Source organism: Streptomyces sp. NPDC088252 (assembly GCF_044740965.1).
Taxonomy (GTDB): Bacteria; Actinomycetota; Actinomycetes; order Streptomycetales; family Streptomycetaceae; genus Streptomyces.
On record NZ_JBIURS010000003.1, the window covers coordinates 431,189 to 485,773 of the forward strand.

At 70.9% G+C, this 54,585-nt stretch carries 57 protein-coding genes, 1 tRNA gene and 2 pseudogenes (2 of these 60 only partly in view); 27 read left to right on the forward strand and 33 right to left on the reverse strand.

Going from position 1 to position 54,585, the window contains the following annotated elements:
• A protein-coding gene (locus ACIOHC_RS08990) for an aminoglycoside phosphotransferase family protein (RefSeq protein WP_401842194.1) crosses the window boundary here: on the reverse strand, window positions 1-678 show its 5' portion. It extends 321 nt beyond the left edge of the window; only the first 678 of its 999 coding nucleotides appear in the window; it begins with the start codon at window positions 676-678; the stop codon falls past the left edge of the window.
• A 24-nt stretch (window positions 679-702) separates the two neighbouring features.
• Here ACIOHC_RS08990 and ACIOHC_RS08995 point away from each other — a divergent pair, with 24 nt between their 5' ends.
• Together ACIOHC_RS08995 and ACIOHC_RS09000 are read left to right on the forward strand one after the other, a co-directional pair.
• Complete coding sequence (locus ACIOHC_RS08995; protein ID WP_351075393.1) at window positions 703-1,377, forward strand: rhomboid-like protein; 675 nt, start codon at window positions 703-705, stop codon at window positions 1,375-1,377.
• Window positions 1,378-1,432: 55 nt separating this feature from the next.
• Entirely contained in the window at window positions 1,433-2,833 is a 1,401-nt protein-coding gene (locus ACIOHC_RS09000) for an FAD-dependent oxidoreductase (protein WP_351075275.1), read from the forward strand.
• A gap of 85 nt (window positions 2,834-2,918) precedes the next feature.
• Here the strand turns inward: ACIOHC_RS09000 and ACIOHC_RS09005 are convergent, their stop codons facing one another.
• Together ACIOHC_RS09005 and ACIOHC_RS09010 are read right to left on the reverse strand one after the other, a co-directional pair.
• The gene (locus tag ACIOHC_RS09005) at window positions 2,919-3,371 is read right to left on the reverse strand and encodes an NUDIX domain-containing protein (RefSeq protein WP_351075277.1); all 453 of its coding nucleotides are present in this window, start codon (window positions 3,369-3,371) and stop codon (window positions 2,919-2,921) included.
• Between the two features lie 362 nt (window positions 3,372-3,733).
• Window positions 3,734-4,177, reverse strand: a complete 444-nt coding sequence (locus ACIOHC_RS09010; protein WP_351075279.1) for a helix-turn-helix domain-containing protein — start codon at window positions 4,175-4,177, stop codon at window positions 3,734-3,736.
• Window positions 4,178-4,565: 388 nt separating this feature from the next.
• On the opposite strand from ACIOHC_RS09010, the gene ACIOHC_RS09015 reads away from it, so the two are divergent.
• From ACIOHC_RS09015 to ACIOHC_RS09025, 3 genes are read left to right on the forward strand one after another with little or no spacing between them, the layout of a single operon-like run.
• Window positions 4,566-5,408: a thioesterase family protein gene (locus ACIOHC_RS09015; RefSeq protein WP_351075281.1), complete on the forward strand. Its 843-nt coding sequence runs from the start codon at window positions 4,566-4,568 to the stop codon at window positions 5,406-5,408.
• The gene (locus tag ACIOHC_RS09020) at window positions 5,405-6,097 is read left to right on the forward strand and encodes an SDR family oxidoreductase (RefSeq protein WP_351075283.1); all 693 of its coding nucleotides are present in this window, start codon (window positions 5,405-5,407) and stop codon (window positions 6,095-6,097) included. The genes ACIOHC_RS09015 and ACIOHC_RS09020 overlap by 4 nt, the downstream gene beginning before the upstream one ends.
• Complete coding sequence (locus ACIOHC_RS09025) at window positions 6,087-7,532, forward strand: MFS transporter (RefSeq protein WP_351075285.1); 1,446 nt, start codon at window positions 6,087-6,089, stop codon at window positions 7,530-7,532. The genes ACIOHC_RS09020 and ACIOHC_RS09025 overlap by 11 nt, the downstream gene beginning before the upstream one ends.
• Window positions 7,533-8,063: 531 nt before the next feature.
• Here ACIOHC_RS09025 and ACIOHC_RS09030 read toward each other — a convergent pair.
• Entirely contained in the window at window positions 8,064-8,714 is a 651-nt protein-coding gene (locus ACIOHC_RS09030) for an ABC transporter ATP-binding protein (protein WP_401842094.1), read from the reverse strand.
• Window positions 8,715-9,043: 329 nt separating this feature from the next.
• Window positions 9,044-9,117, reverse strand: a tRNA-Thr gene (locus ACIOHC_RS09035).
• 179 nt (window positions 9,118-9,296) lie between these two features.
• Here ACIOHC_RS09035 and ACIOHC_RS09040 point away from each other — a divergent pair.
• The 3 genes from ACIOHC_RS09040 (at window position 9,297) to ACIOHC_RS09050 (ending at window position 11,815) form a co-directional block, all read left to right on the forward strand.
• Window positions 9,297-10,433 carry a sn-glycerol-3-phosphate ABC transporter ATP-binding protein UgpC gene (locus tag ACIOHC_RS09040; RefSeq protein ID WP_351075289.1) on the forward strand — a complete coding sequence of 379 codons (1,137 nt, stop codon included), beginning with the start codon at window positions 9,297-9,299 and terminating at the stop codon, window positions 10,431-10,433.
• A 223-nt stretch (window positions 10,434-10,656) separates the two neighbouring features.
• Entirely contained in the window at window positions 10,657-11,070 is a 414-nt protein-coding gene (locus tag ACIOHC_RS09045; RefSeq protein WP_351075291.1) for a hypothetical protein, read from the forward strand.
• A 34-nt stretch (window positions 11,071-11,104) separates the two neighbouring features.
• The gene (locus ACIOHC_RS09050; protein WP_351075293.1) at window positions 11,105-11,815 is read left to right on the forward strand and encodes a nucleotidyltransferase family protein; all 711 of its coding nucleotides are present in this window, start codon (window positions 11,105-11,107) and stop codon (window positions 11,813-11,815) included.
• A gap of 82 nt (window positions 11,816-11,897) precedes the next feature.
• Here the strand turns inward: ACIOHC_RS09050 and ACIOHC_RS09055 are convergent, their stop codons facing one another.
• The 6 genes from ACIOHC_RS09055 to ACIOHC_RS09080 all read right to left on the reverse strand — a co-directional run bounded on the left by ACIOHC_RS09055 (window position 11,898) and on the right by ACIOHC_RS09080 (window position 18,403).
• The gene (locus ACIOHC_RS09055) at window positions 11,898-13,535 is read right to left on the reverse strand and encodes a DoxX family membrane protein (RefSeq protein ID WP_351075294.1); all 1,638 of its coding nucleotides are present in this window, start codon (window positions 13,533-13,535) and stop codon (window positions 11,898-11,900) included.
• Between the two features lie 105 nt (window positions 13,536-13,640).
• Entirely contained in the window at window positions 13,641-14,597 is a 957-nt protein-coding gene (gene rlmB / locus ACIOHC_RS09060) for a 23S rRNA (guanosine(2251)-2'-O)-methyltransferase RlmB (protein WP_351075296.1), read from the reverse strand.
• Between the two features lie 83 nt (window positions 14,598-14,680).
• The gene (gene cysS, locus ACIOHC_RS09065; protein WP_351075298.1) at window positions 14,681-16,084 is read right to left on the reverse strand and encodes a cysteine--tRNA ligase; all 1,404 of its coding nucleotides are present in this window, start codon (window positions 16,082-16,084) and stop codon (window positions 14,681-14,683) included.
• A gap of 244 nt (window positions 16,085-16,328) precedes the next feature.
• On the reverse strand, window positions 16,329-16,850 hold the full coding sequence (gene ispF / locus ACIOHC_RS09070; protein WP_351075299.1) for a 2-C-methyl-D-erythritol 2,4-cyclodiphosphate synthase: 522 nt from the start codon (window positions 16,848-16,850) through the stop codon (window positions 16,329-16,331).
• Window positions 16,840-17,586 carry a 2-C-methyl-D-erythritol 4-phosphate cytidylyltransferase gene (ispD, locus tag ACIOHC_RS09075; protein WP_351075301.1) on the reverse strand — a complete coding sequence of 249 codons (747 nt, stop codon included), beginning with the start codon at window positions 17,584-17,586 and terminating at the stop codon, window positions 16,840-16,842. The genes ispF and ispD overlap by 11 nt, the downstream gene beginning before the upstream one ends.
• A gap of 334 nt (window positions 17,587-17,920) precedes the next feature.
• Entirely contained in the window at window positions 17,921-18,403 is a 483-nt protein-coding gene (locus ACIOHC_RS09080) for a CarD family transcriptional regulator (protein ID WP_006380568.1), read from the reverse strand.
• 620 nt (window positions 18,404-19,023) lie between these two features.
• Here ACIOHC_RS09080 and ACIOHC_RS09085 point away from each other — a divergent pair.
• A complete protein-coding gene (locus ACIOHC_RS09085) occupies window positions 19,024-19,671 on the forward strand; it encodes a DUF461 domain-containing protein (protein ID WP_401842101.1) in 648 nt (215 codons plus the stop codon).
• Window positions 19,672-19,751: 80 nt separating this feature from the next.
• On the opposite strand, the gene ACIOHC_RS09090 is transcribed toward ACIOHC_RS09085, so the two are convergent.
• Both ACIOHC_RS09090 and ACIOHC_RS09095 read right to left on the reverse strand, forming a co-directional pair.
• Entirely contained in the window at window positions 19,752-20,432 is a 681-nt protein-coding gene (locus ACIOHC_RS09090; RefSeq protein ID WP_072487966.1) for a response regulator transcription factor, read from the reverse strand.
• A complete protein-coding gene (locus tag ACIOHC_RS09095; protein WP_351075304.1) occupies window positions 20,429-21,703 on the reverse strand; it encodes an ATP-binding protein in 1,275 nt (424 codons plus the stop codon). The genes ACIOHC_RS09090 and ACIOHC_RS09095 overlap by 4 nt, the downstream gene beginning before the upstream one ends.
• A gap of 199 nt (window positions 21,704-21,902) precedes the next feature.
• On the opposite strand from ACIOHC_RS09095, the gene phoU reads away from it, so the two are divergent.
• Together phoU and ACIOHC_RS09105 are read left to right on the forward strand one after the other, a co-directional pair.
• Window positions 21,903-22,580, forward strand: coding sequence for a phosphate signaling complex protein PhoU (gene phoU / locus ACIOHC_RS09100; protein WP_351075306.1), 678 nt, complete (start codon window positions 21,903-21,905; stop codon window positions 22,578-22,580).
• 217 nt (window positions 22,581-22,797) lie between these two features.
• The gene (locus tag ACIOHC_RS09105; protein ID WP_351075307.1) at window positions 22,798-22,947 is read left to right on the forward strand and encodes a hypothetical protein; all 150 of its coding nucleotides are present in this window, start codon (window positions 22,798-22,800) and stop codon (window positions 22,945-22,947) included.
• Window positions 22,948-23,288: 341 nt separating this feature from the next.
• On the opposite strand, the gene ACIOHC_RS09110 is transcribed toward ACIOHC_RS09105, so the two are convergent.
• Window positions 23,289-24,641, reverse strand: a complete 1,353-nt coding sequence (locus ACIOHC_RS09110; RefSeq protein ID WP_389636533.1) for an MDR family MFS transporter — start codon at window positions 24,639-24,641, stop codon at window positions 23,289-23,291.
• Between the two features lie 226 nt (window positions 24,642-24,867).
• Here ACIOHC_RS09110 and ACIOHC_RS09115 point away from each other — a divergent pair, with 226 nt between their 5' ends.
• Window positions 24,868-25,626, forward strand: coding sequence for a phosphoglyceromutase (locus ACIOHC_RS09115; RefSeq protein ID WP_401842106.1), 759 nt, complete (start codon window positions 24,868-24,870; stop codon window positions 25,624-25,626).
• Window positions 25,627-25,710: 84 nt separating this feature from the next.
• Here the strand turns inward: ACIOHC_RS09115 and ACIOHC_RS09120 are convergent, their stop codons facing one another.
• Together ACIOHC_RS09120 and ACIOHC_RS09125 are read right to left on the reverse strand one after the other, a co-directional pair.
• Window positions 25,711-25,851 carry a hypothetical protein gene (locus ACIOHC_RS09120; protein ID WP_351075397.1) on the reverse strand — a complete coding sequence of 47 codons (141 nt, stop codon included), beginning with the start codon at window positions 25,849-25,851 and terminating at the stop codon, window positions 25,711-25,713.
• A gap of 122 nt (window positions 25,852-25,973) precedes the next feature.
• Window positions 25,974-26,258 (reverse strand): annotated as a pseudogene (locus ACIOHC_RS09125) (helix-turn-helix domain-containing protein); the annotation flags it as partial.
• A gap of 543 nt (window positions 26,259-26,801) precedes the next feature.
• On the opposite strand from ACIOHC_RS09125, the gene ACIOHC_RS09130 reads away from it, so the two are divergent.
• A complete protein-coding gene (locus tag ACIOHC_RS09130; protein ID WP_351075313.1) occupies window positions 26,802-26,990 on the forward strand; it encodes a hypothetical protein in 189 nt (62 codons plus the stop codon).
• A gap of 68 nt (window positions 26,991-27,058) precedes the next feature.
• On the opposite strand, the gene ACIOHC_RS09135 is transcribed toward ACIOHC_RS09130, so the two are convergent.
• Complete coding sequence (locus tag ACIOHC_RS09135; RefSeq protein WP_401842108.1) at window positions 27,059-27,706, reverse strand: hypothetical protein; 648 nt, start codon at window positions 27,704-27,706, stop codon at window positions 27,059-27,061.
• A gap of 134 nt (window positions 27,707-27,840) precedes the next feature.
• On the opposite strand from ACIOHC_RS09135, the gene ACIOHC_RS09140 reads away from it, so the two are divergent.
• On the forward strand, window positions 27,841-28,089 hold the full coding sequence (locus ACIOHC_RS09140; protein WP_093895895.1) for a hypothetical protein: 249 nt from the start codon (window positions 27,841-27,843) through the stop codon (window positions 28,087-28,089).
• On the forward strand, window positions 28,086-28,328 hold the full coding sequence (locus ACIOHC_RS09145) for a hypothetical protein (RefSeq protein WP_351075316.1): 243 nt from the start codon (window positions 28,086-28,088) through the stop codon (window positions 28,326-28,328). The genes ACIOHC_RS09140 and ACIOHC_RS09145 overlap by 4 nt, the downstream gene beginning before the upstream one ends.
• Before the next feature lie 19 nt (window positions 28,329-28,347).
• On the opposite strand, the gene ACIOHC_RS09150 is transcribed toward ACIOHC_RS09145, so the two are convergent.
• Together ACIOHC_RS09150 and ACIOHC_RS09155 are read right to left on the reverse strand one after the other, a co-directional pair.
• Window positions 28,348-28,689: an SCO0607 family lipoprotein gene (locus ACIOHC_RS09150; protein ID WP_351075318.1), complete on the reverse strand. Its 342-nt coding sequence runs from the start codon at window positions 28,687-28,689 to the stop codon at window positions 28,348-28,350.
• Between the two features lie 122 nt (window positions 28,690-28,811).
• Complete coding sequence (locus ACIOHC_RS09155) at window positions 28,812-29,600, reverse strand: hypothetical protein (protein WP_401842112.1); 789 nt, start codon at window positions 29,598-29,600, stop codon at window positions 28,812-28,814.
• 186 nt (window positions 29,601-29,786) lie between these two features.
• Here ACIOHC_RS09155 and ACIOHC_RS09160 point away from each other — a divergent pair, with 186 nt between their 5' ends.
• On the forward strand, window positions 29,787-30,797 hold the full coding sequence (locus ACIOHC_RS09160) for a phosphotransferase family protein (protein ID WP_401842114.1): 1,011 nt from the start codon (window positions 29,787-29,789) through the stop codon (window positions 30,795-30,797).
• A gap of 25 nt (window positions 30,798-30,822) precedes the next feature.
• Here ACIOHC_RS09160 and ACIOHC_RS09165 read toward each other — a convergent pair whose 3' ends face one another.
• The 3 genes from ACIOHC_RS09165 to mshA all read right to left on the reverse strand — a co-directional run bounded on the left by ACIOHC_RS09165 (window position 30,823) and on the right by mshA (window position 34,722).
• Complete coding sequence (locus tag ACIOHC_RS09165) at window positions 30,823-32,586, reverse strand: glycosyl hydrolase family 28-related protein (protein WP_401842117.1); 1,764 nt, start codon at window positions 32,584-32,586, stop codon at window positions 30,823-30,825.
• A 263-nt stretch (window positions 32,587-32,849) separates the two neighbouring features.
• Window positions 32,850-33,377, reverse strand: a complete 528-nt coding sequence (locus tag ACIOHC_RS09170; protein WP_351075323.1) for a YbjN domain-containing protein — start codon at window positions 33,375-33,377, stop codon at window positions 32,850-32,852.
• Window positions 33,370-34,722 carry a D-inositol-3-phosphate glycosyltransferase gene (mshA, locus tag ACIOHC_RS09175; protein WP_351075325.1) on the reverse strand — a complete coding sequence of 451 codons (1,353 nt, stop codon included), beginning with the start codon at window positions 34,720-34,722 and terminating at the stop codon, window positions 33,370-33,372. Before mshA ends, ACIOHC_RS09170 begins: the two co-directional genes overlap by 8 nt.
• A gap of 193 nt (window positions 34,723-34,915) precedes the next feature.
• Between mshA and ACIOHC_RS09180 the strand changes: the two genes are divergently transcribed.
• The 3 genes from ACIOHC_RS09180 (at window position 34,916) to ACIOHC_RS09190 (ending at window position 38,825) form a co-directional block, all read left to right on the forward strand.
• Window positions 34,916-35,707: a class I SAM-dependent methyltransferase gene (locus tag ACIOHC_RS09180; RefSeq protein ID WP_351075327.1), complete on the forward strand. Its 792-nt coding sequence runs from the start codon at window positions 34,916-34,918 to the stop codon at window positions 35,705-35,707.
• Window positions 35,708-35,952: 245 nt separating this feature from the next.
• Window positions 35,953-37,038: an NlpC/P60 family protein gene (locus tag ACIOHC_RS09185; protein WP_401842120.1), complete on the forward strand. Its 1,086-nt coding sequence runs from the start codon at window positions 35,953-35,955 to the stop codon at window positions 37,036-37,038.
• A 389-nt stretch (window positions 37,039-37,427) separates the two neighbouring features.
• Window positions 37,428-38,825, forward strand: coding sequence for a PP2C family protein-serine/threonine phosphatase (locus ACIOHC_RS09190; protein ID WP_401842122.1), 1,398 nt, complete (start codon window positions 37,428-37,430; stop codon window positions 38,823-38,825).
• Here ACIOHC_RS09190 and ACIOHC_RS09195 read toward each other — a convergent pair.
• From ACIOHC_RS09195 to ACIOHC_RS09215, 5 genes are all read right to left on the reverse strand, one after another.
• The gene (locus tag ACIOHC_RS09195) at window positions 38,807-39,139 is read right to left on the reverse strand and encodes a DUF2516 family protein (RefSeq protein ID WP_351075332.1); all 333 of its coding nucleotides are present in this window, start codon (window positions 39,137-39,139) and stop codon (window positions 38,807-38,809) included. The two genes, ACIOHC_RS09190 and ACIOHC_RS09195, sit on opposite strands and share 19 nt — an antisense overlap.
• 167 nt (window positions 39,140-39,306) lie before the next feature.
• Complete coding sequence (locus ACIOHC_RS09200; RefSeq protein WP_401842126.1) at window positions 39,307-39,993, reverse strand: hypothetical protein; 687 nt, start codon at window positions 39,991-39,993, stop codon at window positions 39,307-39,309.
• A gap of 27 nt (window positions 39,994-40,020) precedes the next feature.
• A complete protein-coding gene (locus ACIOHC_RS09205) occupies window positions 40,021-40,524 on the reverse strand; it encodes a helix-turn-helix transcriptional regulator (RefSeq protein WP_365689669.1) in 504 nt (167 codons plus the stop codon).
• 186 nt (window positions 40,525-40,710) lie between these two features.
• Window positions 40,711-41,082 (reverse strand): VOC family protein, encoded by a 372-nt coding sequence (locus tag ACIOHC_RS09210; protein WP_365689668.1) that lies wholly within the window; start codon window positions 41,080-41,082, stop codon window positions 40,711-40,713.
• 131 nt (window positions 41,083-41,213) lie between these two features.
• Complete coding sequence (locus ACIOHC_RS09215; RefSeq protein ID WP_351075338.1) at window positions 41,214-41,882, reverse strand: class I SAM-dependent methyltransferase; 669 nt, start codon at window positions 41,880-41,882, stop codon at window positions 41,214-41,216.
• 309 nt (window positions 41,883-42,191) lie between these two features.
• Between ACIOHC_RS09215 and ACIOHC_RS09220 the strand changes: the two genes are divergently transcribed.
• The 4 genes and pseudogenes from ACIOHC_RS09220 (at window position 42,192) to ACIOHC_RS09235 (ending at window position 46,499) form a co-directional block, all read left to right on the forward strand.
• Entirely contained in the window at window positions 42,192-42,638 is a 447-nt protein-coding gene (locus tag ACIOHC_RS09220; protein ID WP_351075394.1) for a helix-turn-helix transcriptional regulator, read from the forward strand.
• Between the two features lie 16 nt (window positions 42,639-42,654).
• A pseudogene (locus tag ACIOHC_RS09225) lies at window positions 42,655-42,816 on the forward strand (VOC family protein); the annotation flags it as partial.
• 105 nt (window positions 42,817-42,921) lie between these two features.
• Window positions 42,922-45,312 (forward strand): excinuclease ABC subunit UvrA, encoded by a 2,391-nt coding sequence (locus tag ACIOHC_RS09230; RefSeq protein WP_351075340.1) that lies wholly within the window; start codon window positions 42,922-42,924, stop codon window positions 45,310-45,312.
• A gap of 278 nt (window positions 45,313-45,590) precedes the next feature.
• A complete protein-coding gene (locus tag ACIOHC_RS09235) occupies window positions 45,591-46,499 on the forward strand; it encodes an aminoglycoside phosphotransferase family protein (RefSeq protein ID WP_389636540.1) in 909 nt (302 codons plus the stop codon).
• A gap of 8 nt (window positions 46,500-46,507) precedes the next feature.
• Here ACIOHC_RS09235 and ACIOHC_RS09240 read toward each other — a convergent pair whose 3' ends face one another.
• Entirely contained in the window at window positions 46,508-46,861 is a 354-nt protein-coding gene (locus ACIOHC_RS09240; protein WP_389636541.1) for a hypothetical protein, read from the reverse strand.
• A gap of 55 nt (window positions 46,862-46,916) precedes the next feature.
• Window positions 46,917-47,483, reverse strand: coding sequence for an O-methyltransferase (locus tag ACIOHC_RS09245; protein ID WP_389636542.1), 567 nt, complete (start codon window positions 47,481-47,483; stop codon window positions 46,917-46,919).
• 204 nt (window positions 47,484-47,687) lie between these two features.
• Here ACIOHC_RS09245 and ACIOHC_RS09250 point away from each other — a divergent pair, with 204 nt between their 5' ends.
• From ACIOHC_RS09250 to ACIOHC_RS09260, 3 genes are all read left to right on the forward strand, one after another.
• Window positions 47,688-48,392 (forward strand): alpha/beta hydrolase, encoded by a 705-nt coding sequence (locus ACIOHC_RS09250; protein WP_351075346.1) that lies wholly within the window; start codon window positions 47,688-47,690, stop codon window positions 48,390-48,392.
• A gap of 61 nt (window positions 48,393-48,453) precedes the next feature.
• Window positions 48,454-49,368, forward strand: a complete 915-nt coding sequence (locus tag ACIOHC_RS09255; protein WP_351075347.1) for an oxidoreductase — start codon at window positions 48,454-48,456, stop codon at window positions 49,366-49,368.
• 172 nt (window positions 49,369-49,540) lie between these two features.
• Window positions 49,541-50,062, forward strand: coding sequence for a DUF2199 domain-containing protein (locus ACIOHC_RS09260; protein ID WP_351075349.1), 522 nt, complete (start codon window positions 49,541-49,543; stop codon window positions 50,060-50,062).
• Window positions 50,063-50,224: 162 nt separating this feature from the next.
• Here the strand turns inward: ACIOHC_RS09260 and ACIOHC_RS09265 are convergent, their stop codons facing one another.
• The 4 genes from ACIOHC_RS09265 to ACIOHC_RS09280 form a co-directional block, all read right to left on the reverse strand.
• Complete coding sequence (locus ACIOHC_RS09265; RefSeq protein ID WP_389636544.1) at window positions 50,225-50,893, reverse strand: TetR/AcrR family transcriptional regulator; 669 nt, start codon at window positions 50,891-50,893, stop codon at window positions 50,225-50,227.
• 215 nt (window positions 50,894-51,108) lie between these two features.
• Complete coding sequence (locus ACIOHC_RS09270) at window positions 51,109-52,359, reverse strand: GNAT family N-acetyltransferase (RefSeq protein WP_351075351.1); 1,251 nt, start codon at window positions 52,357-52,359, stop codon at window positions 51,109-51,111.
• Between the two features lie 64 nt (window positions 52,360-52,423).
• The gene (locus tag ACIOHC_RS09275) at window positions 52,424-53,407 is read right to left on the reverse strand and encodes an asparaginase (protein ID WP_351075352.1); all 984 of its coding nucleotides are present in this window, start codon (window positions 53,405-53,407) and stop codon (window positions 52,424-52,426) included.
• A 45-nt stretch (window positions 53,408-53,452) separates the two neighbouring features.
• On the reverse strand, window positions 53,453-54,079 hold the full coding sequence (locus ACIOHC_RS09280; RefSeq protein WP_365689657.1) for an ABC transporter substrate-binding protein: 627 nt from the start codon (window positions 54,077-54,079) through the stop codon (window positions 53,453-53,455).
• Between the two features lie 117 nt (window positions 54,080-54,196).
• Between ACIOHC_RS09280 and dtd the strand changes: the two genes are divergently transcribed.
• Window positions 54,197-54,585, forward strand: partial view of a D-aminoacyl-tRNA deacylase gene (gene dtd / locus ACIOHC_RS09285; RefSeq protein WP_365689656.1) — the 5' portion only. The gene runs 61 nt beyond the window's last position; 389 of the gene's 450 nt are visible here — the first part of the coding sequence; it begins with the start codon at window positions 54,197-54,199; its stop codon lies beyond the right edge, outside the window.

Here is a 54,585-nt window from a genome sequence, read left to right on the forward strand (position 1 = left end):
GTTCCCGTAATGCAGGTCCCAGTGCAGCAACCGGTCCCCCGGCTCCCCGGCGACCTCCCGGACCGCCGCCGCGCAGTCCGCCAGCAGCCGCCGCTCCTCCTCGTCCACCAGCGCCGCCACCGCCCCCGGCGCCTCCTGAAGCATCCGCTCCGCCGTCTCCCCCAGTCCTCGCAGCGGAGGCAGCCCTCGCAGCTCCGGCGATCCCGGCGGTCCCGGCAGCGCGTGATCCGCCGGAGCCGGAGCCGGTACGGACGACAGCCGGGCCAGCAACTCCGCCAGAATCAGCACCGCCTCCCGCTCGTCCGCCATCCCCGCCAACGAACGGCGGCCGTCCAGCCGCTCCAGCAACAGCGTCCCCGTCGCCGCGTCGTGATCCAGCAGCTCCACGGCCCCCGCGCCCGCCTCGCCCCACACCCGCAGCGCGACCGGCTCCCCCACGGTCTCCTCGTCCACCGGCTGAAGCTTCAGCGCCGCCGGACGACCGTCGGCCACCCGCACCACCGGAAGCACCAGTGCGCACACCCCGTGGAACGCCTCACCGTCCCGCCGCAGCCCCCACCGCTCCAGGAACTCGGCGGCCCGCCCCGGCAGCGCCGCCAGAAAGGCCCGCCCGGCCGCTCCGTTGTACTTGGCCTGGGTGTCGATCAGTCCGTCCGGAATGTCAATCACGCAGACGATCGTAGAGCCGTGCGTCAATCGGATATGACTCCGAGCAGCCCCGCCCCGCCCACCCGGCCGCGCACCGCCGCCGGCTCGTGGATCCGCAGCGTCGGCTCATGGATCCGCAGCGCACCAGGCACCTACATCTGGCTGACCGCGCTCTTCGTCACGACCGTCATCGTGCACCAGATGTCCCCGGACTTCGAGGAGGACTTCCTGCGTCAGCGCTCGACCAACATCCACGAACTCTCCCACGACCCCGTACGCGTACTGATCGTCAGCGCCCTCTGGATCGACAGCGGCCGGTGGTTCCCCTACGCCGTCCTCTACACCGTCTTCCACGCCCCCGCCGAACGCTGGCTGGGCACCCTGCGCTGGCTCGCCGTCGCCATCGCGGCCCATGTCCTCGCCAGCCTCGTCAGCGAAGGCATCCTGGCCTGGGCCATCCGGCACGGACACGTACCGGAGTCCGCCGCCAACACGCTCGACATCGGGGTCAGTTACGCACTCGCTGGCGTCGTCGCGGTCCTCACGTACCACGTCCCGCAGCCCTGGCGGTACGTGTACCTCTTCGCCGTCGTCGTCTTCTACGGCATCCCGCTCATCGTCGGCCCCACCTTCACCGACGTCGGCCACTTCACCGCCGTGCTCATCGGCCTCGCCTGCTACCCACTGACCCGCTCCCGGCACAGGACGAAAACCCGTCCGGCGCAGTAACGTCCCGCTCACACGCTTCACCACAGGGCTTCACACCGGACAAAGCAGGGGCAACATGAGCACCGTCAGCACCGTCAACGGCGGCATATCGTTCTGGTACGCGGACCAAGGCACCCCCATGGCCCGGGAGCCCCTGCCCGGCGACACCACCGCCGACGTCTGCATCGTCGGCGGCGGATACACCGGGCTGTGGACCGCCTACTACCTCAAGAAGGCCGTCCCCTTCCTCAACATCGTCGTCCTCGAAGGCAAGTTCTGCGGCTACGGCGCCTCCGGGCGCAACGGCGGCTGGCTCTACAACGGCATCGCGGGCCGCGACCGATACGCGAAACTCCATGGACACGAAGCCGCCGTCCGCCTCCAGCAGGCGATGAACGACACCGTCGAGGAAGTCGTCCGCATCGCCGCCGAGGAGAACATCGACGCCGACATCCACCAGGGCGGTGTGCTCGAAGTCGCCTACACACCGGCCCAACTGGCCCGGCTCAAGGACTTCCACTCCGCGGAGATCGCCTTCGGCGAGAAGGACCGTGTCCTGCGCGGCGCCCGCGAAACCGCCGAACGCGTCAACGTCACCGGTGCCGTCGGCTCCACCTGGACCCCGCACGGCGCCCGCCTGCACCCGGTCAAACTCGTCAAGGGCCTCGCGGCGACCGTCGAGGCGCTCGGCGTCACCATCCACGAGTCGACACCGGTCACCGAGATCGAGCCCAAGCACGCCCGCACCCCGTACGGCACCGTCCGCGCCCCGTACATCCTGCGCTGCACCGAGGGCTTCACCGCGAACCTCAAGGGCCAGAAGCGCACCTGGCTCCCCATGAACTCGTCGATGATCGCCACCGAACCGCTCCCCAGGTCGATGTGGGACACCATCGGCTGGGACGGCCGCGAGACCCTCGGCGACATGGCCCACGCCTACATGTACGCCCAGCGCACCGCCGACGACCGCATCGCGCTCGGCGGTCGCGGCGTGCCGTACCGGTACGGCTCGGCCACCGACAACGACGGCCGCACCCAGCCCGCCACCATCGAGGCCCTCCGCGACATCCTCGTCCGCCTCTTCCCCGCCACCGCGGCCGCGCGCATCGACCACGCCTGGTCCGGTGTCCTCGGCGTCCCCCGTGACTGGTGCGCCACCGTCACCCTCGACCGCTCCACCGGTCTCGGCTGGGCCGGCGGCTACGTCGGCTCCGGCGTCGCGACCACCAACCTCGCCGCCCGTACCCTGCGCGACCTGATCCAGCAGGACTCCGGGCAGTCCGGCCCCACGGAGCTGACATCCCTGCCCTGGGTCGACCACAAGGTCCGCCGGTGGGAACCGGAACCCTTCCGCTGGCTCGGCGTCCACGGCATGTACGCCGCCTACCGCGCCGCCGACCGGCGCGAACTCACCTCGCCCCGCGCGGGCACGGACCCCATCGCCAAGGCCGCGGACCGGCTGTCCGGACGGCACTGAGCCAACGGCCGGACCTCCGCCACCGGGTGGGTGGCGGAGGCCGTCGGGCCATGCGGTCCGGCACATCACAAACGAAATACCCGGCTCACCTGCCGGTCGCGTCCGACGTCCCGCGCGCACCGATCAACCCGAGAGCGTCGACCGCGGCCGGGGACAGCGTCGAGTCGTCCAGACCGGACAACGGCATCCAGCTGACGGCGCTCGTGGAGTCGTCGGCCTTGGTGACCACGAGCGGACCGGGTTTGAGATCGACGAGGTAGAAGAGTCCCACCAGGTTCCAGCTGATCCCGAACCGGTGGGCCGTGTACGTCCGCGCGTCCACCAGCCGGGCTTCGAGGAGTTCGAGGCCCGTCTCCTCGTACAGTTCACGCGCCAGCGTCTCCCGCGGCTGCTCGCCCGGATCGATCCCTCCGCCCGGCAGGTGCCACAGCCCGGGTTCGAAAACCGGTGACGTCTCCGAGAGCCGGGTCAGCAGCAGTCGGTCCCGCACGGTGGCCATGGCGTACGCCGATACGCGGGAACGCGCGTTGCTCTCCAAGTGGCCCTCCTGCACTCCGAGTCGGGCGGACTCCACCGTCCCGCGCGGACAATCTATCGACCACGCGCGGAGAGGCGCGGGGCGGGGCGCGGGGGCCTGTGCAGGCCCCGCCGCCGGTGGGTGAGCGGGCTACCGCTCGGCGTCGACGGTGGCGATGACGCCGTCGACGGCGCATCTGACGGTCACGGACCGGCACTCCGATCGGGGTCGGGTACGGGAATCACGCCCGCGTCGGTGCGGTGGCGGCCGAGCGGCACGGTCATGCGGGTCGCGTCCTCGACGCCGGATCCGCCGGGGTGGTGACCGGATCGGTGACGGGCCGGCCGGTCCTGCCCTCGCCCCGGCGCCGGGGCGCCCCCGGACTACTGCGGGACGCCGCCGAGTCGGATCGCGTGGGTGCTGTCGGGCGGGACGGGCCCGCCGCAGGCGTCGCAGACGGTGCGGGGGTGAAGTACCGCGCCGCAGTCGTGCTCGAGCACCGTCGGGGGCTCCCCCTCGGTCACGTAGCGGTCGCCCCATTCCATGAGGGCGAGCAGGACCGGCTGCAGCGCGAGTCCGGCTTCGGTCGGTGTGTACTCGTAGCGCGGCGGGTGGGCCTGGTAGAGCTCCTTGGCCAGGACCCCGTTCTCCACGAGTTTCTTCAGCCGGGCCGTGAGGATGTCCCGGCTGGCGCCGGTGTTCGCCGCGATCTGGTCGAAGCGGCGCGCCCCGAGGAACACCTCCCGCAGCGCGAGCAGGCTCCAGCGCTCGCCGATGACGGCGAGCGAGTTCGCGATGGAACAGGGACGTGGGCGAGCGGCGGGCATCTGCGTACCTCCTGGGGGCTGCGGCGTGCTGACGGGTCACGGCGCGTCCGGGCGCCGCTTCGACGGGTGCGCGTGCCGGCCCCGGGCGCCCCGCCGCGGGCGGCTGGTGCGGGAAGCGGCGGCGGCGTGGTCCTGCGTATGCGAGCCCGGCACCTACGCAGAGTGCCCGGCCCGCGCCCGCCCTTCGGGCCAGTTGTCGTTTCCAACTCACTATGGCACAGCGCGTGGGAGAACGAGACGCACATGTCCGCTCGGAAGTCGACGCCCGGAGTGGCATCCAGCACCGAACAGGATGAGGGTTTGATTTCCAAACTGACCTACCTATAGTAAGTCCTGTTTTCCAACTATCCAGCGGGCTCGTTGGGCTCGCCCGAACGAGGAGACCGGAATGAGGGCTTCACCACCCGGCGGCGCGCATGCCACCGATGAGGAGGCATTGGCTCGGATCGACCCCTTGTGGCGGTCCTGGGCGGGTGCGCACGGGGGTCATGTCGCGGCGGCGGCGCTCACCGCCATGCGGGAACGAGCCGTCGGGGAAGGCCGTCCGGTCCGCGCCCTGACCGCTCACTTCCTCGCGCCTGTCGACACCGGTCCGCTCCATCTGTCCCTGGCCAGGCCGTCGGTGGGGCGCCGGGCCGCGACCTGCGCCTTCACGGGCCATCAGGACGGAGCCGCGGTGCTCGTGGGCTCGGCGGTATTCGGCCGCGGCCGCCGGGGGCCCAGTTACGACGGACGGAGCTCGCCCCGGGTACCGGGTCCGGCCGACTGCCGGCCCCTGGACCTGTCGGACGGGTTCGTGGCCTTCGCCCGGCAGGTGGAGATCCGCCCCGCCACCGAGGCCCTGCCGCTCGCCGGGGGCGAGCGGGCCGAGCTGGTCGCCTGGGTGCGGTTCACCGACGGGCGGGCGCTGGACGAGGCCGCGGTCGTCACCCTCACCGACGTCCTCCCACCGGCCCTGTTCGCGCGCTGGCGCACCCCGCGCCCGGTGCCGACCGCCGAGCTGACCATCCACTTCACCGACGCACTGGACGCCGGGTCACGAGCGGACTGGGCCCTGGTCCGGATCCGCACCGAACAGGCCGGCAGCGGCTGGGCGGTGGACGACAGTGCGGTGTGGTCGGCCGACGGCCGACTGCTGGCCCTCGCCCGCCAGGCCCGCGTCGTCCAGGACGCCCCCGCGGAGCACGCATCCGTGTCCGCGGCCACGACACCCCCGCAGGAGACCCTGTGAACATCGGCGGAGCCATCGCGCTCGTCACCGGAGCCGACCGCGGACTGGGCCGCGCCTTCGCCCGGGGCCTGCTGGCGCGCGGCGCGCACACCGTGTACGCGGCAGCACGTGACCCGAAGACCGTGACCGACCCCGGGCTGACACCCGTCGCACTCGACATCACCGACCCGGCCTCCGTGGCCGCAGCCGCCGAGCGCTGCTCCGACACCACCCTGCTGGTCGACAACGCGGGCATCCTGCGCGGCGATTCGCTGCTCACCTCGGACACCCTCGACGGGGCGCGCGCCGAACTGGAGACCAACCTGTTCGGCACGCTCGCCATGTGCCGCGACTTCGCCCCCGTTCTCGGCAGGAACGGCGGCGGGGCCCTGGTCAACATGCTCTCCGTGCTCTCCTGGCACACGCTCCCGCGGATCGGCTCGTACGGCGTCTCCAAGGCGGCCGCCTGGTCGATGACCAACGCGGTACGCGAAGAGCTCCGCCCGCAGGGCACCCTCACGGTCGCCGTGCACGCGGCGTTCATCGACACCGACATGGCGGCCGACACCGACCAGCCCGAGATCAGCCCCGCCGACGTGGTCGAGCAGGTCCTCGACGCCGTCGAGGCAGGCGGCGAGGAAGTCCTCGCCGACGCCGTCACCCGCCGGATCAGGAACATGCTCCCGGGAGGAGAGAACCATGGCCACTGATCTGCGTGACACAACGGCCGAGGAGCGCGACGACGCCCGTGGCAGCCGCCCCGGGCCGGTCCTCGTCGCCGCCTGCCTGGGGCTGTTCACGGTGTTCCTCCAGACCACCGAGACCATCGGCACGCTCGGCGCCGTCCAGGCCGACCTGCGCCTCGCCCCGGCCGACATGGTGTGGGTGCCGAGCATGTACACCCTGGTCGTGGCGTCCTGCGTACTCGGCGCCGGCGCACTGGCCGACCGGTGGGGGCGCAAGCGCGTCTTCCTCGCCGGGACCGCCGCCATGGCCGCAGGCGCGCTGGTGCTGGTCCTCGCCGACGACCTGGCCACCGTCCTCACCGGCCAGGCGATCGCCGGCCTGGGCGGCGCCCTGATCACCCCCAGCTCGCTCGCGCTGATCACCCACACCGTCCGCGACCCGCGCCGCCGCGCCGGGGCGATCGCCGCATGGGCGGCCACCTCCGGACTGGGCCTGGCCATCGGCCCCCTCGTCGCGGGCCTCGCGCTGCGCTGGTGGACCTGGCACGCGGCGTTCTGGCTCAACCTCGTCGTGGCGGGCCTCGCGGCGGCGGTCGCGCTCGGCCGGGTCACCGAGTCCCGCAACCCGGCCCAGCGTCTGGACTGGGCGGGACAGTTCACCGCGATCGCAGGTCTCGCGCTCCTGGTCTTCTGGCTGATCGACGGCGGTCACCACGGCTACGGTTCCGCACGGGCCCTGGCCTCCGCCGTGGCAGCGGTCCTTCTGCTGGCCGCCCTCGTCCTTGTCGAACTGCGCCGTACCGCCCCCATGGTCGACCTGCGGCTGATGCGCGATCCCTCCTACAGCGCCTCCCTTCTGCTGGCCGCGACCGTTCTGTTCGGCTTCGTCGGCCTCTCCCTTCTCCAAGTGCTGTGGCTGCAGCGGGTACGGGGACTGACCGCCCTGCAGGTGGGCGTCCAACTCCTCGCGGAATTCGGCGCGTTCATCGCCGCCTCGGTCCTGGCCGGAATACTGGTGCGCCGACTCGGCCCCCGCGTCCTGATCACGGCGGGCCTGCTGCTCGCGGCCGTCGGCGCCGCCCTCTTCGCGCAGGTCGAACCGGAAACCGGGTTCGCCGGGTACGTCGCCGCGTTCGTCCTCTTCGGCTTCGGCTGCGGTCTCGCCAACGCCCCGTCCACCGCCCTCGCCGTCGGCCACGTCCCACACGGTCGCGAGGGCGAGGCGGGCGGCACCGTCAACGCCGCCCGCCAGATCGGCGCCGTCCTCGGCACCAGCATCCTCGGCACACTGATCACCACACGCTTCGAGGACCGTCTCCCCCGCGTCCACGACCCGCGCACCGCGTTCACCGACGCGGTCTCGCACGCCACCTGGGTCGCGGTCGCGGTCCTCCTCGTCGGCACGGTACTGGCACTCGGACTGTCGGCGTGGTCCCGTCGCAGGGTCACCGCCCCCTAAGGGCAGCGAGCGGGCGCCGCCGGGAGCCGCCGCACGGCGGGCACGATCCCCGACGAGCCGGAACCCGCCTCCGACCCCACACGCGGGACCACGGACACCGGCGCGTCCCGCGCCCGGCGTCGCCGCCCGCGTCCACCGAACGAGGAAGGCCCAGCTCAGAACGCATCCGAGCTGGGCTTCTCGCTGAGCCCCCTGTCGGATTCGAACCGACGACCCACTCATTACAAGGGCCTGCAAGATCATCCCGGGTGGTGCTGGGCAGTGCCACCCAATCCCGTTTCCGCTGATCAGAGCCGTGCGTCCTTGGTCGACGTGACGTCCAGTCCAGCATGTGCCACCCCGTCCGCTCACGCAGCGCTCACGCACGCTTCGGGGATTTGGGGCCTTCTCGGCCTGCTTTCCACTCGCCAACCCATAGCGGCAGGCGGACATGGAAGGACGCGCCGCCCAGCTCCCCATATGCGTCTGCCGAGAGGTCTCCATCCTCGATGGCCCTGCGTGGGTGGCAGGTGACGGACTTCGCCGGACTGGTCATGGCTCCGCGTCGGGCCCTGCCCAGTGGCTGATGCCGATGCTCGTGTCGAACTGCCGCATGCGGCTCATCACGAGGTCCGAGGTGGGGTGGGCCAGTCCGTCGACGATGCGGCCGTCGGAGAGGAAGACGATGCGGTCGGAGTGGCTGGCCGCGAGCGGGTCGTGGGTGACCATGACGACCGTCTGGCCCAGCTCGCGCACGCACCGGCGCAGGAACCCGAGGATGTCCGCGGCCGCTAGTGAGTCCAGGTTCCCGGTCGGCTCATCGGCGAAGACGATCTCCGGGCAGCCCACCAGGGCGCGCGCGCAGGCGACCCGCTGCTGCTGTCCTCCGGACAGCTGGGCCGGGCGATGGCCGAGCCGGTGGGCGAGGCCGACCGTGGAAGTTCGTCGTGGGTACCGCCTGGGCCGTTCGCGGGGCGTGTTCACCAGCACGATCCACCTGGCGCGGACGGCCGCTGCCGCCCACTGGCCCCTGATCGTGATGCCAGGGACGGCAGCCGGCGCCCCTTCGCACGGGGCGGGTACAGCAGCCTCAAGGCCGCCCAGGCCGACCTCGACCACGTACGTGCCCTCCTCGGACTCGCTGACGCCGGTGCCCCCGAGGGCGTCCGGCTGATCGCCGAGACGCTCGCCTAGGTCAGCCACGACAAGCTGTCCCTCCCCGACGTGCAGGAGAGCCGACGACGTCTCACGGCCGGCCAAGACCTCGTCGGCAGCCTCACCGTGAGCGAATGGCCGGACCGGTGGCTCGCGGGCAAACGCACCCGGAAGGTCGGGCGTCAGCCGACTCGACCGGCACTCGCTCACCGTCTCGGGACAGCTCGCCCAGGACGGCTGGGAGGTCGAGGCATCCGAGGCCCCCAGAGCCCCTCCGCTCACGCAAGCCCTCCCACGACACCCCGACCACACGCCCCGCCACGCCCCGCACACAAGAAAACCCCAGGTCACGGGCTGCGTGACCTGGGGTTTCTCTGAGCCCCCTGTCGGATTCGAACCGACGACCTACGCATTACAAGTGCGTTGCTCTGGCCAGCTGAGCTAAGGAGGCGTGCCGGAGCAGTGTAACCAACACCGCGCCCCGCGCGGTCCCGAAATTTCGCGGTCCTCGAACTACTGACAGATTTCAAATGTCCAGGTAGCGTCGCTGAGGATTCACCCAAGTGGACCAGACCACTCCCTTACTCGGATCGTCCGGCACGTTCCTGCCGGTGAAGGAGAAGATTCAGCATGGCCAGTGTCACGTTCGACAAGGCGTCCCGCGTCTACCCCGGCTCCACGAAGCCGGCCGTGGACCAGCTGGAGATCGACATCGCCGACGGCGAGTTCCTCGTCCTCGTCGGTCCTTCCGGTTGCGGCAAGTCGACCTCCCTTCGCATGCTCGCGGGTCTTGAGGACGTCAACGGCGGCGCGATCCGCATCGGTGACCGCGACGTCACGCACCTGCCGCCGAAGGACCGGGACATCGCCATGGTGTTCCAGAACTACGCGCTCTACCCGCACATGACCGTCGCGGACAACATGGGCTTCGCGCTCAAGATCGCCGGTGTCAACAAGACCGACATCCGGGCGAAGGTCGAAGAGGCCGCCAAGATGCTCGACCTCACCGAGTACCTGGACCGCAAGCCGAAGGCGCTCTCCGGTGGTCAGCGTCAGCGTGTCGCGATGGGCCGGGCCATCGTGCGTGAGCCGCAGGTCTTCCTCATGGACGAGCCGCTGTCGAACCTCGACGCCAAGCTCCGTGTCTCCACCCGTACGCAGATCGCCTCGCTCCAGCGCCGTCTGGGCATCACGACCGTGTACGTCACGCACGACCAGGTCGAGGCCCTGACCATGGGTGACCGTGTCGCGGTCCTCAAGGACGGTCTGCTCCAGCAGGTCGACTCGCCGCGCAACATGTACGACAGGCCGGCGAACCTCTTCGTGGCCGGCTTCATCGGCTCCCCGGCCATGAACCTGGTCGAGGTCCCGATCACCGACGGCGGCGTGAAGTTCGGCAACAGCGTCGTCCCGGTCTCCCGCGAAGCGCTCACCGCCGCCTCGGAGAAGGGCGACACGACCGTCACGGTCGGCATCCGCCCCGAGCACTTCGACATCGTCGAGCACGGCGGCGCCGCCGCGAAGTCCCTCTCGAAGGACAGCGCCGACGCCCCGGCCGGTCTGGCCGTCTCGGTCAACGTCGTCGAGGAGCTCGGCGCCGACGGCTTCGTCTACGGCTCCGCGCAGGTCGGCGGCGAGGACAAGGACCTGGTCGTCCGCGTCGGCGGCCGCGCCGTCCCGGAGAAGGGCACCAAGCTGCACGTCGTGCCGCGCCCGGACGAGCTGCACGTCTTCTCGACCTCGACGGGCGCGCGTCTCACCGACTGACGCCCCGCCCCGCGCACCGCAGCGGCCCCGCACGAAGAACGTGCGGGGCCGTTCGCACGTCACAGGGCGCGTCCGGGTTTGCATCCGTACGATGCCGAATTCCCCGGCACACCGGGCATTTCACTGCGGCCCGTCAACACGCGATTCGAAAAACACCCTCGAACCATCCCCCTCAAGGGTGACGTAATGTCGCCGAATCATCACTGCCCGCTACGCTCGCTGCGTGACCCACACCGCTCGCCGTATCGGCCGATCCCTCGCTTTCGTACTGCCCGTCGTGATGGTCCTCTCCGGGACCCTCGCCGTCACCAGCGTGCCGTGGGCAGCGCACAACTCCGAGTCCCAGGTCCTGGCCGCCTCCGCCCAGGACGTCTCGACGCCTGCCCGGACGCGCGCCCCGCAGGACCTCCTCCGTGACCGGCTGCTCCTGGAGCTCCGGGAGAAGGACCCGGGTGTCGCCCTGACGGACCTGCAGCGTTCCGTCGAGGCCCGGCCCTCGCTCGCCCGGCACTGCATGTCGATCGCCAGGGCGCTGGGCCGCGCGGCCGTCGAGCAGTACGGTCCGACGCGGGCCCACAGGTTCTCGCGTCCCGTCTGCGACACGTCCTTCGCCTCGGGCGTCGCACAGTTCAGCTGACCGGCCGGTCCGGGCACCGCATATCGTGCCTGGCATGCATACGTATCCGACGCAGGCCGTGGTCCTGGCAGGTGGCCAGGGGTCGCGGCTGCGCCCGTACACCGATGACCGCCCCAAGCCGATGGTCGAGATCCCGGGCACCGGGACCCCGATCATCGGCCATCAGCTTTCCTGGCTGGCCGCCGAGGGCGTGACCGACGCCGTGGTGTCGTGCGGTCATCTGGCCGAGGTGCTCCAGGAGTGGCTGGACTCGGCCGTGCTGCCGCTGCGCGTGACGACGGTCGTGGAGTCCGAGCCCCTGGGACGCGGCGGCGGGCTGAAGTACGCCGCCGCCCGGCTCCCCGATCCCGAGCAGCCCTGGTACGCCACCAACGGCGACATCTGGACGCGTTTCTCCCTGCGCGAGATGGCCGCGTTCCACGCCGAGCGCGACGCGACCGCCACCCTGGCCCTGGCTCGTCCCCGTATTCCGTGGGGCGCCGTGGAGACGGACGCGTTCGGGCACATCACCGACTTCATCGAGTCGCCGCCGTCCCCGTATCTGATCAACGCCGGCGTGTACGTCTTCTCCCCCGCGTTCACCGACCTGCTGCCGGACCTCGGCGACCACGAGCGGACGACGTTCCCGCGGCTGGCCCGTGAGCGCAGGCTGGCCGGGTATCCGCTGCCGCACGGCGCGTACTGGCGGGCCATCGACACCGCGAAGGACCTGACCGAGGCCGCCAAGGAGCTCGACGGGCCGTAGCGGCACGCGACGAGGCACGACGCAGGGGCGGTCACCGGTTCGTGCCGGTGACCGCCCCTGCGTCCTGTGCCGACCCGGCGGCTCAGCCGAGCAGCCCGCCGATGGGGTTCTGCCCGCCGCCGGACGTGCCGCCGGTGGAGCCGCCACCGCCGTCCGATCCGCCGGTCGCCGAGCTGCCGCCCGCGCCGGTGGAGCCGGAGGAGCTCGGGCCGGAACTACCGGACGGAGGCGGCTGCGGGGCCGTCTGCTGCGGGGGCTGCTGCACGGTGCCCCGGGTCTGGCTGGGCTGCCCGGCACCGGCCGCCTGGCCGGACTCGCGCACGGAGTCCGCGGCGGGCGTGGACGCCTTGGCCGAAGGAGTGGTGGAGGCACTGCTGCGGGACGGCGAGGGACGCTTCCCGTCGGGCGTGTGGGAGGCCCTGCGGCCCTGGGACTCCTCCGGGAGCGGGGAGCCGGGGAGCTGGTTGGTCGGGTTGCCGTTCGGGCCGGGCACGGTGACGACCCCGGAGGAACGGACCGCGCCGCCGAGCATGGAACCCACGAGCAGAGTGAGGCCGACGACCACGGTGGCGACGACGGCGCCCCGGCGCAGCACCCGGCGGCGGAGGTCCCAGATCGCCGAGCGCGGGCCGAGCCTGCGCCAGGCCTCGCCGGCGAGCCGTCCGTCGACGGAGTAGACGGGGGCACCCGCGATGATCAGCGGGCTCCAGGCGGCGAGGAAGATGATGTCGGGCGCGTCGTAGACGGCGACGGTGCGCCAGCCGACGGTGACCAGCAGTGCGGCGGACAGGAGTGCGCCGACGGAGGCGGCGACGCGCTGCCAGAGGCCGAGGACGGTGAGGACGCCGACGACGACCTGGAGGAAGGCGACGGTGAGTCCGGCACCGACGGGGTGCGAGAGCGCGAAGTCGCGCAGCGGCTCGGCGAGCGCCCAGGGGTGCAGCGAGGTGAGCCACTTGACCATGGAGCCGCGCTCGCCGCCGTCGAAGTAGACGGGGTCGCACAGCTTGCCCATGCCGGCGTAGACGGAGATGAAGCCGAGGAAGACGCGCATGGGCAGCAGCACGACGCCGAGGTTCATACGACGCCCGGGGTAGTACGCGTGCCGCAAGGAGTCGTTGCCGTGCCGTCGGCCCCGGGCCTCGGTGATGTCGTCGTACCCGTCGTCGTACTCGTCGTCGTACGCCGCGCGGCCGTACGGTCCGGTGTCGACGGGGTCGTAGGCGCCGACCGCCTGGCGCATGGGCGGCAGCAGCGGGCCGTTGCCGGGGCGGTCGGGCCGGCGGGGTGCGGTGATGACCGGGTTGGGCCGAGTCTCTTCCAGGCGCTCGATGACCCGGGTGCCGCCCATCCCGCCGTCGAAGTCGTGGCCGGTGCGGGGGGCGTAGGGATCGTAGGAGTCGTACGCGGAGGTCGGCCGGCCCGCGGTGGAGTTCCGTACGGCCTGGAGGAGCCCGGTGGCGCCGGGATCGCCCGGGGCGGACCTGCCGCTCCACACGACGGGCGAGCGCCTGCCGCGTACTCCGGCGCCGCCGCTCATTGCGGGGATCCTGGGCGCGCCCCCGGGGGCCAGACCGCGCAGCCGCGGGCGCTGGCCGGGGGCGAGCTGTACCCGGAAGCTGGCGTGGTTGACGATGACCTGCGCGGGGTCGCAGTCCACCTTGGTCATGCTCAGGGCGGGTAGTTCGTCGAACCGAGGCGTTCTGGTGTCCACACTCATCTAACCGAGTGATGTGTGTTTAGGACACTGCCTTGACGGGCCCGATGTGTCCGAGACCCGTCAACGGGGGGCGCCCCGGTCGGCCGCCCCCCGTCCGGGTGCGTCTCAGGCCCGGCGCCGCGCGACCTCGTACAGGACGATCCCGGCCGCGACACCGGCGTTCAGCGACTCCGCGCCGCCCGGCATCGAGATGCGGACCCGGTAGTCGCAGGTCTCGCCGACGAGGCGGCCCAGGCCCTTGCCCTCGCTGCCGATGACGATGACGACGGGGCCGTCGAGGGCCTCCAGGTCCTCGACGGTGTGCTCGCCGTCCGCGGCGAGGCCGACGACCGTGAGACCGGCCTTCTGGTAGCCCTCCAGGGCCCGGGTCAGGTTCGTCACCCGGGAGACTGGCGTACGGGCCGCCGTGCCCGCCGAGGACTTCCACGCGCCCGCCGTCATTCCGGCCGCGCGCCGCTCGGGCACGACCACGCCGTGCCCGCCGAACGCGGAGACGGAGCGGACGATCGCACCCAGGTTGCGCGGGTCGGTGACGCCGTCGAGGGCGACGATCAGCGGGTCCTCGCCGTTGTCGTACGCGGCGGCGGTGAGGTCCTCCGGGTGCGCGTACTCGTACGGCGGGACCTGGAGGACGAGGCCCTGGTGGTTCAGGCCGTTCGTCATCCGGTCCAGTTCGACGCGCGGGGCCTCCATCAGGTTGATGTTGCCGCGTTCACCGGCGAGCTGGAGCGCGTCGCGGACCCGCTCGTCGTTGTCGATGTACTGCTGGACGTACAGGGTCGTCGCCGGGACGCCGTCGCGCAGGGCCTCGTAGACCGGGTTGCGGCCGACGACCATCTCGGACGTGCCCTTGACGCCGCCGCGCCGGGGCGCGGGGCGGCGGGCCGCGGCCTGCTTGGCCTGGGCGTTGGCGATGCGGTTCTTCTTGTGTCCCTTGCGGGCGGAGGCGGGAGGCGTCGGGCCCTTGCCTTCGAGGCCACGGCGTCGCTGCCCACCGCTGCCGACCTGCGCGCCCTTCTTGTTGGACGTGCGGCGGTTCCTGCGCTGGCTGTTCCCGGCCATGACCTACCTGTTTCGTTTCTTCTCAGACATGCGTACGTAAGTGAAGTGTGCCGCCCGGGAGGCCGGGCGGCACGTGGGGAGGACTACTGGCGCGGGCCGAGTGTCCACCGTGGTCCGGCCGGGCTGTCCTCGATGACGAGACCGGACTGGTTGAGCTGGTCGCGGATGGCGTCGGCGGCGGGCCAGTCCTTGCGCTCGCGGGCCGACTGGCGCTGGTCCAGGACCAGGCGCACGAGCGTGTCGACGACACCGTGCAGATCGTCGCCGCGGTCGCTCTCGCCGGCCCAGTGCTCGTCGAGCGGGTCGAGGCCGAGGACACCGAGCATCGCGCGGACCTCCGCGAGCCGGGCGACGGCGGCCTCCTTGTCGTCGGCGGCGAGCGCGGAGTTGCCCTGGCGGACCGTGGTGTGGACGATCGCGAGCGCCTGCGGGACACCCAGGTCGTCGTCCATCGCCTCGGCGAAGGCGGGCGGCACCTCGATGGCGGGCTCGACCGTCTCGCCCGCCTTCTCGGTGACGCGCTGCACGAAGCCCTCGATCCGGGCGAACGCGGACTCGGCCTCGCGCAGGGCCTCCTCGCTGTACTCGATCATCGACCGGTAGTGCGGGGTGCCGAGGTAGTAACGCAGCACGATCGGACGCCACGCCTTGACCATCTCGCCGACCAGCACCGAGTTGCCCAGCGACTTCGACATCTTCTCACCGGACATGGTGACCCAGCCGTTGTGCACCCAGTACTTCGCGAACTCGTCGCCGTACGCCTTGGCCTGGGCGATCTCGTTCTCGTGGTGCGGGAAGATCAGGTCGATGCCGCCGCCGTGGATGTCGAAGGCGGTGCCGAGGTACTTGTGGGCCATGGCGGAGCACTCCAGGTGCCAGCCGGGACGGCCGCGGCCCCACGGGGTCTCCCAGCTGGGCTCGCCCGGCCTGGCCGACTTCCACATCGCGAAGTCGCGCTGGTCGCGCTTGCCGGTCTCGCCCTCGCCGGACGGCTGGCGCAGATCGTCCAGGTCCTGGTTGGAGAGCTCCAGGTAGCCGGGGAAGGAGCGCACGTCGAAGTAGACGTTGCCGTCGGCGGCGTAGGCGTGACCGCGCTCGATCAGGCCGCGCATCATCTCGACCATCTCGGTGATGTGGCCGGTCGCTCGCGGTTCGTACGTGACCGGGAGGCAGCCGAGCGCGTCGTAGCCGGCGTTGAACGCCCGCTCGTTCTCGTACCCGATCGCCCACCAGGGGCGGCCCTGTTCGGCCGACTTCGCGATGATCTTGTCGTCGATGTCGGTGACGTTCCGGATGAACGTGACGTCGTAGCCGCGGTACTCGAACCAGCGGCGCATGATGTCGAAGTTCAGCCCGGACCGGATGTGCCCGATGTGCGGGGCGGCCTGGACGGTCGCGCCACAGAGGTAGATCGAGACACAGCCCGCGGTGAGCGGTACGAAGTCACGGATCTGCCGGGCGCTGGTGTCGTACAGGCGAATAGTCACGCCTCAAGGGTAGTGGGCGTGCACCAGTGCCCCGCGACCCCTCGGGCATCGCGGGGAAAAGAATCTTGCGGCGGGGTGTCCCCCGGCGTGCCGGTCGCGGGCGGCGCCGACCGGCACGCGACCGGCACACCGAAGGGCCTCGGATCCGGCCGGCGACCTGTCGCGTGGTGATCCGGACCACCACGCCGATGTCCAACAAGGCTGCGGGCCCGGGAATTCCGGCAGGTCAGGGCCGCGCGGTGGATCAGCCCGTGCGGTAGACCAGCGCCGTCGCGATTCCGGCGAGGCCCTCGGCCCGCCCGGTGAAGCCGAGCCCGTCGGACGTGGCGGCGGAGAGCGAGACGGGCGCCCCCACGGCCGCCGACAGCACCCGCTGCGCCTCGTCGCGCCGCTTGCCGATCTTCGGCCGTACGCCGACGACCTGGACGGCGACATTGCCGATCTCGAAGCCCGCGGCGCGCACGATCCGCGCCGCCTCGGTCAGCAGGGTGACCCCGGCGGCGCCGGACCACTCCGGCCGCCCGGTGCCGAAGTGCTGCCCGAGGTCGCCGAGCCCGGCGGCCGAGAAGAGCGCGTTGCACGCGGCGTGCGCGACGACATCGGCGTCGGAGTGCCCGGCGAGGCCCGGCCCCTCGCCCTCCCACAGCAGCCCCGCGCACCACAGTTCGCGGCCCTCTTCGAAGGCGTGGATGTCGGTACCGACCCCGACCAGCGGGATCACCGGCCCGGTCCGCTCCTCGAAAGCCGTCGTTTCCTCAGAAGCCATCGTTCGCCCTCCTGCGCGCCAGTACCGCCTCGGCCAGCACCAGGTCCAGCGGCCGCGTCACCTTGAACGCCTCCTCGTGCCCGGGGACGACCACGACGGGCGCCCCGAGCCGCTCCACCATGCCCGCGTCGTCCGTGGCGCCCTCGCCGCCGACGGTGACGGTCTTGTGCGCGCGCACGAGCGTGTCGCGGTCGAAGCCCTGCGGAGTCTGCACGGCGCGCAGCCGGGCCCGCTCGGGCGTGCCGAGCACCGGCTCCGGCTCCCCCGGCGCTCCGGGCTCGACCTCCTTGACGGTGTCGGCGAGCGGCAGCGCGGGGACGACGGCGGGCGCGCCGTCCCGTACCGCCTCGATCACCGCGTCCACCGTGTCGACCGGCACCAGCGGGCGGGCCGCGTCATGGACGAGGACGACGGAGACGTCCTCGGGCAGGGCGTCGAGGCCCAGGCGCACCGACTCCTGGCGGGTGTCGCCGCCCGGCACGACGCGGTAGTCGGTGCGCTCGGGCAGGGCGTGCTCGTCGAGCAGGTTCTTGACCTCGGGGGCGCCGTCCGGCGGCGCGACGACGACGACCAGGGAGACGGAACGGGAGGCCGCCATGGCCCGTACCGCGTGGATGAGCATGGGCGTCCCGCCCAGCGCGCGGAGCGCCTTGGGGGCTCCCGGGCCGAGCCGTACGCCGCGGCCGGCCGCGGGAATCACGGCGGCGGTGCGGTACGGACGCGATAGATCAGACATCGGTTGCACTCCGAAGCTTCGGCATGTTTGTTTCCACAGCCGACATGGGTATGGCCACAATCGAGCCGGGCGCCACGCCATGACTCGACCGGGCCCTTTCCGTGACATCCGGTCGACTCGGACAAGCCGCACCGGCCGCTCGGGATCGGCTACACAAGATCGCGAGCAAGGTATCGGGGGGATTGGCGATGAAGCCAACGCGTCGGTGAGTCGGGGACGCAATCCAGACAGGCCGTGGCTGAATCCAGACATGCCGCAGCGCCCGACGACATACCGTGAATACGGTCGTCAGCGGGCACCGCGGCACATTTTTTCGAGACCGGCGTGAGCCGGTTCAGGACGCGAGTACCTCGTCGAGCAGAGCCTCGGCCTTGTCTTCGTTCGTGTTCTCCGCGAGAGCGAGCTCGCTCACCAGAATCTGGCGAGCCTTGGCGAGCATGCGCTTCTCACCTGCGGAGAGTCCACGCTCGCGCTCACGACGCCACAGGTCGCGAACCACTTCGGCGACCTTGATGACATCGCCGGAGGCGAGCTTCTCCAGATTTGCCTTGTAGCGCCGGGACCAGTTCGTCGGCTCTTCGGCATACGGTGCACGCAGCACCTCGAAGACCCGGTCCAGCCCCTCCTGCCCGACCACGTCGCGTACGCCCACGAACTCCGCATTGTCCGCCGGCACCCGAACCGTCAAGTCGCCCTGGGCGACCTTGAGCACCAAGTAGGTCTTGTCCACGCCTTTGATCTGGCGAGTTTCGATAGCCTCGATCAGCGCGGCCCCGTGATGGGGATAGACCACGGTGTCGCCAACCTTGAACGTCATGTGACAGGTACCCCTTCCGTGGCTATCAAGGGTAACACGAGAACAGCTTCTCCTGAATGGCGTTTTCGCAGGTCAGGGCATATCTCGGGGCTTGACAACAGCAACACGTACGTGCTGCGGAAGGTTCACGGGAGACGGTATTCGCAGGTCGGAGCGGCTGTACGGGCGAGGCGAAACACGCACGTCACACACCCTGGAACCCCCCTTCGAAGTGGCCTAACGTCCCGGTTTGCCGGATTCCGGATGATGAACTTTACGTAGTCCGTTCGAGCACCGATCACCCGTACGGACGTAAGTGCGGTTGATCAATGGATATTGATCAGCGCCTCGGTGCGATCGGTTATGCGCATGGAATACGCCACGCTCCATGAATTGATCACCGGCGATATGTGAACGGCACATGTCGACGGGTTTCGGCATGCGCCGCGGCCGGGTGCGGAACCGGCCGAGGGCACCCGCCCCGGTAACCGCCGGAGCCCGAAGGGGCGCGTAGGGGCGGGTCGGGTGCGGGGCGGAAGGGGCGGCTCGGTAGCCTAAGGCCGCTGACACATCCTTAGGGCGGCTTTACGTCGCCCGCCCCACCCGTCCGCAGTCCGAACGTTCAAGGAGTTGCCGCCGCCGTGAGCCGCAGCCTTCGACACGGCGCCCTCGCCGCCACCGCCATCGTGTTCTCGATCGCCTCGCTCGCCGCGTGCGGTGCGGGCAATGACGCAGCGACGCTCAAGGTCAGGCCGGACAGTGCTGCCACCACCTCCGGTGACATCAGCATCCAGAACGCGAACGTCATCACCCAGCCCGAGCGCGGCGCCGAGGGCCCGGCCGTCGTCTCGGCGACGCTGTTCAACAGCGGCGTCAAGCAGCAGACCCTGGACGCCGTCACCCTGCCGGGTACGAGCGTCTCGGTGCAGCTGCACGCCGCCAAGGGTTCCGGACCCATCGTGGTCCCGGCCGGCGGAAGGGTGGTGCTCGGCGGCAAGGGCAACGCGTCCGCCGTGATCGAGAACAGCCGCGAGGCCGCGCAGGCCGGCAACGTGCAGCCCGTCGTCTTCAAGTTCAGCTCGACCGGGGAGATCTCGCTCGGCGCGTTCGTCGTCCCGGCGACCAGCTACTTCACGGACTTCGGTCCCAGCTCGCTGCCGGCGCTGCCGTCGAAGTCGCCCGCGACGCCGACCGGCTCCACGTCCGCGCACCCGGGTGCGCCGGGCACGTCCGACTCCGCGGACGACACGGTCACCCCGACCGACTCCGCGTCCGCCTCGGCGGGCTGACCGCGCCCCGACAGACTCTGAACGGCGGAGGGCGCCCTCCCTTTCGGGGGGGCGCCCTCCGCCGTCGTGCACCGGCCGGTCTAAGGCTCGAACTTGTAGCCCAGACCGCGCACCGTCACCAGGAAGCGCGGCGCTCCGGGGTCGGGCTCGATCTTGGCGCGCAGGCGCTTGACATGGACGTCGAGGGTCTTGGTGTCGCCCACGTAGTCCGCGCCCCAGACCCGGTCGATCAGCTGCATACGGGTCAGGACCCGGCCCGCGTTGCGCAGCAGCATCTCCAGCAGGTCGAACTCCTTGAGCGGGAGGTCGACCTTGCCGCCGGCGACCGTGACGACGTGGCGGTCCACGTCCATCCGGACCGGGCCCGCCTCCAGGGCGGCCGGTGTGACCTCCTCGGGTTCACCGCGGCGGCGCAGCACCGCGCGGATGCGGGCGACGAGTTCCCGCGAGGAGAACGGCTTGGTGACGTAGTCGTCGGCTCCTATTTCCAGGCCGACCACCTTGTCGATCTCGCTGTCCTTGGCCGTGACCATGATCACGGGGACATTGGACCGGCTGCGCAGCTGACGGCAGACCTCCGTGCCGGGCAGGCCCGGCAGCATCAGGTCGAGCAGCACGAGGTCGGCGCCGTTGCGCTCGAACTCGTCAAGCCCGTCCGGGCCCGTGGCCGCGATGGCGACCTCGAAACCCTCCTTGCGGAGCATGTAGGACAGGGCGTCGCTGAAGGATTCCTCATCCTCGACGACGAGCACTCGGGTCACGGAAGGACCTCCGGGGCAGGGAATGGTTCAAGGGTGTCGGGGTGAGCGGGTCCGTAGGGACCCTCGTCGCCGTTGACGATGAGCGGTCCGCCCGAGCGGCGGTCCCGTTCCCGTACGGAGCCCGCTTCGGGCAGCCGCAGGGTGAAGGTGGAGCCCTGGCCCTCCGAGCTCCAGACCGTGACCTCCCCGCCGTGCGAGGCGGCCACGTGCTTGACGATGGCGAGGCCGAGGCCGGTGCCACCGGTGGCCCGTGAGCGGGCCGGGTCGACGCGGTAGAAGCGTTCGAAGACCCGCTCGCGGTCCTTCTCCGAGATGCCGATGCCCTGGTCGGTCACGGCTATCTCGATCTGGTCCCCGCCGGGTACGGCAAGCCGCCTGGCGGCGATGCCCACTCGGGTCCGGGCGGGGCTGTAGTTGACGGCGTTCTCGACGAGGTTGCCGAGTGCCGCGGCGAGCTGGCCGCGGTTGCCCCAGATGCGGAGCTCCGCGGTGCCGCCCGCTGCCATGGTGATCTGCTTCGAGCCGGCCTGCTGGCGGCAGCGGTCGATGGCCTCGGCCACCAGCTCGTCGACCCGGACCGGCTCGGCGTCCTCCAGCGGGTCGTCGTTCTGCACCCGGGAGAGATCGATGATCTCCTGTACGAGGTTGGTCAGCCGGGTCGCCTCTATCTGCATCCGCCCCGCGAACCGCTCCACCGCCTCCGGGTCGTCGGAGGCGTCCATCACGGCCTCGGAGAGCAGTGAGAGCGCGCCCACCGGGGTCTTGAGCTCATGGCTGACGTTGGCGACGAAGTCGCGTCGTACCGCTTCTATGCGGCGGGCCTCGGTGAGGTCCTCCACCAGCAGCAGCACCAGCCGGGAGCCCAGCGGGGCGACCCGGGCGGAGACCGCGAGGGCCTCGCCCCGGCCCGTACCGCGCCGGGGCAGGTCCAGTTCGACCTGCCGTATCTCGCCGTCGCGGCGCGTGTCCCTGGCCATGTTCAGCATCGCCTCCACGGCGAGCCGACCGCCCCTGACCAGTCCCAGCGCATAGGCGGCGGAGCTGGCCTTGACCACGCTGTCGCTCTCGTCCAGGACGACCGCGGAGGAACTGAGCACGGACAGGACCGTGTCCACCCCGGGGGGCAGGGGCGCGTTGCTGTCGGGCCGCAGGGAGGTTCGCGTCGGCTTCTTCTGGTCGCGCTCGCTCCAGCGGAACGCCAGCATGGCGATCACGCCGGTACAAGCACCGCCGATCGCCGCAGCTGCGGCGACTGCCGCGTTCACGTCCATACCGTCAAGGTTATGCGGGTCCCGGAGGACTCTCCCAGCCATCCGAGTGCGTATCCGAACACTCGTCGCCCAGAGTTCACCGAGGGGCAAGGGTTGGTTCACTTGGTCGGCCGGAAGGCGACGCGTACACCGCCCAGGGTGGCAGCGTGGGGCTCACAGCCTGCCCCGGCATTGCACACAGGACTGGAGAGGGACTTCCATGCGTGACGCCTACCACGAGGAACTCGACTCGATCGGCGAGGGACTGGTCGAGATGGCCCGGCTCGTCGGGTCGGCGATCGGCCGGGCGACGACGTCCATGCTCGATGCCGATCTCAAGCTCGCGGAGAGCGTGATCGCCGCGGACCAGAAGGTCGACGACCTCCAGCACGACCTGGAGGCGCGGGCCATCGCCCTGCTCGCACGCCAGCAGCCCGTGGCGACGGATCTGCGGATCGTGGTCACCTCGCTGCGGATGAGCGCCGACCTGGAGCGCTCGGGCGACCTCGCCCAGCACGTCGCCAAGCTGGCCCGGCTGCGGTTCCCGGAATCGGCCGTGCCGCACGACCTGCACGCCACCATCCTGGAGATGGGCCAGCTGGCACAGCGCCTGATGGCCAAGGCCGCCGAGGTGATCATCACCAAGGACGTCGACCTGGCGCTCCAGCTGGAGCAGGACGACGACGAGATGGACCTGCTGCACCGCACGCTGTTCCAGCACCTGATGGACGACCGCTGGAAGCACGGCATCGAGACGGCCGTCGACGTGACGCTGCTCGGCCGCTACTACGAGCGCTTCGCCGACCACGCGGTGTCGGTCGCCAAGCGTGTGGTCTACCTGGTGACCGGCGAGCACGCCGACGAGATCCAGCAGTCGGCGCCGGTGGAGGGCGCGTAGCCGGAAGGCCGGATGTCACGGGCCCGGGAGCCCCGGGCCCGTGGGGGCGTGCGCGGTCGCACGGGGGGTCGCACATGTGTCTCTGCGCGCGTGCGCTGTTGATGCGCCCGCCCGAGTGGGCATGCAATGGGGTGGGGCGGCACGACTTGTCCGTGCGCCCCGGTCGTGCGCGCGTCGCAGTGGCGTACGGCCCTGTCGTACGTCCTGAGGAGGAACCATGGCCGATTCCCCCACGACCGATCCCCAGCAGGAGGCGCCCGCCGACGTGGTGCACCTGACCGTCCTCGGCGCCTGCGGCTGCGGCTCCGGCTGCGGGTGCGGGTGCCAGTCCGGGGCCCCGTGCCAGTGCGGTGGCTGCTGCGGCTGACCGGTCGGCCGGTACGAAGCCGGAAGGGCGCCCCGCGCGGGACCTGCTTTGACGTTCCGCGCGGGGCACCCTCGCGTGCGGACGCGGTGCAGGGGCGGCCCCGGCGGCATACCGCAGGAAGTGCATGCCGCCGCAGTGGAGCCGGTGAAGACGAGCGTGTCGACGTCCGCGTGGATCCGCAGCGCGGAGAGAGCGGGGATTGCTCGGCAGGTTCGAGGACGACGCTGTCGCCGGCGGCGAGGGCCGGGGAGAGGGCGACGATCCGTCCTCCGCACCGCGACGGCGGGAATCCCCGTCCGCCGGGCCCCGCCCCGCGAGCCTGGCCCCCTGAACCGGGCCTCTCAGCCCATCGGCTCGGCGGAAGGTTCGACCCCGATGGTTCCGGAGCCGGCGTCGCGGCCGGTTCCGGAGCTCGCTTCGCGACCGGCTCCTGAACCGGCCGAAGAGCTGCCGCTCTCCGCCACCCGGCTGCCGCCCCCGTCCTCCGCCGGCAGATTCCGCATCAGCAGCCAGTACCCGAGCGCGGCCCCGGTCCCCAGGACGGCGCACGCCCCCCAGAGCCACTGCGCCCCGAACCGGTCGATCACCGCACCCGACATCAACGGGGCGACCAGCGCGGCGGCCGACCAGGACATCGTGTACATCCCCTGGTAACGGCCCCGGCCGCGGGCCGGCGAGAGCCGGACCACCAGGCTGCTCTGGATGGGCGAGTTGACGATCTCGGCGACCGTCCAGACGCAGATGGTCAGCGCGTACACGGCGACCGACCCGGCGAACGCGGTGAGCCCGAATCCGTACCCCGCCAGCAGCGACGACACGATGAGCAGCCGGCGCGGATCGCGGTGCTGGATGAAGCGCGTGACCGGGATCTGGAGCGCCACGATCAGCACACCGTTGACGGCGACGGCCGTACCGAAGTCGGAGCTGGAGAACCCGTCCGCCCCCATGGCCACCGGCAGCCCCACGTACCCCTGCTGGAAGATCAGGGCGATGACGAAGGACAGCCCCACGACGCTCATGAACCGCCCGTCGCGCAGCACGGTGGAGAGCCGGACCTCGTCCGAGCCGCCCACCGCGCGCTCGGGCACCGCCGCCTTCTCTGGCTTCGACTCGGGCACCTTCAGGAAGACGACGAGGGCGCAGCCGAGGGTCATCGCGGCCTCGCCGAGGAACCCGGCGAGATAGCTGTACTCGGCGACGAACCCGGCCCCGGCGGAGGAGACGGCGAAGCCGAGGTTGATCGCCCAGTAGTTGAGCGAGAAGGCCCGTACCCGGTCCTCGGGCCGGACGATGTCGGCCATCATCGCCTGCACGGCGGGCCGCGAGGCGTTGCTGGCCATACCGACGACGAAGGCGACGGCCGCGATCGCCACCGGATGGACCATGAACCCGAGGACGGCCACGGACGCGGCGGTGGAGCTCTGCGCGATGAGCATGGTGGGCCGACGGCCCAGCCGGTCGGTCATCACCCCCGCCCCGAGCGAGGAGACGACCCCGCCGAGCCCGTGCAGCGCGGCGACCAGACCGGCGTACGAGGCGGAGTAGCCCCGGTCCAGGGTCAGGTAGAGCGCCATGAACGTGGCGACGAACCCACCGAGGCGGTTGACCAGCGTGCTCGTCCACAGCCACCAGAACTCCCTGGGGAGACCGGACACGGACTCGCGTGCGGCCCGTCTGAGACCGGCGACAGACATACGGGATCCCCCCAGGGAAGTGCGGAACGGACATCATCGGTAACAGGCCCGATGGCCATACGAACATTACGAATCCCGGATTCCGGTCCGCCAGTCAATTGACGCCGCTCGTCAATCGTCCCGGCCCCGGGCCTGTACACCCCTCACCCACCCCTCCCGAGCACCGTCTGTCCGCCCTGTGACCGGCCCGCGCAGCGCCCGTACGGCTTCGATTACGCTCGGGCCCATGGCCGACGCACCGTACAAGCTGATCCTCCTCCGCCACGGCGAGAGCGAATGGAACGCGAAGAACCTGTTCACCGGTTGGGTGGACGTCAACCTCACCGAGAAGGGCGAGAAGGAGGCAGTCCGCGGCGGTGAGCTGCTCAAGGACGCCGGTCTGCTCCCCGATGTCCTGCACACCTCCCTCCAGAAGCGCGCCATCCGCACCGCGCAGCTCGCACTGGAAGCCGCGGACCGCCACTGGATCCCCGTCCACCGCTCCTGGCGGCTGAACGAGCGCCACTACGGCGCCCTGCAGGGCAAGGACAAGGCACAGACGCTCGCCGAGTTCGGCGAGGAGCAGTTCATGCTGTGGCGCCGCTCGTACGACACCCCGCCGCCCGCCCTGGAGGACGGCACCGAGTTCTCGCAGAGCGACGACCCGCGCTACGCGACGATCCCGCCGGAGCTGCGCCCGCGCACCGAGTGCCTCAAGGACGTCGTCGTCCGCATGCTGCCGTACTGGTACGACGGCATCGTCCCGGACCTCCTGGCCGGCCGCACGGTCCTGGTCGCCGCCCACGGCAACAGCCTCCGCGCCCTGGTCAAGCACCTCGACGGCATCTCCGACGCCGACATCGCGGGCCTGAACATCCCGACCGGCATCCCGCTCTCCTACGAGCTGGACGCCGACTGCCGCCCGATCAAGCCGGGCGGCACCTACCTCGACCCGGACGCGGCGAAGGCCGCGATCGAGGCCGTGAAGAACCAGGGCAAGAAGTAGTAACGCGACGCCAGTACGCCCCCGACCTGCGGTTTCTTGGCAGGGCGGGGGCTTTTTTGGTGGGGCTGGGCCGTCTCTGGGCCGTCAGGTGCTCGGCCGGTCCGTCAGGCGTCGCGCTCCGCACATCGCACCGCGATGGCTGGAGGTGATGGCTCGCATCGGGTCAGCAAGGGCGATGAGCCCGCCGGTGAAGCCGTCGTGGACGAGGGACCGGCAGGCGGGCATACGTGTCCTCCGTGCCGTCCTGCTCGGCAGGACCCGGGCAAGGAGCAGTCACTGCGTTCGGCCTCGGCTCTGCGATGCCGAAGACCGATCGAGAGGGGCCACAGCGATGCAGTGGAGATCCACCATGCACGACGGGCCAGGCCAAGCATGTGGCCGGGGATGCGCAGTACGTCCGCGATCCGCTCGATGACATCCATGTGAAGCAACTGACGGCGTCCGGACATCACTTCGCCGACCCGGCTCGGCGTCAGATCACACCGTCGCGCAATCATCGACGGATAGACGCCCGCGTGCGTTTTCAGCAGCCGGAAATAGCGGCTGAAGTCTCGCACCCGGCACGCCTCGATCAAGAGAGGATTCCTGAGCAGACTGACCAGCAGTTCCTCCGGACGATGCGGCTCGGGCATTGTGCACGCTCCGGTGCTGAGACCGCGGATCGTTACTCATACTCAACCATGCGAGACAGTAACCAGGTTGGGTGATCAAATGGGCCTTTCCGAGGGCGCCCCGCGCTCGCGATCCTCCCGTCATGGCAAACGGACAGAACATCGTTCAGATCGAAGGGTCCCTACGGTGACACCGGTACCGGACGCCGAGCGCCGCGTGCTGATGACGATGCGGGTATCCCGAAACTCCGGACGCACCTGGGAGCAGACGACTCAAGTACGGGAAGGCGACCCTTTGGTGGTCCTGACCAATCCGGTCGGCTGCCCACCGTGCGTGTGCCGACCGGTGCACCGGTCGGCACACGGGGTCTACCGAGAAGAGCCGGTTCGTCGCGACCTGCTGGACGGCCCAGATGTTCAAGCACTTCGACGACCCGAAGCCCGGCTACGTGGCCGACTGGTCCGACCTTCCGTCCTGGCAGCAGGAGACCGACGCCGACATCTTCGAGGCCATCGAGAAGGCGTAGACCCCGACTCGGTCCCGCATCCGTACTGGCAGGCGCTGTGAGCAGGACGCGGTATGTGGCCGGAGGCGTGCCGGGCGGCTGTCGCATCTGGGACAACAAGGGAGGCCGTTGGTGGGGCGACCACTACGAGCTCTGCCCCGATGACCTCCTCACCGAACTGAACGGCGGCGCGGACCGGGACAGGATCGCCACCCTCCTCAAGCGGTACAGGTCACTGAAGCGTTAGCCACGGGCCGTGGCCCATGCACTGTCGGCCCTGCCGTGTTTCCGGCGCCCCGCCGCCCTCACGCCTCCTCATGCCCCGGGAGCCCCGGGAACCTCCGGCGGCCCGAACCGGTCCTTCTCCCCGTCCAGGGCCGACCCGATGCGCGCCGCCAGCGTGTCCCACGGGCGGCAGGCGACCACCGGCAGAGCGTGCAGGCGGGCCTGATCGCCGAGCCACCGCGAGTACGCCGCGCTGACCCGGGCCCGATGCGTCTGCTCCCCGCACTCGGGCTCCCGCGCCGCGTAGTTGGCGGTGATCCGGTCCGGGTCCTCCTCGTGCAGGAACACCGCCCGCACACGGCGACCGGCCGTCCGCCCCTCGCGGATCGCTTCCACGGCCGCCGTCGGGGTGAGGTAGTCGCCCTCGACCAGGGCGGGCACATCGACGGTCAGGCGGTTGCGTACGACGCCGAGCACCGCGGGCTCCAGGGCCCGAGCGGTGGCGATCTGGAGGTCCAGCACGTGCTCGACGGTGAGCAGTTCGGTGTCGGGAATGTCGTCGAAGTGATGGACGGCGGGGTGGTGTTCGGCCGTCGTCATGGCTTCGACGGCGCCGACCACGTCGTCGAACTCGACCACGAAACCTGCCGCGTCATCCGCGAGTTGGGCGGCGACCCGGCTCTTTCCGATGCCGGACGCTCCACCGATCAGCAATATGTCCCACGATGTACCTGTCACGGTGCGAACGTATCGCGCGGGGTTCCTCGTCCGTCGCGGGCCCTGGCGCTAACGTGACCCAAGTACCGGACCGTACAAGGACGGAGCCGACCTGACGGGCCGTGCGGAGAGCAAGGAGAGCGGGGAGAGCAACCATGGGCGAGCCCCTGAAGACCTACGTCGGCGGCGCCGAAGTCGACGTGCCCAACAGCATTCCGGACATCCGGGCCACCCTGCCCGAGGAGAGACGCGAGGAGTTCGACCGCGCCATCAACGACGCCGGTGTCAGCGAGATCCAGGCGGTCATGCGGCACTGGATGCTGGAGGCCGTCCCCGATCCGGAGGCCGAGAAGATCCTGGACCGGCTGGCGCAGGACGAGGCCGAAAGGCGGACGGTCGCTTGAGCTTCCGTATCTCCTACGCCCCGCCCGCCGACGACTCCCTGGCCAAGATGCGCGACGGCGAGACCTTCCGGAACGAGATGGCCCGCACCCTGGGTCTGGACCCGTACGGGCACGGGTCGTCGGCCGTCAAGAGCGAGCGCGACCGCCGCGAGGCGACGGTCGCCGGGGCCATCGTGCTCTATTACGTCTCCGGGTCCGTCCTGATCGTCACCGTGGTGAGGCTCGTCCCGCTGCCCTGATCCGGTACCGGCCCGACTCCTAGGAACCGGCCGGGACTTCGATGATCCGGCCGTCCTTGTCCACGCTGTGGGTCCGCCAGTACACGTCCCACTTGTCGTCCACGTGCTCGGGGACCTTGTCCTTCGGGTACCGGACGTACCCCTTCGGCGGGTCCTCGTCGTCGGACACGCAGGCCGATCCGGTGCCCCCGATCGTCATGACCGGGTACTCGCCGCCGCCGCAGGTCGCGTCCTGCACCGAGCAGCCCGTGGTCAGCGTCGCGACGGTCGCGGCGGCCAGGGCGAGCCCGGCTGCGGAACGGCTCAGGCGGCGCCCGCTCCTCGCGGACGCCACCCGGCCGAGTCGGCTGATCCTGTACATGTTCGCTCCTCGCTGCTGACTGGTACTACCAGCCTGCCCGGAGCGCGAAACACCGATCATGAGTACGAGTACTCACCTGCGGGACGTCAGGTACTCGCCTCTCCCGCCCCCGGTCCGGGGCCTCAGGCCAGCTTCGCGGCCTGCGCCTCGACCACCGCGGTCGGCAGCTCGAAGTCTCCGCCACCACCCATCGCGGCCAGGTTCATCGAGGAGAACGAGGCGAACGACGGGCCCTGGCGCAGGGCCACGAGCTTCAGCTGGACCTTCTCCCCGTCCTGTTCCAGCTGGACCGTCCAGGCGGCCGCGTCCTCGCCGCCCTTGACCTTCTCCTCGGTGATCTTGCTGACCTTCTGCTTCTCGCCGGCCGCCGTGAAGTCGAACCCGCCCGCGCACTCGGTGGCGGCGGTGCGCAGCGCGGCGACCGATTCCTCCGCGCCCTTGCCGTCGTACGAACCGAGGGCGAGCTGCGTCGTCGTGATGTCGAACGCCGCCTTGAACGCACCCTCGGCGTCCGTGTCCTGCTTGTCCATGCTGCCCTTCTTGGGCTCGCTGACCACCGTCCGCTTGGTGAACGCGCCCGGCTCACCCACCTGGGCGCCCATCAGCGCGTCGGCCAGCGGAGCGCAGACCTCCTTCGCGACCTTGATGTCGTCGACGGAGACCACGTCCTTGGCCGCGGCCTTGGAGATCCTGTGACCCTTGACGTCGCCCTGGGCCAGCGCGGCCTTCTCCAGCTCGGCGGCGGTCAGCGCCTTGGCGGCCGGCTTCGCGGCGGAGTCCTTGCCCTTGGCGTCCGCACTCTTGTCGCCGGACCCGGACCCGGAGTCCGAGCCGCCGCAGGCGGTGGCGAGCAGGGCCAGGCACACCGTGCTGGCGGCAACGGCGGTACGGCGTATGACGGTGGGTCGCATGGTCCGGGGATCCGTCTCTCTGAGCTGATTCTTCGGGTTTTGCTCACTCTATGAGCGGGAGTTGGTTTGATGATCAATCAAAGGGGGCACGGGATGCGATCGTGACGGCGCCGTGATCACCCCGTGAAGGCGCCCCAGGCCGCCGCGACCTCCACCGGACCGCAACACAGAGGGGCAATTCCATACATGCCGACAGATGACACAACCTCTGCCGTCCTCAGCTCAGTTGGCGTGACCACGGACCGGATAGCCGCACGGGCGCCCCTCGCCGGAGGAACGTTCAACGCCGTCACCCGTGTGACTCTCACCGACGGCGACGACTGGGTGGTGAAGACGCCACCGCCCGCGACGGCCGGAACCCTGATGAGTTATGAGCGCGATCTCCTGGTCAACGAGGTCGAGTTCTACACCCGGGCGGCCGGTTCGACGGTCATCCCCCGCGTCCTGCACAGCGAGCTCGACCCGAACGCCCCGACCGGCCCGTACGTGATCATGTCGGCCTGTCCGGGCCGGCCCTGGAACGAGTTCACCCCCGACTCCCTGTCCGCCGCGGAAGGGCGCCGGCTCCGCGGCGACCTGGGGCGGATCGTCGCCCGGCTGCACTCCGTCACGGGGTCCGGCGGCTTCGGCTATCCGGGACGGGCCGTGGGCCCGCTCGCCCCGACCTGGCGACAGGCGTTCACCGCCATGACCGACGCCGTCCTCGCCGACGCGGACACCTACCGCGCCCGGCTGCCGCGCCCGACGGCCGGTATCCGCGCGCTGCTCGCCGCGGCGTCGCCCGTGCTCGACGACGTCACCCGGCCCGCCCTGGTCCACTTCGACCTGTGGCAGGGCAACCTTCTCGTCGACGGGGAACCCGGCGCGCGCACCATCGGCGGAGTCATCGACGGGGAGCGGATGTTCTGGGGCGACCCGGTCGCCGACTTCGTATCGCTCGCGCTGTTCGGGAACATGGAGGAGGACGCGGACTTCCTCGCCGGGTACGCGGAGGGAGACGGGCGCGGAATCGCGTTCGACGCGTCCGTGCGGCTGCGACTGGCGCTCTACCGCTGCTATCTCTACCTGATCATGCTGGTGGAGACCGTCCCGCGCCGCGCGTCCCGGGAGGAGCGGGAGTGGGCGTGGACCGAGGTCGCCCCACAGCTCGAATCGGCCCTGGCGGACGTGGAGTCGGCACTGCGCACCGGGGGCTGAACGCAGCGCCCGCCGCCCCTCGTCCTCAGCAGTCCAAGGCCCGCTGGGCCTCGTACAGATTGGACGGCCGGACCGCTTCCGGTGTGCCGTACGCCTCCAGCCGGGTGTGCAGATCTCCGGTGAAGTCCGGGACGTCGATCTGGTCGAACTCCGTGACCTCGCTGACGCCGACCGTCGCGCTGTACGGGGCGAGCCCGTCGATCCGCATCAGACCGGCCCGCCCGTTGGTGACCCGGATGTTCCAGTGCGTGAACCGGGCGCCGAAGAGCGGTCCCGCACTCGCGTCGCCGCCGTGGCGCCCGTTGTTGTCGACGGTGATGTCGGTACGGACATTGGCGAACGGCATGCCGCGGTGGGAGTCGAACGTCCCCATCTCCATCACCCCGCGCGACCAGACGTTGTAGCTGGACAGGCCCTCGACGTTGATGCCGTGCAGCTGGGTTCCGGCGGGCGCCGGTACGGTGCGCCGCTCGATCGTGAAGTCCTCGATGAGGTTGTCGTGCGAACCCTCACGGCAGTAGTACGGGTGGTGCGAGCCACGCCCCCCGACCCGCGTGCGGCGCAGGGTGCAGGCGGACGCGCCGACCAGCCCGAAGCCGTTGTCGACATGACGGACGGTGACGTCGTCGGCCCAGCAGTCGTACGCGCACTGGAACGCGACCCCGTTGTACCCCTTGTCGAGCAGATGCTGCGACTGCGGGGTCTCGACCGCTTCGAGCGTGAGGCCCTCGACTCCGGAGCCGGTCAGCGGGGTGACGAGCGTGGTCAGGCGCGGGTCCCACTCGGGGCGGATGTCGAGCGGAAGCGGGCGCTCCAGCGTGACCCGGCGTCCGTGCGCCGAGGTGACGCGGACCGGCCACTCGTAGGGGACGTACGACGTCAGCTTGGTCTTGTCGTCCCAGTAGTACGCCTCGGGGCCGGGGCCGCCGCCCGCCATGTGCTCCAGGAGCGTGTGGCCGGCGTCGTCGGCGAGACGGAGCAGGACGAGTCCCCCGCGCTTCAGCTTCGACGTGTCGTGGACGGTGATCGAGCGGTCGCCCCGGCGGGCGGGGGCGACGGTGGTCAGGGTCCGCCACTCGTCGCGCCGGTTGCCGGTCCAGCCCTCGAAGGGCCAGGCCCCGGCCCTGATCGCTTCGGTGAGGGAGCTCCAACGTTCCTTCGGGCAGAGCCAGATGAGGCCGCCCGCCCAGGACCAGCTGGACTTGTCGCCGCCGTAGCGGCTGCCGTACACACCGATCAGTTCGGTGAGGTTCCTGGTCGCGTACAGCTTGGTACGTCCGCTTCCCGCACCGCGGACCACCACATCGCTGTGGCCGATCCGGATGATGTCGTCGATGCGGTACGTGCCGGCGGGGATGAGCACCGTGCCGCCGCCGCGCTCTCCGGCAGCGGCGATGGCACGGTTGATCGCGGGGGCGGCGTCGGCGGAGTTGTCCGGCTTCGCGCCGTAGTCCAGGACATCGGCGACGAAGCCGCGGCCCTTGCGGCGGGGCAGCTCGGAACCGCCGCGGTAGCCGGCCCGGCCGATGAACGGGACCTGGGGGTGGGTGAAGGGGGCGGCGGCGAACTCCCGCCAGAGCGGGGTGGCGCGCGGGCCGGCCGCGGTGGCCCCCCGGCTCACGGTGGTCGCCCGCCCCGTACCGGACGTGGTGTCGCGGGTGGCGGCGGACGCCGTGCCGCCGCCGATGACGCCGGTGGCCGTCGCCGCGACGGCCACGGCGCCGCCGAGCAGCCCCCGTCTGCTGATGTTTCCCATGGTCGCCATGAATCCGAGCCGCCCTTCAGACATGTGAACAACGTTCATATCTGCGTCGGCGGTGAGCATGCCACGACGCCCCGGCGCGGCGAAAGGGGCATGCACCGGGGAAATCTTCAGCAGGGAACCGAACCGAGGGCGCCCGGAGGGGGTCGGCGAACGACGCCGCCGGAGGACGTCAGCAGAAGACGTCGGCCCAGCCCGGTCGTTCCGGTCGGCCGGCCCGGTCGGCCGACCGAGCCACTGGGGCGGGCCGTTCGGCCGATTCGGTCGAGCCGCCCACGATGGTCAGCGGGTCAGCGTTCGGAGCGCTGGGTCAGATGTGTGAACGCGTCCAGGTTCCGAGTGGACTCGCCGCGCGACACCCGCCACGCGTACTCCTTGCGGATCGCGCTCGCGAAGCCCAGCTCCAGCAGGGTGTTGAACGAGCCGTCGGCCGCCTCCAGGACCGTACCGAGCAGCCGGTCCAGCTCCTGCGGGGTGACCACGGAGAGCGGCAGCTTGCCGACCAGGTAGATGTCGCCCAGCCGGTCGATCGCGTAACTCACTCCGAAGAGACGGAGGTTGCGCTCCAGAAGCCAGCGATGGACCGCCGCGTCGTTCTCGTCCGGGTGGCGGACGACGAAGGCGTTGAGGGAGAGCGAGTGCCTGCCGACCCGTAGCGAGCAGGTGGTGGACAGCTTCCGTGTACCGGGGAGCTTGACGACGTAGCTGCCGGACTCGGGGCTCTCCCATTCGAGCCCGGCGTCCCTCAGGGTCGCCTCGATGATCTGCGCGATCTGCGCGACCTGCGTCGTCACCGCTCGATCGGGTACGTCAGCCATGGTGCGAGCGTACGCGACGGCGATGTTCCTGCACCGCTGCCGTGTACACGTCGGCGGTCGCGGAGGCGGCGGTGTCCCAGCCGAAGCCCTGGGCGTGCGCGGCGGCGGCGGTCCCCATCCGGGCGACCAGTTCCGGCGCTTCGGCGAACCGGGCCAGCGCCCGCGCGTACGCCTGTGGGTCGTGCCCCGATATCAGAAAGCCGCTGACCCCGTCCCGCACCGCCACCGGAAGGCCGCCCACGGCAGCCGCGACGACGGGGGTGCCCGCCGCCTGGGCCTCGATGGCGACCAGGCCGAAGGACTCGCTGTACGAGGGCATGACCAGTACGGACGCGGCCCGGAACCAGTCGGCGAGCCGGTCCTGCCCGACCGGCGGGTGGAACCGTACGACATCGGCGATGCCCAGCCGTGCCGCCAGCTTCTGCAGCCCCTCCGGCTTGGCGAGCCCGCTGCCGCTCGGCCCGCCGACGACCGGTACGACCATCCGGGTGCGCAGCGAGGGGTCATGGTCCAGCAGGGCGGCGACCGCGCGCAGCAGCACATCCGGGGCCTTCAGCGGCTGGATGCGGCCCGCGAAGAGCGGTATCAGGGCGTCCTGCGGCAGTCCGAGGCGCGCTCGGGCCGCGGCGCGCCCGTCGGCGGGGCGGAAACGATCGAGGTTGACCCCGGGATGGACGACGGCGACGGACCCGGGATCGGCGTCGTAGAAGCGGACGAGCTCGTCCGCCTCCTCGGCCGTGTTCGCGATCAGCCGGTCCGCCGCGCTGACGATCTGGGTCTCGCCGATGACGCGGGCGGCGGGCTCGGGGGTGTCGCCCTCCGCGAGCGCCGCGTTCTTCACCTTCGCCATGGTGTGCATGGCGTGGACGAGCGGGACGCCCCAGCGCTGGGTGGCGAGCCAGCCGACGTGGCCGGAGAGCCAGTAGTGGGAGTGGACCAGGTCGTAGTAGCCGGGGCGCTGGCCGGCCCACGCCTGCATGACGCCGTGCGTGAAGGCGCAGAGCTGGGCGGGCAGCTCCTCCTTGGCCAGGCCTTCGTACGGCCCCGCGTCGACGTGGCGGACCAGGACGCCGGGAGCCAGGTCGACCGCCGGGGGCAGCCCGCCGGTGGTGGACCGGGTGAAGATCTCGACCTCGATGTTGATCGCGGCGAGGCGCTTGGCCAGCTCCACGATGTAGACGTTCATGCCGCCCGCGTCACCCGTGCCCGGCTGGTGCAACGGAGAGGTGTGCACGGAGAGCATCGCGATGCGACGAGGTCTGCGGTGGCCGCCGGGGAAGGCTGCGGGGAACCTGAGACGCGGCGCGACACGGCTGCTGCCGAGCCGGGAGACGTACTGACTCACGTCGTCCGGTCCTCCTCACTCAGGGCATGACAGCGAAGGGACTGGAGCCCCTTTCGAGGGCTGCAACAGCGGAAGCTCTCCTTTCATTTCCGCTTTACCAAATCATTACGGCGAGCGGGCCGCACGCCCGGCCGGGCCCCTGCCCGGCACCCGCGCCGTCCCGGCACCCCACGGGATCGTTACGCTCGCTTGCATGCGCCCCATCGGCACCCCGACCCGCGGGACCACCAACCCGAACCGGCTCCGCCGCATGGACCGCTGGATCGCCGCCACCCACGGCCCGGCCCTGCGCCGCGCCGCCGCCCCCGTGGCCGTCGACCTCGGGTACGGCGCCGCCCCCTGGACGGCCGTCGAGCTGCTGCAGCGCCTGCGCACCGCCGAGCCGCGCACGGGCGTGGTCGGCATCGAGATCGACCCGGAGCGGGTCGCGGCGGCGAAACCGTACGAACGCGAGGGCCTCACCTTCCTGCACGGCGGCTTCGAGATCCCGCTCCCCGAGCGCCCCGACCTCATCAGGGCGGCGAACGTGCTGCGCCAGTACGACGAGGGCGAGGTCGCCGCGGTCTGGGAACGGCTGTGCGCACGCCTCGCGCCGGGCGGGCTGCTGGTGGAGGGCACCTGCGACGAGATCGGGCGACGGCACGTTTGGGTGGCGCTCGGTCCCGAGGGACCGCGCACGGTGACCTTCGCGACCCGGCTCGGCTCCCTGGACCGCCCCTCCGACCTCGCGGAACGCCTGCCCAAGGCGCTGATCCACCGCAACGTGCCGGGCGAACCGGTCCACGCGTTCCTCCGGGACTTCGACCGGGCCTGGGCCGCGGCCGCCCCGTACGCCTCGCTGGGCGCACGGCAGCGCTGGATCACGGCGGTGCGGGCGCTGTCGGGCGACTGGCCGCTGACCGACGGGGTACGCCGGTGGCGCCAGGGCGAAGTCACGGTGAAGTGGGCCGCGCTCCGGCCCGACCGGCAGCCCGACACGCGCTGACAGCCCCGGCGGACCCACGTCCAGGGAGGCGGGCGGGAACGCGGGCGGCGCATTGTTCGTCCTGAGATGGGGAGCGGTCCCCGGGACGCGGGGAGCGCTCCGGGGCGCAGGCCGACCTCCGTGACCGTCAGGACAGCGCCTGTGCGCCTCTGTTGCTTTTCGGTACGGCATGGCACGATCTCGTCAACGGCGAAAAGTTACTGACGGTAAATCAGATTCATTGGATTCATTCGGAGGGGGATCTCGTGAACCGACGTCACTGTGCCGCAGCGGCGATCACTCTGGTCTGCGCACTGACCGCACTCACCGCACCGGTCCAGGCGTTCGCCGCGCCCGCACCCCCCTCCCCCTCCGTGACACAGCACCAGTCCGGGCCGAAGGCGCCGAAGGCGCCGAAGAAGACCCTCGAAGAGGTGCGCGAGGAGATCGACGCCCTCTACCGCAAGGCCGGGGCGGCCACCGATGCGTACAACCTCGCCGAGGAGAAGGCCAAGAAGCAGTCCGGCGAGATCGTCAAACTGGCTCGGGCCATCGTGCAGGGGCAGGCGAAGATCGCCGAGCTCAAGGCCCAGGCGGGCGCCCAGGCCCGCGAGCAGTACCGCACCGGCGGGCTCCCGCCCGGTGCGCAGTTCATGCTCAGCGACGACCCGCAGCTGTTCCTGGACGGGGTGAACCGCGTCAGGGAGGGCCAGCAGGCCGCCCAGGGCGTCCTCGGCGAACTGACCAGGACCCAGCAGGACCTGGAGACGTACACCCAGGACGCCAGCACCAACTGGGAGAAGCTCGAAGCCGGCCGCCTCGAACAGGCCGAGACCAAGAAGAAGATCAACGCGCAGATCGCCGCGGCGAAGAAGCTGGAATCCCGGCTGAAGGAGGAGGAGCGGGCCCGTCTGCTGAAGCTGGAGCAGGAGGCCCAGTACAAGCTCCAGACGGCCTGGCTCAGTTCCGGCGCGCTGAAGGACATCAACCGCGAGGCGAGCGCGAGCGGAAAGAAGGCGGTGGCCTTCGCGACGGCGCAGATCGGCAAGCCGTACGTCTGGGGGGCCGAGGGCCCCAAGTCGTACGACTGCTCGGGGCTGACGTCCCAGGCCTGGGCGGCGGCGGGCCGTCCCGTCCCGCGCACCTCGCAGGAGCAGTGGCGGCTGCTCCAGCACATCGACATCAAGGACATGCGCCCCGGCGATCTGATCATTTACTTCAGCGACGCCAGCCACGTGGGCATGTACATCGGCGACGGCGCCATCGTCCACGCCCCCCGCCCCGGCCGAAACGTCACGCTGGCGGGTGCGGGTTCGATGCAGATCCTCGGAGTGGTCCGCCCGGACAAGTGACGGACACCTCCGAACACACGGCCACCGGCCGTACGGAGAGGTGGCGGCCGACCGTAGGGAAAGGGAAAAACCGGCCGCACGAAACAGGGGAACGCCGCCCGGCCCGGCGGAGAAACCGTCCGGGCGGCGGACCGGGCCCGCACGGCAGTGACCCGCGCCACCCACCCCCACCGCCCCGCGTGACCTTTGTCATGCCCCCACTTCCGTCCCCGCCCCCGCTCATCTCGCCGGATCCGTGACCTGACGCGGCTTATGCCGGTGCATATGACAGCGGTCGCGTGCGGTACGCCATTCCGTTCCCCGGCCGCGGACCGCTATGGTCCCCGTCTGGCGGGTCGTCGATCGTCGCTCCGCCGCGCCCTCGGGGGGAGGGAAGGAAACCCGAACCGATGCCCGTACCCGTACCGCAGCCGCGCGCCGTTCCCCCTGCGGAGACCTCCCCCGGCGCAGACCTCACCCTTCTGGTGATCGGGGACGACCCGGCGGGCACCTTCACCGTCCCCGAGCTTCCGGCCGCGGCCGGTACCCGGGTCCGTATCCGCACCGCCCGCAACCTGACCGAGGCGGGCCGGCTCCTCACGGACGACGTGGACTGCGTCCTGCTGGACCTGGCCCTGCCGACCGGCGGCGAAGCCCGCTCCACAGGAGCGGAGGAGGCCGACCGGCTCGCCGTCCTCAAGCACGTCCTGCGGATCGCCCCGCGCCATGCCGTCCTCGCCCTCACGGCGGAGGACGACGTCGAGCTGGCCGCCGAGGCGGTACGGGTCGGGGCGCAGGACTACCTCTTCCGCGGCGAACTCGACGGGCGCCTGCTCAGCCGTGCCATCCGCTACGCCGTCGAACGCAAGCGCGCCGACGTGGCACAGCACCAGCTCACCGAGTCCCGGCTGCACGCCCAGGAGAACGCCCGCCTCGAACGCGGCCTGCTGCCCACCCCGCTGCTCGAAGGCTCCGATCTGCGCTTCGCGGCCCGCTACCGCCCCGGCCGCAGCCGCGCGCTGCTCGGCGGAGACTTCTACGACACGGTGCGCACACCCGACGGCACCATCCACGCGATGATCGGCGACGTCTGCGGGCACGGCCCGGACGAGGCGGCGCTCGGCGTGGAACTGCGTATAGCGTGGCGGGCGTTGACCCTGGCCGGCCTCTGCGGCGACGAACTGCTCTCCACGCTCCAGCAGGTCCTGGAGCACGAGCGGGAGAGCGAGGAGATCTTCGCGACGCTGTGCACCGTCGACATCGCGCCCGACGGCAGGCACGCCGGCCTCTGCCTGGCGGGCCACCCGGCCCCGCTGATCGCGCGGCACGGCCGCACCGCGTGCCTTCTCCCGTACGAGGACGGCGGCCCCGCCCTGGGTCTGCTGCCTCGCGACGTCCTTCCCCGCGCGCTTCGAACAGGAGATGCCGCATGGCCGCTCCGACAGGTGGAGCTCGGCGGTTCCTGGAGCCTGATGATGTACACGGACGGGCTGATCGAGGGGCGTGTGGGACCGGACAGCACCCAGCGGCTCGGTCAGGACGGAATGGTCGCGATGATCAACCAGCAGCTGGCGGAGGGGCTCGGCGGCGAGGACCTCCTGGAGGCCGCGGTCGCCCGGGTCCGAGAGCTGAACGGCGGCGAGCTGACCGACGACGTCGCGGTCCTGCTGCTCGACCGCGACCAGGAACTCATCCGGCGCAAGGACACGAACGGCGACCGGGGCGCGAGCATCCCGCACCCGCGCCCCGAATCGGTCTCACCCACGGCTCCCGCGCACGCCGCGAACGCTCAACGCCCGCCGTTGTAGGGCCCGTACGGCCCGTCACTGCTGGAGCCGCCGCGCCGGCCGCCGCCCGAGACCGCCTTCAGCGCGGGTCGTACGTCCACCAGGAAGACGATGGACGCGACCAGTCCCGCGATCTGCAGGAACAGCATCGGCACGAAGAGATTCACGGCGACGGTGATACCGAGGATGATCAGCCAGAAGGACTTCTTCTGCTTGTCCGCGGCGCGGTAGGCGTCCTCACGGGCCGTCGCGGCCATGAACAGGGCGACCACGGCCAGGACGAGCATGACCATGTAGAGCAGCCAGACGAGTGTGCTGAATCCTGTGAGCAACATGGTGTGCACCGCCTAATGAATGGATGAGCGCCTCGCGGCCAAGGTACCGGGACAACGAGCCGGGCACCCAGAAAGGTGCCCGGCTCGTTGTCCCGTACACACCCCGGCGGCGCCGGGGCCCAGAACCTCTCGTTCGGATCGTGCCGGGCCGATCCGGACGAACGACCCTACTTCGCGGTCGGCGGAGTGGTCTTCTTCGCGGCGGGCTTGCGCGCGGGCGCCTTCTTGGCGGACGCGGCCGGGGCCTTGCTCTCCGGCTTGACGGCCTTCGGAGCGGGCGAGGGCTTGGCCGGCCCCGGCTTGGCGGTCTGCCCAGGCCTGGCGGTCTGCCCAGGCCTGGCGGTCTGCCCAGGCCTGGCGGCCGACTCCGTCTTCGCGGTGCCCGTGGGCCTGGACTCCTTGCGCGGCTCGACGACGACGGCGATCTCGACGATCTCGTCGGCCGTCTCACCACGCCAGTTCCTCACGGTCTGCTCACCGCGCTCGGCGACCTTCTCGTACGTCTCCCGGGCCCGGACCGCGTACTCCGCGGCCACTCCCAGACTCCGCAGCGCCAGGTCCTGGGCATTCTCGCCCAGCTTCCGCAGATCGCTGTCGAACGACCCGAGCACCTCGGTGACCTTGGCCTGCACGGTGGCCTGCGCCTCCTTGGCCTGCGAGGTCACCTTCTCCTGCATGGCCTTGGGGTCGGCGTTGCGCACGGCCTCGATACGCTCCGGCGCCTCGGCACGCAGCTGCTCGATCAGCGCCGGGACCTTGCGCGCCTGCTCGACGGCGAGGTCGGCCGTACCGGCGGCGAAGTAGAGGGGGGTCGGGTCGGTGAGGGTCTTGCGCAGGTCATCGGTGATGGCCATGACTGTGGTCCTCCCGGATCATCAGACTCAGTGTGAGGGTTTTGAAGGCCTTGAAGCCGGGCCGGCATCGCTGCCGCCGGCCGTGCGGTGGCCGTCGGCGCCGGGGCGGCCGCCCGCTCCGGTGCCCGATCCGGACTCGCCGCCGGTCTCCGATCCGGCTTCGGCGCCGGATTCCGGTCCGGGCTCGAACCCGTTCTCCTTGCGGAAGGAGTCGTAGATCTGCAGCAGCACACTCTTCTGCCGCTCGTTTATGGACGGGTCGGCCAGAATCACCGCCCGCGTCTCCAGCTCCTCCCGCTCCCGCTCATCCAGAATCCCGGCCCGCACATACAGGGTCTCGGCGGAGATCCGCAGCGCCTTCGCGACCTGCTGCAGCACCTCGGCGCTCGGCTTGCGCAGCCCGCGCTCGATCTGGCTGAGGTAGGGATTGGACACCCCGGCGGCATCGGCGAGCTGCCGCAGCGACAGCTGCGCGTTGCGCCGCTGCTCGCGCAGATACTCACCGAGATTGCCGACGTTGAGGGATGCCATAGATCAATGGTGCGCCACCCTTGCTAACTTTTGCAAGCACCCGCTTGCAAAAGTGCGTCACACCACTCGCACGGAGGGGGTCCGCGTACGTGCCCCGCCTGTCCGTTCCTGTCCGGCCCCAGCGACTCAGCAGCACAGCCATCACGGACACAGCCGGACGGATCGAAACCCTCTTGAACCCCCTGATCAGCTACTGACGATGCAGAAGGGATGCCCGGCCGGATCGGTGAGGACCCGCCACCTGTCCTGATGCGGCTGCTGATCCGGTTTGCCCGCGCCCAGCTCCAGCAGGCGGGCCTCGGCCTCGTCCAAGTCCCCCTCGACCGTGAAGCAGATGTGCAGCTGCTGGGGAACGCTTTGGTCAGGCCAGCTCGGAGCCCGGTAGTCGTCAACCCGTTGAAAGCCGATGAAGAGACCGTCCTCACGGTCGAGACCCGCGAAGTCGGCGTTCGACTTCGGGTGGGATGCGAGGCCGGTGGCCTGCTGATAGAACGCCGCCAGAGCGGGCGGATCAGGGCAGTCGAGGGTTATCGCACTCAGCTTCATCTGCAGGGGCATGTCACCTCCGGGTCGACTGATGGATCTTCGCGATGCACACCGTGGAGGCGGCTGCATACGGTCGAACGGGACACCGACCGCCCACCCGTCCCACTCATCCGTAGGCACCTGCCGCTTCCGACGCCCGACCCTCAGCCGGGTCGCTCGGCCATGACGACCAGACCCGGCCCGCTGTACTCCTCTGGAGGGAGGCGGAGTTCGGCGACCGGGCGCAGGCCGGCCCGCTCGATCAGGTCCACGAGTTGTTCCGGCCGCCATTTGTGTGTCGTCCAGCGAACGGGCACACCTCCGTAGGCCTCGGTGCGCACCGCGTCCTCGTGGCCGACGTGCGTTGCGGTGATGAAGTGCCCGCCCGGCTTCAGGGCACGCGCGAACAGGGCGAGAACCTGGGGAAGGACGTCACGGGGGAGGTTGAACAGCGACCACCACCCGAGCACGCCGCCAAGGGATGCTTCACCGAGGTCGAGGTCGGTGGCAGAGGCGACGCTGAAGCGGCACTGCGGATGAAGACGGCGCGCGTTCTCGATCATGCGAGGTGAGAGATCGACCCCGGACACATCGAGTCCGCGTTCGGCGAGGTAGGCGGTCACCGTTCCGGGTCCGCAGCCGACGTCGAGGACAGGCCCGAGCTCGCTCACGGTGTCGGCGAAGGCGTCGATCGATGCCTTGAGCCATGGATGGCTACGGATGTCGCCGACTCCCGTCGTCACCACCATGTGGGCGTAGTTGTCGGCCACCCGGTCATAGGACTCACGGACCACGTCGAGATCGGCCGGGCGGTCGATACGGTGTGCGCGCATCAGCCAACCATAGGACTGCGCGAGGGCTTTGGCACTGGTACACCGGTTGACGCCAAGCCGTTGCCCATGGCCCGGCCGTACTCGCCGGCCAAGTGGATCCGGACAGCGATGAGCCTGTTCGTACACCGAGACATCCCGGCCGAAATGACAGGGCGCAGGATCAGAGGCACCTCATCGGTTCAGGTCTCGCGGGAACGCACAGCCACGACCCGTGCCGCACCACGAGGGCGTCGCACCGCGTGGCGTCCGTGCGATGCTGGACCGGTGACGCTATCGGACCTGGTTCGGCTCCGCCGGGCCCGCGACCTGATGGACCGCTCCTACGCGGAACCGCTCGATGTCCCCGCACTGGCACGCGCGTCCCACATGTCGCCCGGCCACTTCTCCCGCAGCTTCCGCGCAGCCTTCGGAGAGACGCCGTACAGCTACCTGATGACGCGCAGGATCGAGCGGGCCAAGGCCCTGCTGCGGCGCGGCGACCTGTCGGTGACGGAGGTCTGCTTCGCCGTCGGGTGCACGTCGCTGGGGTCGTTCAGCTCGCGGTTCACCGAGCTGGTGGGCGAGAGCCCGAGCGCGTACCGGGCGCGCGCGCACGAGCAGGGCGCGGGCATCCCGGCCTGCGTCGCCAAGATCCTCACGCGCCCGGTCAGGGACAAGGAACGGACACGGAAGGCGGAGCCGACCGGAAACGCAGAACCGGCCGAGGAGGCGGAACCGGTCAGGAACAAAGAAGCGGAGCGCACGGCCCGTCCGTAGCGTGAGGTCCATGGAAATCATCGCGACCGACGACTGCGACGCCGCCTTCGAGCGCATCCAGGCCTCGGGCGCCGAAGTGCTCCAGAAACCGATCGACCAGCCGTACGGGACCCGCGACTGCGCCTTCCGCGACCCCGCGGGCAACATGCTGCGCTTCGCCGAGCGCCGCAGCGGGTGAGCCCGGCCGGTACCTGGTGGACGTACTGCTCAAAACCGGTCGGAACGAGCCGGGCGACACCGACAAAGACCGCGAAGGCGGTCCCGCGCAAGATATGGAGACACGATGAGCACGGCCAGGAGCACGGACCCGCAGTCGCCTGCGCAGAACATCGCCGACAGCCACGCACTGATCCGCGTGCACGGCGCGCGCGTGAACAACCTCAAGGACGTCAGCGTCGAGATACCGAAGCGCAGGCTGACGGTGTTCACCGGTGTCTCCGGCTCGGGCAAGAGCTCTCTGGTGTTCAACACGATCGCCGCGGAGTCGCAGCGGCTGATCAACGAGACCTACAGCGCCTTCGTGCAGGGATTCATGCCGACGCCGTCGCGGCCCGAGGTCGACGTACTCGAAGGGCTGACGACGGCGATCATCGTCGACCAGCAGCGGATGGGCGCCGACCCGCGCTCCACGGTCGGCACCGCCACCGACGCCAACGCGATGCTGCGCATCCTCTTCAGCCGGCTCGGGAAGCCGCACATCGGCCCGCCCAGCGCGTACTCCTTCAACACCGCCTCGGTCCGGGCGAGCGGTGCGATCACCGTCGAGCGCGGCAACAAGAAGACGGTGAAGGCGACCTTCAACCGCACCGGCGGCATGTGCACGCGCTGCGAGGGCCGCGGCACGGTCTCCGACATCGACCTCACCCAGCTCTACGACGACTCCAAGTCGCTCGCCGAGGGCGCGTTCACCATCCCCGGCTGGAAGTCGGACAGCTTCTGGACCGTGCGGGTCTACGCCGAGTCGGGCTTCCTCGACCCGGACAAGCCGATCCGCGAGTTCAGCGAGAAGGAGATGCGGGACTTCCTCCACCGGGAGCCGACCAAGGTGAAGGTCGAGGGTGTGAACCTCACCTACGAGGGCCTGATCCCCAAGATCCAGAAGTCGATGCTCTCCAAGGACAAGGAGGCACTGCAGCCGCACATCCGCGCGTTCGTGGAGCGGGCGGTCACCTTCACCACCTGCCCCGAGTGCGACGGCACCCGGCTGAGCGAGGGGGCCCGGTCGTCGAAGATCGGGCGGATCAGCATCGCCGACGCCTGCGCGATGGAGATCCGCGACCTGGCCGCATGGGTGCGCGGCATCGAGGACCCTTCGGTGGCGCCGCTGCTCACCGCGCTGCAGCAGACGCTGGACTCGTTCGTGGAGATCGGCCTCGGCTACCTCGCGCTCGACCGCCCGTCGGGCACGCTGTCGGGCGGCGAGGCGCAGCGCGTCAAGATGGTCCGCCACCTCGGCTCCTCGCTCACCGATACGACGTACGTCTTCGACGAGCCCACCACGGGCCTGCACCCCCATGACATCAGCCGGATGAACGACCTGCTCCTGCGCCTGCGGGACAAGGGCAACACGGTGCTCGTCGTGGAGCACAAGCCGCAGACGATCGCGATCGCCGACCATGTCGTCGACCTCGGCCCCGGCGCCGGCTCGGCGGGCGGCACCGTCTGTTTCGAGGGCACGGTCGAAGGGCTGCGGGCCGGCGACACCGTCACCGGCCGCCACTTCGACGACCGGGCCGCCGTCAAGGAGACCGCGCGCAAGCCCTCCGGGGCGCTGGAGATCCGCGGCGCCACCTCCCACAACCTGCACAGCGTCGACGTCGACATCCCGCTCGGGGTGCTCTGCGTGGTCACCGGCGTCGCGGGCTCCGGCAAGAGCTCGCTCGTGCACGGATCGATCCCTTCCGGCGAGGGTGTGATCTCGGTCGACCAGGGAGCCATCAAGGGCTCCCGCCGCAGCAACCCGGCGACGTACACCGGGCTGCTCGACCCGATCCGCAAGGCGTTCGCGAAGGTCAACGGCGTGAAGCCGGCGCTGTTCAGCGCCAATTCCGAGGGCGCCTGCCCCACGTGCAACGGCGTCGGCGTCGTCTACACCGACCTGGCGATGATGGCGGGCGTCGCCATCCCCTGCGAGGAGTGCGAGGGGAAGCGGTTCCAGGCATCCGTCCTCGAATACCACCTCGGCGGCCGTGACATCAGCGAGGTGCTCGCGATGTCGGTGTCCCAGGCCGAGGAGTTCTTCGGCGAGGGCGAGGCGCGCACGCCGGCCGCGCACAGGATCCTGCAGCGGCTCGCCGACGTCGGGCTCGGCTACCTCAGCCTCGGCCAGCCGCTGACCACGCTGTCCGGCGGCGAGCGGCAGCGGCTCAGGCTGGCCACGCACATGGCCGAGAAGGGCGGCGTCTACGTCCTCGACGAGCCGACCACCGGCCTGCACCTCGCCGACGTCGAGCAGCTCCTCGGCCTGCTCGACCGGCTCGTCGACTCCGGCAAGTCGGTCGTCGTCGTCGAGCACCACCCGGCGGTCATGGCGCATGCCGACTGGATCATCGACCTCGGCCCCGGCGCCGGCCACGACGGCGGCCGGATCGTCTTCGAGGGCACCCCCGCCGACCTCGTCGCCGCCCGCTCCACCCTCACCGGCGAGCACCTCGCGGCCTACGTCGGCAGCTGACCCGGGGTCTTTCGTTCGGGCCGGGCCCCGCGAGCCCGGCATGGTCCGGACGAGAGGCCCCGGTCCCTCGCGGACACCGCGGGACGAGCTCTCCCCGCTGTTTCGACTCGTCCCACGGACTGCGCGCACGCCGTGTCGGCACGACGTCCCGGGGCAGCGTCCACGTCCGCCGAAGCGACCGCGGGCCCCCGACTCGCGTCGTACCGCGGGGGAAGTCGCGTGTCGCGCCGCGGGGTAAGTCGCTTGCCGTGCCGCGAGGAGGGGGCGAGACTCCCGGCGTGACGCTTCACGAGAACGAGATCCCGATCGACGAGGCGCTGGTCAGGTCGCTGCTGGAGACACAGCGCCCGGAGTGGGCCGACCTGCCGTTGTCACCCGCAGGAGCGGGCACGGACAACATCATGTACCGGCTGGGCGACGACCTTCTCGTGCGTCTGCCACGAACCGCCGGGACGGGCCGGTCCGTGCGCAAGGAGCAGGAGTGGCTTCCTCGGCTGGCACCCCTGCTGGCCTGCCCTGTCCCCGAGCACGTCCACGCCGGGACGCCCAGCAGCGCGTTCCCGCTCGTCTGGTCGGTCCACCGCTGGATCGACGGTGACGAAGCCGGCCCGGACACCGTCCGGGACTGGTCCGCCTTCGGGGCCGACCTGGCGGCGGTCGTGCGGGAGCTCCACGGCGCCGACCTCATGGGAGCGACTCGCACGGATGACCTCAGCTGGTATCGCGGAGGCAGCCTGCGGCCATGCGACCAGTGGGTCAGCCGGTGTTTCGAGGACTGCCGGACCACCGAGGGCCTGGATCTCGACGTCGAGACCCTGGAGCGGTTGTGGCGAACCGCGCTCGCCCTGCCCGAGCCCTCGGGACCTCATGTGTGGCTCCACGGCGACCTCAAGCCCGCCAACCTCCTGGTCCGCGAGGGCAGACTCCGGGCGGTCATCGACTTCGGGGGGCTCTCGGTCGGCTTTCCCGACGCCGAGCACGCCACGCTCTGGGACCTGCCGCCCCGGGCGCGGCAGGCCTACTGGAACACCCTGGCCCTCGACGAACCGACCTGGGTCCGCGCCCGCGCCTGGGCGATCGCGGTCGGCGTCGGTGGAATCTCCTACTACTGGCACACCTATCCCGCCTTCGTCGCCGAATGCCGGGCACGGCTTCAGGCGATCCTCGCCGACGCCGACGCTCGTTGAGCGGCGGGTCATGCCTCGTCGGTCGCGTTCTTCTTCCACCGACTCCACTCCCGGAGCCCATGGGCCCGGTGGTCGTGCTCGAAGGCACGATCGAGGGGCCCCACCCGCTCGATCGCCCTCCCCGTGCGCGGATCGTCGCGCCGGGAAAGGCCGAAGGCGGCCTCCGAGCGCACGATTCGGTCGTCCTCGTCGAGGAGAGCGGCCGGTGCGTCGGCGACGGCGGGCGCGGGGTCCATGGGCGCAGCCCTGTCGCCGAGAACGGCGTCGGGGCCGTACCCGTCGGAGAAGGACGGCCGGGCCCGGGTCGCCGCCATTTCCTTGGCACTGCGCCTCGCCGGACAGCCGGCATCCCGGTCGGTCATCGGTGACGCGCTGACACGGGCACCCGCGCCCGGCACGATCCGGACGAGAGCTCCGTCAGAGGCGGCGCGCCCCGACAACCACTGAACTGGCTGGTGTTGTGAGTATTTCAGTGGCGTCCAGGGCCGGATGGGTGAGGTAGAACATGCGGAGCTCATCCACTTCGCCGCCGAAACGGGGCGGCCAATGGGGCGAGGGGGTGAAGTCGTCCAGGACGAGAAGGCCACCAGGAGCAAGCAGTTCGACGACTCGCCGGGGGTCGTCGCGTTTGCCCCCGCCGTCGCAGAAGAAGACGTCGAAGGGGCCGTGCTGCTCAAGCAGCCGCCAGTCCCCGGTGAGAACGCTGACCCGCTTGTCGTCCGCGAAGACACCGGCCGCTCGACGGGCCAGCTCCTCGTCCCGCTCCACGGTGACCAGGCGGGCACCGGCGCCGAGGCCACTGTGCAGCCAGGCGGTGCCGACGCCCGAGCCCGTGCCGCTCTCCGCAATGATTCCGTGGGGTTTCGCAGCGGCGGCCAGCCTGAGCAGCCTGCCCACTTCAGGGATGCAACTCTTCTTGAATCCCGCCTCGCAGGCCACACGCTCTGCCGCCACCACACGAGGCGGGACCTCACGTTCTGCCATGATCACGCTCCCCTTCGCTGTGAACACGACGCTATCCGCCGACAGAGGCGTCCGCCCGGAGTTCGCAGGTCCGGATCGGGCGGACCTGCCCGGTCGAAGCACCGGCGAGTCCGCCGCAGGCCGGGCACCACCACGGGCCGCACGCCCGTCGATGCTTGATCGAAACCGGAGCGAGCGGTGGTACCTCCGCGATAGGTTGCCGCCATGGCTGAGTTCGTACTGGTGGCGGGCGCATGGCTCGGATCGTGGGCATGGGACGAGGTGGTGTCCGAGTTGCGCGCGGCCGGGCACGGCACACATCCGGTGACGCTGTCCGGTCTCGCGGAGAAGCGGGATGTGCGGGCAGGGCAGCAGACCCACGTCCAGGACATCGTCGACGAGGTGGAGCGCCACGATCTCCACGATGTCGTCCTGGTCGGCCACAGCTACTCGGGCATCCCGGTCGGTCAGGCCGGGATGCGGATCGGTGACCGGCTGGCCCGCGTGGTCTTCGTCGACTCCGAGGTTCCGGTCGACGGCGAGTCGTTCGCCTCCGACTGGTGGAACGGCCCGGCGGCGCTGGAGGCCACGATCACGGGCAACGGCGGATTCTGGGCGCCGCTCACCGCCGCCGATTGCGAGGGCCAGGGCCTCACCGACGAGCAGATCGCCCGCATCGTGGACGGCTCGACTCCGCACCCGGGCACCACGCTGACCGAGCCCGCCGTCCTGCCACGTCCGCTCGGCGAGCTTCCGGCGACGTACATCAAGTGCCTGCTCGACGGCGACGAACCGAAGGACGTCGTGACCGAGCTGCTGGCCGCCGAGGAGCACTGGGAGCTGGTGGAGATGGACACCGGCCACTGGCCGATGTTCTCCCGGCCGCGCGAGCTGGCACGGATCCTGCACCAATCGGCCGTGAGGTCCTGAGCCCCGGCGCGAGGGGAAATGGGTGTGCGGATCCGGCCCCCGGGCGGTCATGCTGCCCCGCATGACCTTCTCATCGATCGGCCCGGACCCGGATCCGGCCTCGCCCTCATCCCCGGCCCCCGGCCCCGGCACCTTCGAACTGGGCGGCACCGTCACCGTCCCGCGCCTCGGTTTCGGGGCGATGCAGCTGCCGGGGCGGTGGAGCGGGCCCGCCGGTGACACGGCGAAAGCCGTGGCCGTGGCCCGTCGCGCCGTCGAGCTCGGGGCGCGGCACATCGACACCGCCGCCTTCTACTTCTCCGACACCCACCGCGCCAACGACCTCCTGCGCGAAGCGCTGTACCCGTACCCGGCGGACGTCACCATCGCCACCAAGGTCGGCCCGCTGCGGGACGAGACGGGTGAGATGTACGCCGAGGCCCGCCCCGATCAACTGCGCGCGGAGGTGGAACGGAATCTGGAGGACCTCGGAGTCGACACTCTCGACCTGGTGAACCTGCGGGTGGGGCGGCTGGGTTCGGGGCTCGCCGAGTCGCTCGGCGAGCGGTTCGCCGTGCTGGCCGCGCTGCGCGACGAAGGGCTGATCCGGCAGCTCGGCGTCAGCAATGTGACGGCCGGACAGCTCGCGGAGGCCCGCTCGATCGCACCGGTCGTCGCCGTGCAGAACCGGTTCGGCGTGCTCGACCGGGCGGACGCGGCGCTCGTCGACGAGTGCGCGGACGCCGGTATCGCGTACATGCCGTTCTTCGCGCTCGGCGGCGGGCACACCGAGCTCGCCGGCGAGAACCTCCGGAAGGTCGCGGAACGCCACGGTGCGACGGCGCACCAGGTCGCCCTCGCGTGGGGACTGGCGCGCTCGCCCTCGATCGTGCAGATCCCCGGTACCGCTTCGCTCGCCCACCTCGAAGAGAACATGGCCGCCGGCCGACTGGCCCTCGACGAGGACGACATGGCGCTGCTCGGGCGTCGCGAGTAGCCGGACCGCGAAGGGCCGGGGGCCGGGCCCCCGGCCCGGGGCCGGCAGACGAATCCCCGACTCGGGTCCCCGGGGGCTTCCGTCCGGATCAGGCCGGATCGGGGAGCGGGGCACGTGGGCCCGGCACGATCCGAACGAGAGGCCCTACGGGACAGCCCTTAGGATCCCGCCCATGGCTATCGACCCCGGCTACACCTGCTCCTGCTGCGGCGAACACCACGCGGAACTGCCGATGGGGTACTCGACCATGGCACCCGACATCTGGGACGCGAGCCTGGAGAGCGACCCCGACAGCATGCTCTCCTCGGACCAGTGCATCGTCAGGCACGAGCACTACTTCATCAAGGGTCTGATCGAGCTGCCCGTCCTCGGCAACGAGGAGCCCTTCTCCTGGGGTGTCTGGGTCTCGCTCAGCCGGGAGAACTTCGGCCGCGCCCTCGATGTGTGGGAGACCCCCGGCCGCGAGTCCGAGCAGCCCTACTTCGGCTGGCTGAGCACCGAGTTGGGGCTGTACTCACCGCGCACGACCAACCTCAAGACGAACGCCCACACCCGCCCGATCGGCCTCCGCCCCCGCATCGAGCTGGAGCCCACCGATCATCCCCTCGCCGTGGAACAGCGCACCGGCATCACGCGCGACCGGGTGCGGGAGATCGCGGAAGCCGTGCTGCACGGCAAGGACGTCCATGCCTGAACGGTCCCGCCGGACACACCCGGCGGTGGCGGGTGCGGCGGGTCACCCCCACCGGCGCCGTCGCCGCGCCGGCGCGCGACGATCCGCTCGTGTTCCCCGCCGGTGCGACGGTCTGCCGCCCGTCCCTGCGGCTGCGGAACGCGGTCCGGCCGCCGCTCCTGCCTACCACTCGTCCCCGAGTCCCGACCGCAGCTGCGCGAAGGCGAGTTCGGCGGCCTCGACCGCACTTCCGTACGTCCGGTCCGCGCTCTCCCCCGCGTCCATCCGCCGCCAGTTCTCCAGGGCCAGAATGCGCAGCACCGCGATGATCTGACCCGCGGCCAGCCTGTCCCGTACCCGGTCGCCCAGGGCACGCGCGAGCGCCGCCTCCGAGCGGCCCTGGTAGCCGTACAGGCGGGCCACCAGGGACGGGGTCCCGTACAGCAGCCGCTGGAACGCCAGCACCTGCGGAATGTCGCAGAGGCCGGTCACCGGGTCGCGCCGCTCCAGGCCGTCCAGGAAATGGCGGTGCAGGGCCTCCAGCGGGGACTCGTCCTCCCCACGGGCGGCGACCACCCGGGCCGCCTCGTCCTCGTGGTCGGCGAACCGGTGCAGGACCAGGTCCTCCTTGGCCGGGAAGTACCGGAACAGCGTCGGCTTGGAGATGTCCGCGGCAGCCGCCACCTCCGCCACCGAGACCTTGTCGAAGCCCCGCTCCAGAAACATCGCGATCGCGGCTTCGGAGACCGCCTGGTACGTCAGCTGCTTCTTCCGCTCACGCAGACTCATCGGCGCATGCGGCGCACGGCCCGCCTGCGCCGCCGATTCCGGTCCGGGCTTCTCTCCGCTCATGAACGTGAAGCGTACGCCTTGACCTCAACCGGACTTGACGTCCGGGAGCGGCCCCGCCCCCTCCCCGCCTCAGGCCCGCGCCCGCGCCTCCACCAGGAGCTCCGTCCCGTCCAGCACCCGTTCGGGCCCGGACCCGAACTCCGGCTCACGCGATGACACGCCGGAACCGAACCGGGGCGGGATCACCGCCGTACGCGTCCCCGGGGCTCCGCGTCTCAGAAGACGTCCGGGCACCACGGTCGCCGCGCCGCCCTGAACATACCCTCCGCCCGTGCCACCGCACCCGGCGTGAGTTCCTCGATGCGGCCCAGGGCCGCCAGTCGGACCGGCGACTCGTCGCCCAGGTAGAGCGCCCCCAACTCCCTCACGTCCAGGGCGAGATCGGCACCGGCCGTGGTGGGGACGCACGTCGCGCCGGACTCCGAGGCGTCCAGGCGGTAGCGGCCGGCGGTCAGACCCGTGCTGTCGTGGATGTCCAGGGTCAGCGCGCCGGGTACCGCGTAGGTGCGGGCCTCCAGGGCGCGTACGACGTCCAGGACGCGTACCCACAGCCAGTCCGCCTGGGTCACGATGCGGGCCGCGCGCGGATCCGGGAGGAGGAGGGGCAGCAGGTCGTCGGGGGCCCGGCGACCGGTGCGGACCGTGCTGATCCAGTCGATCGAACAGACGAAGTGCCACAGCGCGCGCTCCGCGGCCGGGGTGACGGCGATCTGCCCGAGCACCGTGGCCCGGTTGAGCGGCTGCTTGGCGTCGCTCCAGTGGTCGTCGGCACGGTAGGCGATCAGGCCGTCGACCTCGCCGTCCGCATTGCTGTAGAGCGCGTAGAAGGGTTCCGTCCAGGTACCGGGCCCGGTCGGGTTCTCACCGGTGTTCACCTCCCACCAGCGGGTGTCGCGGTTGACCGCACCGTGCTGCCGTGCGCGCAGCCGGTCGTGGAGGGCCGGTCCCAGCTTGCGCACGTCCGCACCGGTCACCAGGTCGATCCGGCCCCCGTCCGACGCGGCGGGACCCGACCAGCGGGGGTCGAGGCCCGCCCTCGGTACGTCGATCTCCCACTCGGTCGTCCACGTCGCCGGGCCGAAGCCGAACCGCCCGTAGATGGGGTACTCGGCGGCGATCAGGGTGGCGACCACGTCGCCGCGTTCCTTCGCCGCCGCCAGGTCCGCGGCCATCATCCGGCTGAGCAGCCCCCGGCGTCGGTGCGTGGGAGACACCGTGACGTTGGAGACCGCGTCGGCCCGCACCGTGGCGCCGCCGACGACGGTGAGTTCCTGCGCGAACGAACGGAACGTGGCCACGCACCGCCCGCCGTCGAAAGCCCCCTGCGTACGGGCCAGGTCGGTGTGCGGAAGACGGCCGGCGACCTCCTCACCCGTCACCACCGGCGGGCGCAGAAAGCCGGTGTTCAGGGCCTGCAGCCAGCCGGGGAACTCGGATTCGGTGATCGCACGGACGTCAAGGCGCATGGACCCCACGCTAGATACCGGGTCACCGGATGTCGCCCGGTTTTTCCGCCGACGGGGAATCCGGTCAGAACGCGGCCCGGATCTCGCCGACCTCGCCACCGCCGCCCAGCAGCGGCGCGTGCCCGATCCGGGAGACCACCGGGGCGTCGATGCCGAGCAGACGCAGCGACCGGGCCAGCACCGGGCCGAGTGCCCGTGTCGCACCGTCGTCGATCTTGAAGGCCAGCGCCCGGCCGTCGGCCAGGGCCACCGCCTGCACCGCCTCCGCGCCCATCTTGGAGAGCGCGCCCGGCACCTCCCGCATCAGCCAGGTGTCGGGGCGTCGCGTTCCGGCCACGTACTCGGGGTGGGCCCGCATCGCGTCCCCGACCCGCCGCTCCGCCGTCCCGGGATCCGCCGTCACGAACGTACGGAAGGCCCGCGCCAGCCCCACCAGGCTGATCGCCATCAGCGGCGCCCCGCACCCGTCCGTGCCGACCGCCGAGACGGGCTCGCCCGCCGCCTCCTCCACCACCTGGTGCACCAGCTGCTGGAGCGGGTGCGCCGGGTCGAGGTAGGACGCCCGGTCCCAGCCGTTCACCGCGCACGCGGCGAGCATGGCCGCATGCTTGCCGGAGCAGTTCATGGTGATCCGCTCCCGGACGTGGCCCGCGGCGAGATACGTCTCCGCCTCCGCCGGGTCCAGTGGCAGATCGGGCGGGGTCTGCAGATCGCCGGGCGTCAGTCCGTGCTCGGCGAGCATCGCGCTGACGAGTTCCAGGTGGAAGCCCTCGCCCGAATGGCTCGCGGCGGCCAGCGCCAGCCGCTCCCCGGACAGATCGAGCCCGGCCCGCAGCACGGCCGCGGCCTGCATCGGCTTGTTGGAGGAGCGTGGGAAGACCGGCGCCGTCGGGTCGCCGAGCGCCTTCTCCACACTGCCGTCGGCCGCCAGCACGACCAGGGAACCCCGGTGCCGGCCTTCCACGAAGCCGGACCGCACGACCTCGGCCAGCACGGGGAACGACTCGGGGGATATGACGGAGGGGGCAGCGGCGGCGCTGGAGGTCATGGTGGCCTTCCGGGGACGAGCGGAACCCGCCCCCGGAAGGGTGCTTCAGGCGAGCAGGTCGTCTACTTGTGCTTCACCATCACGGTACCTGCGGGCGATCTCGGCACTGCAATCGTCCGCGGTGCGTTGCAGCTGGTGACGGCGCCGGGAGACCTGCTGTTCGTAGCGGACCAGGCGCCCCATCGCGGTGTGCAGCTCCTCGTCCGTACGGGCGTCGAGGTCGGAGAGTTCGACCTCGGCCAGCGTCTCGGCCGCCAGCCGGCGGTACTCGTCGCTGCGCGGCGTGGTGAGCGTGACGTGCCGGGCGGAGGAGCGGTGCTGGGACGGGGTGTCGGCGAGGATCTCCGAGAGCCGGTCCACCACCGGTGTCTCGGGATCCAGCCGCCGGGCCAGCTCGGCCCGCAGGATGTCGATCCGCCCCTGCACCAGCCGCCGCACATAGCTGAGGTCGGCCTCGTCGCGCTGCGAGTCGCGCCGCAGTGTCCGCAGCTCCGGCAGTCGCAGGCCCTCCAGCTCCGGCTGCGGTCCCGCGGGCGGACCGTCCACAAGGCCGTCCACAAGGCCGTGACCGGTTCGCTGGACCGGTGGGCGCATGGTGCTGGTACTGGTACTGGTGCCGGTACGCGCGGCCGGCACGGCGCCGGGGGACTGCCCGGTTCCATGGGTACTCATGCTTGTGTCCATCCCCTCGACCGGTGCGTCGGCACACCGCCTTCCCAGCATGGTGCCACTCCAGTGGGGCCTGTGTGGATGCTCTGTACCCGTTCAGCCCAAGATAGGTTGGTCTGTATGCGTGCAGTGGTACAGAGGGTGGACGGTGCGAGCGTCACGGTGACCGACGGCGCGGGTGCGTCGGGCGGACCCGAGGTGGTCGGCGAAATCATCGGCGAAGGGCTGTGTGTGCTGGTGGGAGTCACCCACGGGGACACCGCGGAGAAGGCGGCCCAGCTCGCCCGCAAGCTCTGGTCGGTTCGCATCCTGGAGGGCGAGAAGTCCTGCTCCGATGTGAATGCACCACTTCTGGTGATTTCGCAGTTCACCCTCTACGGGGACGCCCGGAAGGGGCGCAGGCCCACCTGGAACGCCGCCGCGCCCGGCGAGATCGCCGAACCGCTGGTCGACGAGGTGGTGGCGCAGCTGCGGGCGCTGGGAGCGCGGGTGGAGACGGGCCGGTTCGG

Coding starts and splice junctions, on each gene's coding strand:
- ACIOHC_RS08995 (WP_351075393.1), top strand. CDS start 703: ATGACTCCGAGCAGCCCCGCCCCGCCCACCCGGCCGCGCACCGCCGCC.
- ACIOHC_RS09000 (WP_351075275.1), top strand. CDS start 1,433: ATGAGCACCGTCAGCACCGTCAACGGCGGCATATCGTTCTGGTACGCG.
- ACIOHC_RS09010 (WP_351075279.1), bottom strand. CDS start 4,177: ATGCCCGCCGCTCGCCCACGTCCCTGTTCCATCGCGAACTCGCTCGCC.
- ACIOHC_RS09015 (WP_351075281.1), top strand. CDS start 4,566: ATGAGGGCTTCACCACCCGGCGGCGCGCATGCCACCGATGAGGAGGCA.
- ACIOHC_RS09025 (WP_351075285.1), top strand. CDS start 6,087: ATGGCCACTGATCTGCGTGACACAACGGCCGAGGAGCGCGACGACGCC.
- ACIOHC_RS09040 (WP_351075289.1), top strand. CDS start 9,297: ATGGCCAGTGTCACGTTCGACAAGGCGTCCCGCGTCTACCCCGGCTCC.
- ACIOHC_RS09050 (WP_351075293.1), top strand. CDS start 11,105: ATGCATACGTATCCGACGCAGGCCGTGGTCCTGGCAGGTGGCCAGGGG.
- ACIOHC_RS09055 (WP_351075294.1), bottom strand. CDS start 13,535: ATGAGTGTGGACACCAGAACGCCTCGGTTCGACGAACTACCCGCCCTG.
- rlmB (WP_351075296.1), bottom strand. CDS start 14,597: ATGGCCGGGAACAGCCAGCGCAGGAACCGCCGCACGTCCAACAAGAAG.
- ispF (WP_351075299.1), bottom strand. CDS start 16,850: ATGGCTTCTGAGGAAACGACGGCTTTCGAGGAGCGGACCGGGCCGGTG.
- ispD (WP_351075301.1), bottom strand. CDS start 17,586: ATGTCTGATCTATCGCGTCCGTACCGCACCGCCGCCGTGATTCCCGCG.
- ACIOHC_RS09080 (WP_006380568.1), bottom strand. CDS start 18,403: ATGACGTTCAAGGTTGGCGACACCGTGGTCTATCCCCATCACGGGGCC.
- ACIOHC_RS09095 (WP_351075304.1), bottom strand. CDS start 21,703: ATGGACGTGAACGCGGCAGTCGCCGCAGCTGCGGCGATCGGCGGTGCT.
- phoU (WP_351075306.1), top strand. CDS start 21,903: ATGCGTGACGCCTACCACGAGGAACTCGACTCGATCGGCGAGGGACTG.
- ACIOHC_RS09105 (WP_351075307.1), top strand. CDS start 22,798: ATGGCCGATTCCCCCACGACCGATCCCCAGCAGGAGGCGCCCGCCGAC.
- ACIOHC_RS09110 (WP_389636533.1), bottom strand. CDS start 24,641: ATGTCTGTCGCCGGTCTCAGACGGGCCGCACGCGAGTCCGTGTCCGGT.
- ACIOHC_RS09115 (WP_401842106.1), top strand. CDS start 24,868: ATGGCCGACGCACCGTACAAGCTGATCCTCCTCCGCCACGGCGAGAGC.
- ACIOHC_RS09120 (WP_351075397.1), bottom strand. CDS start 25,851: ATGCCCGCCTGCCGGTCCCTCGTCCACGACGGCTTCACCGGCGGGCTC.
- ACIOHC_RS09140 (WP_093895895.1), top strand. CDS start 27,841: ATGGGCGAGCCCCTGAAGACCTACGTCGGCGGCGCCGAAGTCGACGTG.
- ACIOHC_RS09150 (WP_351075318.1), bottom strand. CDS start 28,689: ATGTACAGGATCAGCCGACTCGGCCGGGTGGCGTCCGCGAGGAGCGGG.
- ACIOHC_RS09155 (WP_401842112.1), bottom strand. CDS start 29,600: ATGCGACCCACCGTCATACGCCGTACCGCCGTTGCCGCCAGCACGGTG.
- ACIOHC_RS09160 (WP_401842114.1), top strand. CDS start 29,787: ATGCCGACAGATGACACAACCTCTGCCGTCCTCAGCTCAGTTGGCGTG.
- ACIOHC_RS09165 (WP_401842117.1), bottom strand. CDS start 32,586: ATGTCTGAAGGGCGGCTCGGATTCATGGCGACCATGGGAAACATCAGC.
- ACIOHC_RS09170 (WP_351075323.1), bottom strand. CDS start 33,377: ATGGCTGACGTACCCGATCGAGCGGTGACGACGCAGGTCGCGCAGATC.
- ACIOHC_RS09180 (WP_351075327.1), top strand. CDS start 34,916: ATGCGCCCCATCGGCACCCCGACCCGCGGGACCACCAACCCGAACCGG.
- ACIOHC_RS09190 (WP_401842122.1), top strand. CDS start 37,428: ATGCCCGTACCCGTACCGCAGCCGCGCGCCGTTCCCCCTGCGGAGACC.
- ACIOHC_RS09195 (WP_351075332.1), bottom strand. CDS start 39,139: ATGTTGCTCACAGGATTCAGCACACTCGTCTGGCTGCTCTACATGGTC.
- ACIOHC_RS09200 (WP_401842126.1), bottom strand. CDS start 39,993: ATGGCCATCACCGATGACCTGCGCAAGACCCTCACCGACCCGACCCCC.
- ACIOHC_RS09205 (WP_365689669.1), bottom strand. CDS start 40,524: ATGGCATCCCTCAACGTCGGCAATCTCGGTGAGTATCTGCGCGAGCAG.
- ACIOHC_RS09210 (WP_365689668.1), bottom strand. CDS start 41,082: ATGCCCCTGCAGATGAAGCTGAGTGCGATAACCCTCGACTGCCCTGAT.
- ACIOHC_RS09215 (WP_351075338.1), bottom strand. CDS start 41,882: ATGCGCGCACACCGTATCGACCGCCCGGCCGATCTCGACGTGGTCCGT.
- ACIOHC_RS09220 (WP_351075394.1), top strand. CDS start 42,192: ATGGACCGCTCCTACGCGGAACCGCTCGATGTCCCCGCACTGGCACGC.
- ACIOHC_RS09230 (WP_351075340.1), top strand. CDS start 42,922: ATGAGCACGGCCAGGAGCACGGACCCGCAGTCGCCTGCGCAGAACATC.
- ACIOHC_RS09240 (WP_389636541.1), bottom strand. CDS start 46,861: ATGACCGACCGGGATGCCGGCTGTCCGGCGAGGCGCAGTGCCAAGGAA.
- ACIOHC_RS09245 (WP_389636542.1), bottom strand. CDS start 47,483: ATGGCAGAACGTGAGGTCCCGCCTCGTGTGGTGGCGGCAGAGCGTGTG.
- ACIOHC_RS09250 (WP_351075346.1), top strand. CDS start 47,688: ATGGCTGAGTTCGTACTGGTGGCGGGCGCATGGCTCGGATCGTGGGCA.
- ACIOHC_RS09255 (WP_351075347.1), top strand. CDS start 48,454: ATGACCTTCTCATCGATCGGCCCGGACCCGGATCCGGCCTCGCCCTCA.
- ACIOHC_RS09260 (WP_351075349.1), top strand. CDS start 49,541: ATGGCTATCGACCCCGGCTACACCTGCTCCTGCTGCGGCGAACACCAC.
- ACIOHC_RS09265 (WP_389636544.1), bottom strand. CDS start 50,893: ATGAGCGGAGAGAAGCCCGGACCGGAATCGGCGGCGCAGGCGGGCCGT.
- ACIOHC_RS09270 (WP_351075351.1), bottom strand. CDS start 52,359: ATGCGCCTTGACGTCCGTGCGATCACCGAATCCGAGTTCCCCGGCTGG.
- ACIOHC_RS09275 (WP_351075352.1), bottom strand. CDS start 53,407: ATGACCTCCAGCGCCGCCGCTGCCCCCTCCGTCATATCCCCCGAGTCG.
- ACIOHC_RS09280 (WP_365689657.1), bottom strand. CDS start 54,079: ATGAGTACCCATGGAACCGGGCAGTCCCCCGGCGCCGTGCCGGCCGCG.